The following is a 42,377-nucleotide window of genomic DNA, read 5'->3' on the forward strand; positions in this document are numbered from 1 at the left end:
TCTGCATAATCACCACGACGAGAGTCAAGGTAATCATCATTTGAAATGTAGTCATCAAGTGCTTGCCACTGCTCTTCTGGAGTAACAACTACTTCCTCACCATTTACAGTACGAGTAATTGGAGAGAATACAATCTCACTTTGGTTTGCAGGGACATAAATAAGGTCAGCCTCAGTAGAACCAGAACCTGTATCGTCGTTTGCAAGCTGTCCATCATAGATATAAGAGAAACGCTCTCCAGAACGTCCTTCGTAGAACAATGAAATAGTTGTAGCCGCATGATCTAGGTAATCTAAACGATAAGAAAGCGTACCAATAATACGAGAACCCAAATCAAAGTCAGAATAACCTAAATCTAAGTCATTTTTACCTCTTACATTTGGCACATATCTCCACTGAGATGAATTTTGAGAAGAAGTACCATCATTTACAGCCATCGAACGTCCATAAGTATAAGCAAGACTAGCTGTAAAGCCATTTTCAAATGGTTTTTGGATTTGAGCAGTAATATTATAAGAGTAACCTTCATTCGTGTTATCTCCTACCATAATACGAGTATAAGCTCCTTCAACCTCATCACGACGGTCATAATAAGGACGATTATCAGCACCAGAGAAGTTACGGGTAGCAGGTTTTGTATTTACATTGTAGTAAACAACATTATTCAATGTTTTTGTATAAATACCTTCTAAAGTACCTACCATTCCCCAAGGAAGTGATTTATCAACTGCTAATGAAGCACGAACAACTTGTGGTAGTTTGAAGTCATCTACAAACAAATCCATTTGTCCACTAGGGAGGTTATCCGAACGACCTAAGTCAGTTGCAGTATATTGATTGAATGGATCTGGACGGAAAGCTACATCACTAGCAAACACACCACCAATAGTAAGACCATTGTTGTTGTATGCACCACCAGGCCATACCAAAGGAATACGGCTTGTAAAGATACCTATACCACCACGAATTTGAAGAGAACGGTCTCCCATTACATCATAGTTGAATCCAAAACGAGGAGAGAACAAAATAGGAGTATCCCAAAGTTTACCAGATTGAACTTGGCTTCCTAAGTCTGGATAAAACTCTCTTACTTTTGCAAGAGTACTGTCATTGAATCCTTGATTTACAGATGGGTCAGAGAATACTGGAATATCAACACGAAGTCCAAAAGTAAGATTAAGTTTCTCAGAAGCAGCATACTCATCTTGTGCATAGAAACCCAATTGGAAGCCAGTAAAATCAGCAGCAGCAGCAGAACCATCACCTGTTACATTATCCACTAAAGAATAACTACGGCTATATCCACTAGCTAATGAATCATTCAAGAAATCATTAACAGACTCAAACTGATACTCTCCATAATTCTGACGGATAAATAAGTTGTAAGTAGAGTAAAATTCATTATGCGTACCAAAAGTAAGAGTGTGCTTACCTTTAAATATACTGAAATTATCAGTAATCGTAAGTGTAGATTGCTCTAATTTATTTGCTGTTGAGAAAGCTTCTGAACCTAAGAAAATATTTGCAGAACCATCATCAATGAATACACGAGGAAAATCTCCACCAATAGGGTCACGGTCATCAATTACGCTTGTATAACCAATAATCAAACTGTTAGACTTGTTGTCACCAAAACGACTTTTAAGTTCTAAAGCTGAAGAGTTTGTAACAGTTGGGAATCCAACACCATTATTACCAAAGTTTAGGCTTCCTCCCGAAGAACGAGAACGATTCAAAAAGTCTCCTTGTGTATAACTATGACGAGCAGTAAGTTTATGATCTTTGTTTATATTCCAGTCCAAACGAGCAAAAAACTTATTTGATTTTGTTTCTTCTGGATTATCCAAATAATCTCCTGGATCGTACCCATATTTGGAGATTAATGTGTTACGAAGAGTTTCAATTTCTGCTTGAGATGAGTTTCCTCTATAATCACTAAAGTTAAATGGTTGTGGAGTTTCACGACGTTCAATTTCCCCATTTATAAATAAAAACAATTTATCTTTTTTCAAAGGAGCTCCAACACGGAAGCCTGCAATACTTGAAGTAAAATCGGCTAATTTTGTACGCTCAACTCCTTCATCATCAGTAGGAGTCTTTCCTGCTAATGCTTGGTTACGGAAAAGGAAATAAGCTGAACCTTCTACTTTATTTGTTCCACTACGAGTAACAGCATTTACACCACCACCAGAGAAACCACCTTGACGAACATCATAAGGAGCTACAACAATCTGTACTTGTTCAATAGCGTCTAATGAAATAGGAGAAATGCCAGCTTGTCCACCGTTTGTCCCTGTTTCTGAAAGACCAAAAACGTCGTTATTAACAGCTCCATCAATCATAATAGAGTTGTAACGGTTGTTTTGACCAGCAATAGTGATACCTCCATTTGGAGTAACACGAGCTTGAGGAGTAGTACGAGTGAAGTCAGCCAAATCACGAGAAATAGTAGGTAATACCTCTAATTGCTCTTCTGAAACAGTAGTCTTTGCTCCTGTTTGCTCACCATCAATAATTTCTGCATTTGAAGTAATAACTACCTCACCGATAGTTTCTACATCTTCTGCAAGATCAAAATTCAAACTAAGTTTTTGTCCTAGTGAAAGATATACATTTTCTTTCTTTTGGTCTTGATAACCTACATATTGTACAGTAATAGTGTAAGGACCACCTACGTTCATATTGAGAATAGTATAATTACCACTAAGTGTAGTAACTGCACCAAACTGTGAACCTGTTGGAGTGTGTACTGCTAAAACAGTTGCTCCAGGAAGTTCTTCTCCGTTTTTGTCTTTTACGACACCACTCATAGATGCTGTTGTAGAACCTTGGGCAAATGCACCAGTAGCTACTGAACAAGCAAATACGAAAGCGATAAGGCTTAAGATGTAATGCTTCATCATAAGATTTAATAAAGGGTTGCTAAATAGAAAATTAAGTAACTCCTAACCAAGCAGTTAGGAAGTCTTGATTTAAGTTTCCACAAAGGTACGGCAGAGCATTCAATCTTTACGTTTCAGTATTATTAACAAATTAAGAATAATCGATACTTCCATTCTCTTGTTTTGAAAGAAAAATAGAGAAGCTAAACAGAAATACAAAAAACAAAAATTAAATTATTTATTTTGAAATTTGAGTGTATTTGAAATTTGTTTTTACAAAACTATTATTTATTTCACACTCTTTTTTCATTTCTTGTAAAGAAAGTTGTATTAGAAGATAATATGTTTTGTTTTTTTCTAAAAAAAGGGCATTTTGAGCCATTTGAATAGATTTTCCAAATTTTCTTTGGTTAAAAAACAAAACTCCTTGATTAAAATAAAGTAGAGGAGAGACCTGCTCCAATGTTAATAAATTGTTAAAAACTGTATTATCTAATTTTAAGACAGATTCTTGTTCTCTCTGTTTTGAAGCTATTTCTATTTGGTCTTTTACATAAAAATCAATCGCTTTTGGGGTAGCGATGAAGCCTTTTTTACTATCTGTACTCTCAAAAATAATTTCGCTTTTGTCAGAAAGTGTTATTTTTATAAAAACATGAGTAGGCATCTGAACTATCTGATAAACATAGTCAAAATCTCCTCTTTGCTTTATGTCTTCTAAAAAAATAGCATACAGCACAGAAGCTGTTAAGCAGTCGTATTTCCCACTTTCCAATGTATGATAGAAGCTAGAATACAGTGAATATTCTTTCAAAAATGTCTCTTGTACAGAAAAAAACAATCTTCTCAAGGTTTTGCTTTCGCTAGTAGGATGAATATTAAAACTTTGATTAAAGCTGATAAACTTATCAATTGCTTTTTCCTTCATCTCTAGTGTAATGGAATCATGTGTATCTAAAAATGAAGAGAGATATGAATACGTTTTTTTTTCATTGTGGGAGTTAGGAGCAGCCCAGCAGAGAGATGAGGTTTTGAATAAAAAAACTAATATGAACAAATTAAGAACAAGAAAATAACAGTTTTTTCTTGTAAAAATATTAAAATTTAATGAAAGTAGGTATGTTAAGATATATCGATATGTCTTTATATAGTATTTCAAGGCAGTATATATTTAGAAAATAGTAGCAAAATTCATAGCTTATGAAGAATCCATAAATATTGTAAATCGTTGTATTTGAATAATTCGTGAACTAATTTAATAAAAATATTAACAATTTGGTAACATTTGATTAATATTAACGATATTTTCAGAAAAAATATTATGCTAAATCAATAAAATGATGTGGTTAGGATATAATTCTAAATCCTATTTCTGTGTAAAGGATGAATGTTTTTTGCAGCCTTGAAAGACTAAAAATTTGACTTGGTAAGAGAGAGAAAGTTTATGACTAGCTGTCGGAAATATTATGAAGCGAAGTGGAAAATAGAGGAAATGAAATACTTGGTGTTCCAAGTATGAGCCGTACACTGACGATTTTGATTTTGAAATGTGATGTAGAACTTCGTTAAAGAGAGAGAAAGTAGTAGTAGTATAAAAAATGCCGATTGGAATAATGAGATAAAAATTGTATCAAAAAAAAATAGCTCACTCTAAAGAGCAAGCTACATTTCAGTTATCTATTGTTCGATGAACGAATTATTTAAACTTTATTAATCGCTACTTTCTGCAAAATACCATCAATAATATTTCTTGTCGTAATGCCTTCGGCTTCTGCTTCAAAGTTGAGAATAATACGATGTCCAAAAATATCGTAAATCACTTCTTTGATATCTTCTGGAATTACGTAATCTCTTCCTTCCATAAATGCTCTAGCTTTTGAAGCTCGGTTGAGCGCAATACCAGCACGAGGCGAAACACCAAACTGAACAAACTTAGACTCTTCTTTTAAGCCAAAATCTCTTGGAAAACGAGTCGCAAAAATAAGCTCTACTACATATTCTTCAAGTTGTTCGTTCATTTTGACTTGGTTGATAGCCTCACGAATGGCAAACACCTCATCACTAGAAAGAATAGGATTTACTTCTTCTTTATAGTTTGTATTTGCCATACGGCGCATAATTTCCAATTCAGAAGCCTTATCTGGATAAGAAATAAAAACTTTCATCATAAAGCGGTCGACCTGTGCTTCTGGAAGCGGATATGTTCCCTCTTGGTCGACTGGGTTTTGGGTTGCCAATACTAAAAATGGCTTATCTAGCTTAAATGTTGTTTCTCCAATCGTAACTTGGCGTTCTTGCATCGCCTCCAAAAGTGCTGCCTGTACTTTGGCAGGAGAACGGTTTATCTCATCTGCCAAAATAATATTTGAAAAAATAGGTCCTTTCTTTACCTCAAACTCGCCTTTGTTTTGGTTATAAATCATTGTTCCGATAAGGTCGGCAGGTAAAAGGTCAGGTGTAAACTGAATACGTTGAAAACCTAAATCCAAAACTTTTGCAAGTGTATTGACAGTAAGAGTTTTGGCAAGCCCTGGTACACCCTCTAAAAGTACGTGTCCTTGTGTAAAGAGTCCAATCAAAAGGCGATTGACCATATAACGCTGTCCGACGACAACTTTACCCATTTCAGAATATACTCTTTCTATTTTCTCTCTAAGTTCTTGATTATCAGCAGCCATATTTAATAATGAACAGTTAAAAGTGGATAATTAACGAGTAATTATCATTTGATTAGTATTTTATTTTTACTATACTTTGTGTATAGTGCATTGCCAATTTTACGTATAGGTACAAATATTTATTTAATAATTGTATTTTGCAAATCTTGTTTTGGTGTTTTAGATTCTTTTACAGGATTCTATCGGAAAGATAATGAATAATTGGCTATCTTTTGTCAATCCATTTTTTTTTAGGAAATTTGCACTGTTTAATTATCAATTACGAATTAAAAATTACGAATAAAATACATGCTGTTTTACTTGTAATTCTTTTATATATTTCTTTTGCAAAAAACTACCTCCCAAACGCTTCTTGAAAGGGTAAAAGATACCCAAAACGAACCTACAAAGGCATTTCAACGCTTGCTTTTTGTAATGGACGACCTTAGAGCAAACTGTCCGTGGGACAAAAAACAGACTTTAGAATCGCTCCGTTACCTAACGATTGAAGAAGTCTATGAGCTTTCCGACGCAATTCTGTCAAAAGATAATCCGAACGGAATGCAGGAAATCAAGAAAGAGTTGGGCGATTTGATGCTGCATTTAGTTTTTTACTCTAAGATTGCTTCTGAAACAGAGCATTTTGATATTACTGATGTTTTAAATTCAGTTTGTGAAAAACTCATTCATCGCCACCCTCATATTTATAGTGATATAATTGCTGAAACAGAAGCAGAAGTAAAACTAAATTGGGAGAGGATAAAACTTAAAGAAAAAGGCAGTTCTGATAGTTTGGGAAAGAAACAAAAAAGTCTTTTTGAAGGTGTGCCAAAGTCTATGCCTGCACTTGTAAAAGCTGTCAGAATACAAGAAAAAGCTCGTGGAGTGGGTTTTGATTGGGATAAGGCAACCGATGTATGGCAAAAAGTACAAGAAGAGGAAAAAGAACTCTTCGAACATGTTGATATTTCAGACGATACAAACCATAAAGTAATTAATCAAGAAGAAGCCGAACAAGAATTTGGGGACTTGCTTTTTTCTATGATTAATTATGCTCGTTTTTTAGGAATCAATCCAGAAAATGCACTAGAAAAAACGAATAGAAAATTTATCAGTCGTTTTGAGTTTTTGGAAACAGAAGCACAGAAAGATGGTAAAAAATTAGAAGAAATGACTCTAGCCGAAATGGAAACATATTGGCAGAGAGCGAAAAATATATAACCAATATTAAAAAGACCCTAAGAGTTTTAAAAACCCTTAGGGTCTGAAATAACATATAAAAATGGAACTAACTACACAAGCTATTGCCAATTTGGTAGGTGGGCAAGTAGAGGGAGATAAAGAAGCAAAAATTCATACGGTTGCCAAAATACAAGAAGGCACAGAAGGAGCGATTGCATTTTTAGCCAATCCAAAATACGAAAATTTTATCTATCAGACAAAGGCGACAGCCGTTTTGGTAAGTGAGAGCTTTGAGGCAAAAGAAACTGTTTCTACCACGCTTATTCGTGTTCCAGATGCTTATACTGCGTTTGGAAAACTTTTGGCTGCCTACCAGCAAATGACACAGATGAAAAAAGTAGGCATCGAAAAACCTTCTTTTCAAGCCAATACAAGCAACTTGGGCGAAGATGTTTATTTGGGAGCATTTAGTTATGTAGGAGAAAACACCAAAATTGGAAATAACGTCAAGATTTATCCCAACGCATACATTGGAGACAACTGCAAAATTGATGACGATACTATCATTTATGCAGGTGTAAAAATCTATTCCAATACACAGATTGGTAAGAACTGCGTAATTCATTCGGGAGCAGTTTTGGGAAGTGATGGTTTTGGTTTTGCCCCACAAAAAGATGGTTCGTACCAGCCAATTCCTCAAATTGGAAATGTTATTTTGGAAGATAACGTAAGCATTGGGGCAAATGCAACGATTGATTGCGCTACTTTAGGTTCAACACTTATCAAAAAAGGTGTAAAGATTGATAATTTAGTTCAGATAGCACATAATGTTCAGATAGGACAAAATACGGTTATTGCAGCGCAAAGTGGTGTTTCTGGCTCATCCGAACTGGGAGAAAACTGTATTTTGGCAGGGCAAGTTGGCGTAGTAGGACACATCAAAATAGCTGATAGAGTAACTATAGCAGCACAAAGTGGTGTTTCTAAGTCTTACACAAAAAAAGGAGGAAATCTTTTAGGTTCGCCAGCCAACGAACATGCTCAACAGCTTAAAAATTATGCTGTTATTAGAAATTTAGCTGGCTTAAAGAAAAAAGTAGATGAATTAGAAAGTAAAATTAGTGATAGATTGTAAGTGGTAAGTAGAGACTATTTCTCCACAATCGTCTCTATTTTTTCATAGTCATAAATTCCTAAATCCTTACCTTCTTTTGGAGTAGTTCGGTAGAGTGTACGGATAGTTCTTGGGTTTCTGCCTAGTTTTTCTACTACTACTTCAAATTCAAAAGTAGCAGAGGGCGTTTTTTGGTGATTAACGTGGAAAATATCGTACAGGCTTCTATCATAACTCAAGCCTATCTTGTTTTTATCAAAGAGTTGTAAAGATGGTAACAAAAGTCCGCCGTGTTCCCACAATCTATTGTACATTTTATATCTATCTTCTGTCAGAGAACGCAGCAGAGCCTTTTTATATAAAAATCTGTACAAATCAGACTGGTTATAAATACTTTCGTTCTTTATTATAACTCCTAGTTTATCCAACTCACTTTCCTCACGACCAAAATTTCCTTTAGGAGCAATCGATTCTATACTCTTGAAAGTTATACTATTTTCTAATTGCAACGAATAAATAGCTTTTTCTATAATGGCAATAGTATCTAACACTTGTCTTCCTCTCGGATTATCATAATCTAATGAAATACCATCATTATTACTTCTTTTCTCTGAAACCTCTAATTTCTGAAATGCTGTATCATATAATTGATAAATTCTATTTACTGAACTCTTCAAATCCTCCCTACTTTTCTTCTCATTTTGCTGAAAAGTATAAAATTGATAATAAAAAAAAACTACCAAAAGCCAAAGTATGGCAGATACAGTATAGTATATTCCATTAAAGTTCATTATGCCACCCTTTTCCATATTCTAAGTAAGATTTATATTCTACTACTGGAAACCACTTTAATCGTAGGTCTTTTTCATTAAAATTTTCTTCATCTATTACTAAAAATCCATCTTCGTTTATATGAAACTTGAAGTTTGTTTTGAAATTTTCCCTGTTGCTTGTGTTTTTCAGTGTGAGATAATCAAAGGACGATATTTCTACTGCTGAAACTCCATAAGCAATCTCTTTTTTTACTTTTAAAATAGGCAAAATAAAGTTATTCTCGGCTCTATCAGTTTGAGGAAAGTAAATATACTCTTCGGCTAGTAAAGTAGTTGCTTCTGAATGAATACTAGCCAGTTCTGCTTTTATTCTGCCCAAGTGAATCAAAACTTCTATTGACTTTCCTTTAAGATATTTCTTCTCAATTTCTTGATTAGTCATATCATCATGAAAAACATAGTCTTTATATTTTTGAGCAAGTAAAGTATCTGTTTTTCTGATTTCTTGTATGTAGTTTTGGAAAATACTTTGGACTGCTATATTTTCTATCGTAATATTTTGATTATACTTTTTTTGGCTATCTTCATTATCAAAACTCAACTTTTGTAGAGAATCAATTTGATTTATTTTCTGAGAATATTTTTCATAAACTTCCTCTAGCTTTTTAACTCTCTCTAAATGAACTAACAGATGTTTTGGACTGCCTGTCTCTTCTATATGGCTATGAACTAAATACTTACTTCTATCAGCTACATTTTTAAGTGTCTTTGAAAGCCTTTCTGCATCTTTTTTGGTTTGCTCCAAGAGTAGAATTTCTTTCTCATCATATTTTTCAGTCAAGAAAGCATCATAGATATATTTTCCTCCCAAAAAAAGTAAGAGAAACAAAGGAATCAGAGGATGAAGCAGTTTTTTCATAACATAATGATTGAAGCAATGAAAAGATACAAACTTTCCTACTAAGTAGTTGAGTAGTACAATTTAGTTTATAAAAACTATTGTCAAGGTCTGTTTTTTTCTTCGAAAAGATCCTTGACAAAGTTAAAATTCAACTTTTTATAAAATTGCACTAGCTTTTGAAAATAACAAAATTATACCAGCTAACTACTTAAAACAGAAAAATCTACTTTTTAGTATCTAACACTTACCCAATTACCTTATAAACCGAACCGTCTTTTGTTTGTGTACTGCTGATAAGTTCTAGTTGAGATGTTTCCCAAACACCAATTTCTCCCACCATTATTTTTTCAAGGCGTTTTTTGATAATCTTTTTGGCTTCGTCATCTGTCTTGAGATAAGCAAGTGTAACGTGTGGGTTGTAGTTTTGCGCTTCTTTATTTTCTAATTGAACATCTAGTTTTTCTAATTCTGATGCTATTTTTTCGTAAAGATTTGATAACTCTTTAGTTTTTTCTATTCCTACCCAAAGCACATGAGGAAGATTGTTTCTTTCAAATGTTCCAATGTTTTTCATTGTTAAGGTAAGCTCAAAATCTTTTGTTATCTCGTTTACAATCTCTTGTATAGATTCAATTTTCTGATGCTCAGTTTCTCCCAAAAAATGTAGCGTAATGTGCATTTTTGAAGGTTCTACCCATCGTTTTATGGGCTTCATCTCTGGATAAGATGAGAGCCACTCTTGGCACTCTTGTAATGCTTCTTGTAAAAATTGAGGTAGGGGAATGGCAATAAACAAACGAGATGTTTTTTGTAAGGGAGCTGTCAAAGTGAAAAAGGGAATTTTAACTAAAAAAATAATTAATACTGCTATCTGTGTGTTATTATTAACTGCAAAACTACAAAGAAATTGTCAAATAGCAGAAAAACAGCTTCTTAGCGTACCAAAAAAGCCATTTTTATTGTTTTTTTAGAAGAATAACACAATTTTTACTTACTCATCAACAAACAACTTTCTACCAATTTCAAAAACTCTGTTCGGTAGCCTTCCTCATCTTTTCCCTTAGCACTTTCTCCTAGCTCCATCACTTGCTGATACGACGAATTTCCTTTAAATTCTGAATGTCTCAAAAGCATTCCAAAACTTGCCACAGCAGTTGAAAAACGAAAATTATTTGACGTTTTAGATAAAGCAATATTTTCATCTTTGAGTGGACTTACAATCAATTTACTTTTCTTTCCATCTGGTTTTTTGTAGCGTAGTTTTAAGTTTAAAAGTTCATCAGAAGAAGCCACAGTCGTATAATTTGTACTTATTTTGGAGTTATTTTGATAGCGTAAATCATCTACCGAAGCTAGAAATTCGCTTTCTATTCCTACTGGAATGATTTCATAAAGAGCTGTTACAGTATGTCCTGCACCTAATTCTCCTGCATCCTTTTTATCGTCATTAAAGTCTTCTTTTTTGAGCATTCTATTTTCATAACCAATAAGGCGATAGGCAGCTACTTTTGTAGGATTAAATTCAATCTGAATCTTGACATCTTTTGCAATCGTAAATAAAGTTGCTCTCATTTCTCTAACAAATACTTTTTTGGCTTCCTGAATATTATCGATGTAAAAGTAATTTCCATTTCCTGCATTGCTAAGTTCTTCCATTTGGTAGTCTTTATAGTTTCCCATTCCAAAACCACAAATGGTTAAGAAAATATCGTTGTCTCGTTTTTTTTCTATGAGTTGTACAAGTGCATCTGCTGAACTGACACCTACATTAAAATCTCCGTCGGTACACAAAATAACACGATTATTTCCATCCTTAATAAAATTCTCTTGTGCAACCTTGTAAGCTAGTTCTATTCCTGCACCACCTGCCGTACTTCCTCCTGCCGATACGTTTTCTAAAGCATTCAAGATTTTTGTCTTTTCCTTTACAGAAGTAGAAGGCAATACCAAACCAGCAGCACCAGCATACGCCACTATAGAAATACGGTCTTTTTCATTCATTTCATTCAAAAGCATTTTCAAAGAAGAACGCAAAAGAGGCAATTTATTAGGCTCTTCCATTGAACCTGAAGCATCAATCAGAAATACTAAGTTGGAAGCTGAAAGATTTTTGTAATCCAACTCCTTTCCTTGTATTCCAATATGAACCAATTTGTGTTTTTTATTCCAAGGTGCAACTGAAATTTCTGTGTTGATGGAAAAAGGGTCATCGTTTTTAGGTTGTGGATAGTCGTAATCAAAATAGTTTATAAACTCTTCAATACGAACCGAATTAGCAGGAGGCATCTGTCCAGACTGAATAAAACGACGAGCATTTGTGTAGGAAGCGTTATCCACATCGATAGAAAAAGTTGAAAGAGGTTCTCTTTTAGGCTCAATGAATTTATTTTCATTCAGTTTTTGATAATTCTCTGTATTTGATTTTTTGATTTCTACTCGTGGAGTTTCTACAATGCAAAAGACTTGTTCTACTTCCTCTTGTGCTTCTTCTACTGGAGCTTCTATGGCTTCTACATCAGTTACAATATAATCCATTTCAATCTCTATATCTTCTATTTTTACTTCAACGTTTTCGTCTAGCTCTATATCACTTTCTACCTCTATAATTTCCTGTGGTGGTAAAATATTGGTAAGAGGAACATCTATAATTTCATTTTCATCAGAAATAGCTATACTTGTAGAATCTGCCACTACATTGTTATTTGAAACTTGCTTTTGCTTAGAACAGGCTGAAAAAACAACTACAAACAACAGAAAAAATATAGCCTTAAAGTAAATTTTTGAAAGTCTCTTTTTCATAATTGTAAAAGTTAAGTGTGAGAAAAATTATCTTCTTATCTTCTACAATCTCGTTTTTTTGAAAAAGGAACATTTTTTACTGTTCTTTTGTCTCTATTTGGCTAATAGTTATAACGAGACGATTTTTGAGTTTTTTTTATATAACTTACTAAAGATGGGAATACAAACTGAAAAGATATATTTTGAAAACGGTCTGCCAGATGAAAAGTCTATTTGTGAAATTTTCTATGATATTACAGGGTTAGAGCTTCAAATCAAGGAAAATCCTTATGAAGATGATGGTCTTAGTTATTATGTAGAAGGTTTTTATAGGCTAGACTTGGTGGATTTTTATTATGAAGGAAAGTGTTTTTACTTAGAAGCTCCAATAGGCAGTTATTATTTTTTCTATGCTCTTTTAGAGACTTTCTTCAAGGTGGGAGCAAGAAAAGTAAATCATCGATACAATTATGATAGAAATGTAGAAGAGCTTCCCAACTTAGACATTAATGACTATCTTTTACCTATTTCTGAAAATAAATATTGGGAAAACTTAAAAAAATGGAGTTCTTATAATGAATTTGAAAACCCCAAGAAATAAAGCTGTTGGTTACTGTTTTATCTACCTCTAAGGTTCGTCACATTCTTCTGTAATATCTTCAAATATAGACTTAAACTTATTATAATTTTTTTCACTTTCATCTTTATAAATTACTGGAGTTACACAATTCCACCAACCATAAGTTAGGAGTTGTGTGGTTGCATATTTTATTGCTTGTGCTGTTTTAGCTTCTTTCTCAAAGTTATCTAACAATGACTTTGGATAAGAGCCATTTTTAACTCTTTCTTCTATCATTTCTCTACAAACTTGTATAGTTCTATCATCTTGTGCTATAATAGCATCAGCATATTTTTGGCAATCTACTGGGGAATGCTCCAAAACCTTTGGATTTTGATACGCTTCAATAGCTCTTTTTTTAAAACGATATTCTATTTCTAGCTGGTTCATCTTACCTCGTAGTATACTAAAGTAGTCCATTGGAAACTTTGTTGCCACATTAGATAAATATGCACCTTTATCATTCCTTTCTTTATCTAAATCCACTATACTCAAAGTATTCACTTTTTTATAATCAGAAACAGTACAAGAAGTTTGTAAAACTATAACCATCGTACTAATAGCAAAGAGGTTTTGAATCTCCTCTCTTGTATATTTTGTAGTGTCATAAGTACCCTTGTACTCACACAAACCAAGCTGCCAACTAAAAATACCCTTTTGGTCTGTATTAGCATCTACGCTTTTTTCAAGCACTATATTTTTTGTAGTATCAATATTAACAACTTCTTTTGAAACTACTGTTTGATTTGTACAAGAAAAAAATGCTATTATAAACAATGATAAAACACTAAATTTTAAAACAAAATACTTTTTCATAATGTATTTTTTAGTGAAAAATTATTCCATAACCGACTGAAAAACCACCTCCAACATACGAGTACGAGTTCCTTTTCGAATCAACATTTTATTGGTTTCATCTGGATAGGTTCGGTTTGCCAAAAACACAAAAACGATTCCTTTGTCTGCATCTGCCCATGCTGCTGTGCCTGTAAAGCCTGTGTGTCCAAAAGTATTTTCAGAAGCATAAATCGTAGCAGGAATTTTCTTTCCTTTTACAGACTTATCAAATCCTAAGCCTCTTCTACCTCCATTGACTTGTCTCTTAGTAAACTCATCTACTACCTTTTCACCAAAATATTGTACTCCTCCATAATTTCCTTTTTGCAGAAATGTCTGCATTAAAATAGCGACATCGTTGGCATTAGCAAATGCACCTGCGTGTCCACTCACACCTCCTAAAATGGCTGTTGAATAGTCATGAACTGTTCCACGTACTTCATTTTTTCGGAATAAATTATCTACCGAACTAGGAACAATATTGTTATAATCATGCTTTCGAAGAGGATGATAACTTGCTGTAGAAAGTCCAAGAGAATTATAAAAACTATTTTCTATTAAATAGTCTAAGGAAGTACCCGAAACTCTAGCTACTAATTGGTTGAGCATATAAAAACCTCTATCACTATAACGATAACTATACGAACCGTCTGCACGTTTTGGACGCATCGGCGAATCTACTACCCAGTTCCACATACTGTCTCTTATGCCAGCCTTTGCATACAAACTAGGTACTATTTCTTCACAGTATTCTTCATCACAACGATTACTGTAATATTTTGAATAATTTTCTTCATTTGAAAAAGTCTCAAACCACCCTGGCATATTTCCGTGATACCCTCCTCGGTGCATCAGAAGCTGACGAGCCGTAATCTCGCCTTTCTCTGAACCTTCTAATTCTGTCAAGTAGGTAGAAATAGGAACATCTAAATCGATTTTTTCCTCATCGACAAGTTTCATCATGGCAGGGACGGTCGCCAAGATTTTGGTAAGGGAAGCTAAATCATAAATAGATTCGTTTTCTACTTTTTGTTTTCTGTCATACTTAAAATGTCCATACGATTTTTGAAAAATAACAGTAGAATCTTTGATTACAATTACTTGACAACCGGGAGTAGCTCTGTATTTTATAGCTTCATTTACGAGCCAATCAATTCTATGATTCATATATTCTGAGTTCATGCCACTTCCTTCTGGATAGTCTGAATATCTCAAACGCTGTAAAGAGGTTGTTGTAAATCCATCGCCCTCTTTTATTTTTTCTCCAGCCGAAACAGGAACACGAGCTTGTGTTTTGACTGCTCCAAACAAAACTTGTGGAACAGCTTTTTGCATAATGTTATTATCTACATACGCAGCTACCAAATGCTTTTGGTCTTCAAATTTTTCTAAGCTATAAGCATGTCCGAAATTTACAACCACAACGTGTTTGCCTTCATCTTGAAGCTCTTTTACAAATTTTCGTGTAGCTTCTGAAATTCCAAAAGTAGTACTAACCGAATACTGATTTACTCCAAAAACACCTACAACAATCACTTTTTTGTTTGATAATTTTGCTTTTGCAGATGAAAGCGCAGAAGCAGAGACAGCAGAAACAGACACATGTTCAAAAGGTGCATAGTTTGAAAGCATCATTTGAAAGTCATTTCCTTCTTTCTCATTAATTACCACCGAACCAAAAGAAAGCGTATCTAATTTTTGAAAAGGAATCAAATTATTTTCATTTCTGACAATCGTAACAGCTTTTTGATGTAGTTTTTCATTCAAAACATTAGCCTTAGGACTGTTTAAATCAGCATCTAAACCTTTGAGTTGAATAGGTTTGTAATCATACAACCCTACAAAGTATTTTGCTCTCAATACTTTTCGCACTCGCTCATCAATCTCAGATTCAGAAATTTTACCTTCTTCGACTGCTTTTTTAATAAGCGCAATTCCCTTTGGAATACTGGCAGGATAAAGCAAAACATCGTTTCCAGCTAAAATAGCTTGTACATTACCCTCATCTGGCGTAAAGTTGGCAGACAAGCCTTTCATATTCATTGCATCAGTAAAAATCAGTCCATCAAAGCCAAGTTCATTTTTTAATAAATCTGTAACTACGTTTTTTGAAAGCGTGGTAGGAATATTTTCTGTGCTATCGTAAGCAGGAACATTCAAATGTGCTACCATAACAGACAAAACCGAATCTGCAAAAAGACGTTTGAAGGGATAAAGTTCTAGCTCTGAAAGACGCTTTTTGTCGTGATTGAGTTGTGGAAGCGTATAATGAGAGTCTGAATCGGTGTCGCCGTGTCCGGGGAAATGTTTGGCTGTGGCGATAATTCCTCCGTCTTGCATTCCGTTCGTGTAGGCAATTCCATTTTTAGAAACTCTATATTTATTTTCTCCAAACGAACGAGTGCCAATAACTGGGTTTTTAGGGTTGCTATTTACATCTACAACTGGCGCAAAATTGACATGCACTCCCAAACGCAAACATTGGCGAGCCACTTCTTTTCCCAAATCATAGACAGCCAGCGAATCGTTCATCGCTCCCAAAACCATCTGACGAGGATAACTAATCGTATTTTTGAGGCGCATTCCTAGTCCCCATTCGGCATCCATGGCAATCAAGAGAGGAATATTTGCCTTAGCTTGATAGCGATTTGTAAGTTCAGCTTGTTTTTGTGGTGTACCTTGAAAAAATATCAGTCCACCAATTTTATATTTTGTAATGAAATTATCGATTTCCTTGTAATGTTTTTCATCTCTGTTCGAATAGGCAGCAATCATAAAAAGTTGTGCTATTTTTTTCTCCAAATCCAAAGTAGAAAGTTTTTGATTGACCCATTTTTCTCGTTTTTGCCATTTCATTTGGTCTAGGCGTTCTTTTTCTTCGGCTACAGCTTTAGCTATAACTTGTGCGCTTGTTATGTTTTGGGCAAATACAGGAAATACAATTCCTATAAAAAGTATAAATAAGATAGATTCGAAAAGAATTTTGGGGAATTTTTGGCTGGTCATTTAAGGTATCTTGATTTTTGACGTATTGGTAAAATAAGTGATGTTAGGGAAAAGGCATGCCTTTTCCGTACTCTAAATAATTCAATAATTATTCCGAAATAAAAGTAGTCAAAATCATCAAAAATTGGAATAGTAATCTTATAAGAATTCGAATTTCGTAAAACATTACTACCTTTAAAAGGTTTATATATCAGAATTATACAAGTTTATTATTGTATTGAATACATTAGTAAATCATTTTTTAATCTTAATTTTTTATTTTATGAAGACCTCAATTTTTTCATCAATGGCTGTTGCTTCCCTTCTATTTTGTGGAGTTTCATTTAATGCAGAAGCACAACGCAATGAAAACCCTTATAAAAATGTAGATGCTGTTGTAGTAGTAGATGCAGACAATGTGTATGACCCAGCGTTAGATACAAGAGCCGATATGCTCTACACGTATGGTCGTCCGTCTTATGATTTCAATTATTTTGTAAACAATAAAGTTAGTAAAATTGACGCTCCTTTACGCATTGAAAGTGCAGAAAAAATGACTCCGATGGAAGTAACCACGGAGATGTTTAATAAGTATTTTGATATTGTAAATCAGAATGGAGAGCATATTTTTGTAACGCCAGAAGAACCTAATGCAGAATTGTACTTGATTGGTAAACTAGACGGAACACCACGAGGAGTACACGCTTTGGTTTTTTATGCCAAAGATGGAAACATTTACGAATATGCTAAAATTGTTACTTTTGATGAATATGGAAATCCGATTGACCACCAAAATGTACATTATAACATCACAGCAGGCAATAACGGAAATCAGCAAGCACGTAAGCAGGTTTGTGAATTAGGTAAAAACAACCAGTTTACTTGCCTAGAATATGAAGACAAAAACGGAAAATTGGTACAATCTAAAACCGAAGGCAGAATGTATCAAATTATGGCAGATGGTAACATCGAAACTACTTATAAAGTAGATGCCAACGAATAGCCATATATTATATGGTAGTTAAAAAAGTCAGAAACGTCATTTTATCAGCAGATAGAATGGCGTTTTTGACTTTATTTTTAATTATCGATTTTTATCGCCTTTCTATTAATTTTTAAAAGAACAATCAGACCAATGATAAAGAAGATAGTTAGGGCAAAAATTCCATTTCGCATAGAAGAAGAATAGTCTTCAATGAGAGCAAAAACACCCATTCCGATAGAGGTAGAAAGACGGTCAGCCACATTGAAAAAGCTAAAATAAGAAGCTGTATCTGGTGTGTCTTTTGGTAAAAGTTTAGAATAAGTAGAACGAGAAAGCGACTGAATCCCTCCCATCACTAAACCTACCAAAATAGCTAAACCATAAAAATGCTCTGCTGTTTGAACAAAATATGCCAATCCACAAATCAGAATCCAAAGCCCTATCAAGATAGAAAGTGAAAAAATATTTCCTTTTTTATCGGAAATTTTAGCAAACAGATACGCTCCCAAAATCGCTACGACTTGAATAATAAGGATAATAGCAATTAGGCTTGCTGTTTCTAATTTGAGTTCTTTTTCTCCAAAAAGTGACGCCATAAACATAACAGTCTGTACGCCCATATTGAAGAAGAAAAATGAAATCAGAAACTTCATTAGAGAAGGAAGTTTTTGAGCTTCGTTCCATACCATTTTGAGCTCGTCAAAACCTTTCTTGAGCCAGTTTATTTTCTCCTTACTCTTATTTGGATTATCTTTTAAATAATAAAACGGAATTTGAGCAAAAACAATCCACCAAATACCTACTGAAAGAAAAGACCAACGTGCGCCTTCTGCTGTACTCTCAAACCCAAAATACATATATAGTTTATCATGTGTCATCAGAATATTTAAAATCTGCAAAAGAACACTTCCAATATATCCCATCGCAAAACCTTTTGCACTAACAGCATCAAACTTGTTTTCAGTAGCTATTTCAGGCAAAAAAGCATTATAAAAAATCATCCCTCCAGCATAACCTATACTTGCCACACCAGCACAAATAATGGCAAGTTCTACATTTGTTCCATCAAAAAAGAAGAGACACAAACACGCACTAGCACCCAAATAGGTAAAAAATTGCATAAAACGCTTCTTTGTTCCTCCATAATCTGCCATTGCTGAAAGAGGTGGGGAAATGGCTGCAATAATCAGATAAGAAAGTGCAATCGCATAAGAATACAAAACTGTATTTTCGATGGTAAGACCAAAAAACTCTACTTTTTCACTTCCAAAAGCTGCTCTAGTAGCTTGGTTGAAAAAGATAGGGAAAATGGTAGTAGTGATAACAAGGTTATAAACCGAGTTTGCCCAGTCGTAGGTAGCCCACGCATTTATAATGCGAGGATTATTTTTAGGCATTGCAGAGTTTTGTTTCATAGTATTGTGTGATATGATGTTGGTAAGACACCAACAATGGCAAAGTTTGATTTTTTATAATCTTCGACAAGATGTAAAGCAATCATTGAAGAAGTTTTCATAACTAATCACTAATAATTAATCACTAATAATTCTAACGCTGTGTTTTCCTTCTCTCTCATCTTCTGTTTATCTTCTACAGAATGGTCGTCTTGTCCTGTCAGATGTAAAAGTCCGTGAACCATCACACGATGAATTTCTTGTTCAAAGGTAGTTTTGAGTTCTGCTGAATTTTCTCTAACACGCTCTACGCTGATAAAAATATCTCCTTCCAACACCTGCTCTTGGTCATCTTCCGAATTATCAAAGGTAATAATATCAGTATAAGTATCGTGATTCAAATATTCCATATTAATTTTATGTAAATACTCATCATCACAAAAAATATAGTTGATAACCGAAACAACAAAACCTTCTCGGTTGGCAATTTTTTGAAGCCAAAGGCTTGTTTTCTCTTCATTTTCTAGCTCAAAATCAATTTCTTCACTAAAAAAATTGATGGGTAATTCTTTTTCTTCCATTGTTAAAGGTAATCATTTTGATAAAAAACATCTGAACGCAAAACGTATTTTGTTCCCTTCGGTACAGGTTTTCCTTCGTGTTTGATTTCATGAACAAAACAAAGTGCTGTTCCTGCTTTGGGTTGAATTATGATTTCTTCTACTTTACTGTCTCCATTTTTATAACTAAAAGCTGTCTCTCCTCCTTCAAAATCATTATTAAGATAGATTAAAAATGTAATTCGGCTTTCTAGTTTTTTTCCACTTTTTTCTATTTCTACTCTACCATCAATATGCTTTTTGAAACGCTGATTAGATTCATATTTATAAAAACGAAATCTAGGATTTAGTCCAGTAGCTTTTTGTTGTTGTGGTTCATTTTCCACCACATCATTGATATACATTGGACAAAAATCTTTTAGTCTTTCCCAATACTTTATGGCAAGTTTTTCATCTTCATATATCAGACGCTCGTTATTGCGAACGTTCTTCATCATCTTTGCTCCACTCTTCAAGCTAACGGTAGCTTCTTCGTAAGATTTATTTTCACTAAAAATAATAAGTTCTTGGCATTCTGACGCTGTAAGAAAATTCTCTATTGTCCAAATTTGAGGTGTATGTATTACTTTTTTCATCATAGATTTTCAATTTTCTGTATGTCATCTTTTTTAAACTCGTGTCCACACTCTTTGCATTTATAGACACTTTTTTGATATACTGGATAGGAAAAAGTAAGAAAAGCCACAAGAGCTGCCAAAAAAGCCTTCCAGCCTTGTATCGAAACGAAATTTTTGTAATATTCAGTAGATTCACACACAGGACACTTAACAAATAAACTTTGTTGTTTTTGTTCCTCTTCTATCTCTGCAAGTACCTTCTTTACCTTCTCCGTATCACTAGCATTTACTTTTACCTTTATTCCCCCTACAGCTACTCCATAAATCATATCCATAGAGTTGATATTCTCATCAAATAAATAACAATCTATACCCTCACTTTCTAAACGAGCTTTAAATAAATGAGCATCTACGTTATTCTGAAAAATCTTTACAGTAAGTAATGACATAAGAAAAAAATTAAATTATAGTTGGTAAATATTACCAAAATTAAGATATAAAAATGAGAAAGCCTTGTATCTAAAATATTTAGACACAAGGCTTTTTATGTTCAAATCAAACCGTCATTGAGGTCAAGACCGTCAACGAGGAGAGATTACTCTACCACCCATTTTTTCTGAACAGTATAGTTTTCAAAAGAAAGCATAACAATATAAACTCCTTTTGGCAATGCAGCATTATTTATAGAAATGCTACCATTTTGATTTTCTGCTTGACTTATCTCTTGAAAGACTACTTTTTGTCCTAAAGTATTGTAAATCATAAAAGAATTTGCCTTGCCTAAATCAGACTGCCATTTCAAAATTGCATTTCCTCCTACACTTGGGTTTGGATAAAGACTTACCTTTTTAGCTCTGATTTCATCTTCTATTCCAGTTACAATATCTTCGATGACTACTTCTTTCTCCAAAACTATTTGCGCTTCACAATCAGCAGCCTTTACAGTAAGCGTAACAGTATATGTTCCACCCTTAGAATATACAAAAACAGGATTTTCTTCTCTGCTTGTAGAGTTAAGACTGTCTCCAAAACTCCATAAATATTCTAATTCGTACTCACTTTGTGTTTTGTTTTCAAAGGTTGCTTGTGCATCTTCTACAATGAAATCAAAATCAACACTTGTAGAAGGCTCAAAGAAACTCACCTTGATACTATCTATCAAAACACCACAATCTGTGGTTACTTCTACTTTATATGTTCCATTTTCCGTAACTGTACGTTGTGCTTCGCTACTTCCATCTTCCCAAAGATAAACTGCTGCATTGTCATCTACACTGGCATCTAAGGTAAAAGATGTTTCCTCACAAAGCATTACATCTCTGCCTAAGTCTAAAGTCAGAGGTTCTTTTACAAAAATGGTAATGGTATCTGTTGTAGGTTCACACCCTTCATTAAAACCACCATAGCCAGTGACGGTATAGGTTGTTGTCTCTGTTGGAGAAATTAAAGGATTGGAAATAAATGGTTCATCTAAAAGCCCTTCGCCTTCCCACTCGTAATAGGCTGCACCAGTAGCACGCAGACGGATTGTATTACCTAGGCATATTGTATTTTCTTTGCTTTCTGTACTTGCGACTACTTCTACTGCTGGCGTTATATTTACTGTAACTGTATCTCTAAATGTACAGAAATTAGGGTCATTTACTTCTACCCAATATGTTCCTGTTTCTGCTGCCTCTAAGAAAGGTTGTGTACTGCCATCTGACCATAAGAAAGATGGTCTTGTAGAGTTGGAAGGAAAAGCATCTATGAAAAAGATATTGTCTTCGCAGATATAGACCTCGTCTTCAGCAGGGAAAAAAGGAAGTTCTAATGCTTCCTTAACCGTAATCAGAACAGAGTCTTTTATTGTTCCACAGTCTGAACCTGTTGTTACTTCTAGGGTATATAATGTTGTTTCTTCTGGTGATACAATAGGATTTAGAATAGTTGGGTCTGATAATCCTATTGTTGGTGTCCAAAGATAGCTTGTTGCTCCTGTGGCTCTGGCTTGCATTTGTATAGCTTCTCCTCTACAAACAGACAGATTTTGCCCTGCTTCTACGGTTGCTCCTGTATTGTATGAAATACGAATATTATCTGTTACTTCACATCCGTTTCGTCGCACAGTTACGGAATACGTTCCTGCATTATTTACCTCAATCGTTTGTGTAGCTGCGCCAGTATTCCATTCATACGTGGCATTATCAAAACTTCCAGCATCTAATATAACCGTTTCTCCTTGACAAACTTCTTTGTCTTCTCCTAAGTTTACCTCATAATCAACTCCATTTCCTACATTGATATATGCTGTCTTCACTTCTGTATCTGAGCCTACCCTACTACTCGCAACTAAAGTAACTTTGAAGCTTCCTGCACTTGTATAATTTACAGATGGATTTTTTTCTGTTGATGTGCTAGGAGTTCCCCCTTCAAATGTCCATTCATAAGAAACTGCATTTCTACTGGTATTATTAAATCTTACACGCAAAGGAGCTTCACAAACTTCTGTAATGTCTGCTTCAAAGCGAGCCAATGGAGGGTTTACAGAGTTATTACAGTCAGTAGTAGATACTTTTTGCATAGAAGGTAACCCACAGTCGTTATTAGCATTGACAGTATAGTTCATCATTAGATTTCCAGCATCCAAATTTGTAGTAGAAAGTGTATTTTTTTGTTGTCCTTCTTGTAAGAAATGATACATTAAATCATTTGGATTGTTTACGTATCCTAATTGATGCCCAAGTCCAAGAGCTTTTAAGATTTCACTTTCAAAATCTACTTCATCAGCTTGAGGATTTCCTGTATAACTCCAGTTGATAGCCGAATTGACAAATATTTGAAACTCCAATACAAAGGGTACTAGCTCTGTTCCTGTATTACAAATCTCTACTCTTGAAAATGAAAAACTACGAGTAGTCAGGTCTCCAAATTCGTTTCCATCAAACGTTGAAATGGTCGTCTTACCAGAAAAACCAAACGGAATAGGAGCTTGATTTGCTGAAACACTTACATTGAATCCTGTTGCACAACGCCATTGATTTAAGGCTGATGTAAGCGATGACATTTGTTGTGTATTGGCAAAAAAAGCAGGATCTACAAAAAGCGTATAACCACCCTGTCCATTATAATTTGATAAATAATTTTTAGTTGCTTCTTGCTCAAAAGGTGTCTCATTTCCAAAATCATAAACATACAAAGTACTTGCTTCTACTGAGTAAGGAATGGTTAGAGTTTCCGAACTCACAAAACGTTCGCCTTCAGAGTTAGTTACGGTTACTTTTCCAGTTCCTGCAAACGTTGGCACTCTTACTTGGATGCGTGTATCTGTCCACTCTACAATTTCTGTCAAACCTTGTGTTCCGACGAAACCAAATTGAAGCAATGGAAACTCACTTTGTCCTCCGTTTGGGGCATACGAGAAAAAAACATTGCTTTGTTCATTTATATTATTTCCAAAACCAGAACCATTGATAGTCAAGATACTTTGAGTTCCTGCTGTAATAGTCGTAGGGGCAATGCTTGTGATATTTTCTGTTCTATGTGTGGCTGTTGAAGGTAAAAAAAGAGATGTATTTCTTATTATTTGTGGGTTAGAGAAATGACTATATACTTCGTTTTCTACATTGGAAAAGTGATTATTTTTCGAGCTTGCTGTTTTGTTCAGTACATCGTAATAGATAAACCCATCTGTTGTAAGTTGGTAATCTAATCCTATTTTTTTTAATAAAAATAAACCTGAAATTCCGTAGGTTATAGGGAAATGGTGAGAGTTAGTATTGATAATATCTTTGCCTACTTGTCCTCCTAGTGTTGTAAAAGTAATGGTATTTTTTTCAGTGATGCCCTTAAATATTTTATAAATCTCTAAGGTGTGTTCCGTAAAAATCATAGTCCCCTCGTGATTCCAAAAACTCTCCTGCTTTACCACTTTTCCTTCTACTACTATATCAGAAGACGAAATAGTATTTTCAAACAAAATAGAGTTGGTCTGTGCTTTTATTTCTACATTATACAGAAAAAGAAAACAGCTAAAAAGTAACAGAAACATATTTTTTTTCATGATATTTTTAAATTTTAAATTAGTGATAAAGGAGATAATTAAGTAAATGAAGAACCAATAATTGAATAAAACTTTAATTATTAGTACTCATCTTTTAAAGTAGTATGCAACCTAATTTTGTACAACTACTTATAAATGAATCTCCAAAAATAAGGGAATAACTTTAAATCCCATTATAAAAAAATTCTTATTTTATATTTCGACGAGCAGTTGAAGAATAATGCTGCAAAAGGTTAGCGATTAGTGATACTAAAGTATGTTTTAGTAAACTTTATTATATTTAAGACGAAAAAAAGCGTAATTAGCTTCACTGCTTTAGCAGGTCGTAATTCAAAAAGTAAAAAATGAAAGAGATAATTAAAAAACTAACAGATTTTCAAAATACGCTTGCCCCTAGTGTATGGATTCCTACTGATGCCGAACCTATCTATAAAAATGCTCTCTTAGGAGCAATAGATGTACAATATGAAGGAGAAAATGGATTTGCAACCATTGTAATTGCTGATAGAAAGGGACAAATTTTAAATACTTTTACAAAAAAATATCAAGCAACCATTCCATATATTCCTAGCTTTTTTGCCTTCAGAGAAGGAGATATAATATTAAAACTTGTCGAAGATGCAGAAACTTCTCTTAAAATAAATATAGATATTTTAGTAATTGATGGACATGGCATTGCTCATCCAAGAAAATTTGGCTTGGCTTCTTATGTGGGTTTGGCACTAGAAAAAATGTCTATTGGTGTAGCCAAAGACACCTTAGTACAATATAGTGGGATATTAAATGAAAAAAAATACAGCAGTTTACCTATTTTTTTAGATAAAAATGAGAGTAAAATGGTTGGTTACGTCTATAGAAGTAGGGAAAATGTAAAACCAATTTTTGTCAGTGCAGGGCATAAAGTATCTAGCCTGCAAGCCCTAGAAATAGTAAAAGAACTCACAGGTGAATACAGACAATTAGATATTTTGAGGGAAGCCGACCGTTTGGCTAGAGAAGCTGCTAAAGAAGATATACAACTTTCTTAGCATTTTACAAATAAAATAGACAGAGTACTAGACATGAAAACTAATCAACCGTAAACGACAGTTGAACCTGTCCAGTACTCTAAGCTACTACTTCATAGATTTTCCTTCGTTCTCTACATTTTTTCTTACCCAATACTCACCTTCTTGTTCCCACTCATAGCGAGGTTGATTAGCTACGCTTTGAAGAAACTTGTCTGTAACTACAAAATAGCCTGCTGAATCTTGAGGACTCTTTTGTGTCCAAGTAATTTGAAAATCAACAATAGTAGAATCTTTACTAGAAAGCATCAATACTGGCATATAACCGATAGTAGCAGTGGCTGGTTTAAAATCTTGACGATATATTTTGTGTAACTGCAAATAGTAATAAGGATGATGACTCTTCATTAAAGGGTCTCTTATCTCTAAGGCTACTTTACCTTTTTTCAATACAGAATCTTTGTAGAAAACATCTATCGCTCTTGCTATCTGAGTAGTATCTGCCCAATTTACTTTTACTAAAGACACTGTTTCATTTTTTTCTTGACTGGTATTAGTATCCGTACAAGAAAAAAAAGTTCCTAAAAGCATCAACAATACTAAACTATAAATTGAATAACGCATAAAAACTTTATTTATTTATTTTAATAAACACTTAAACAAAAGAAAGGCTAAGGTTGCCCTTAGCCTTCTTTTAATATATAAGATTCAAGTTTTGATTAAAACTCTCTTAATCTGAAAGATTAAAATTATTCTAATTCAATACCAGTACCATAGTTTACATCACGGATGTATGAAAGACCTGAGAATACCTCAAAGTCGCTACCACCACCGATTACACGGAAACGCTCACCAGCTGTAGAGTAGCTAGGGTCGTTAGTTGGTACATAGAAGCTTCCGTCAATAGAACCGTTAGCAGTTGCGCTGAATCCAATGATATCTGCAGTAGCAGGCTCAAGAACAGTAGTTCCTGTACCACCAGTAGCTACACCACCGTAAAGTACGCTATATGTAGGAGCAGTGATATATTTGAAGTCTGTATTTCCAGGATTTGAACCAACAAGGTCAGCAGCAGTAAACTCAGCAGATTCCATAGCATTGAACATTGCTCTTACTGAAGTAGTATTGCTACGGTCAGCATAGAACATCCAGCTTGAAGGAGCAGCAAAGTCAGTTGCGCTTGCAGCAGTCAATACAATACCACCTTCAAATCCACCATTTGCAGCACTAGTAGCATAGTTAGCTTCAGTATTGAAGATACCTTCTAAACGGCTTGTAGAAACTGTAACTGCAAGAGGATCATTAGCTAAACCAGCAGCAGTAAATGTAGTTGTTAAATTAACATTTACAGATGGAGTAGTGATTGTACCTTGTGAATTGAAGTTAAGTTGTCCACGAATAGCTCCGTTCAATGTAGAGTTAAGACCTGCTAAATCTTCAACAGATTTTTCACCACCAGAAAGAACAAACTCAGGACGAACTGCATACCCAAGACCACCTTCAGTAAATGTAATAGTCAATACTTGATCAGTAAGATCAGCAGTTGCGTTAGCGTTAGCATCATTAGTTCCGTTTGTACCTGCATATTGAGCTAAACCAGCTTTAGCTGTTCCAGCTAAGTCATTAGGAAGTACCCAGAAGTTATAAGCAGCAGGCGCAGGATTAGTATATCCGATACCTTGGTTGATGAAGAATAAACCTACTAAGCTTCCTCCAGAGTTATCAAAGATTGGGTAACCCCAAGCATTTGTTCCACCAGCATCAGTCGGATTTTCAAATACTACGATGAAATCACTGTTATCAGCATAGTCAGCTGGAGCTACAGCAGCACCAGTTTGATCTACGATAGTACCAGAACCATCATTAAGTGTAGTAAGGTAATTAAATGTCTCACCAGCAGCCTCTACAGTTGCTTGATAAACATTGTTTGTAGTACCATAGTTAGTAAGGATATAGCTATCAATGCTTCCACCTTGAGTAAAGCCTTCAGCAGAAACTGCTACACCATCAGGGTTTGCATTTATCTGAACATTACCATTGTATGTACCAACAGCCCATCCAGAAGTAGCTCCTTGCATTTCTATAGATGTAACTTTTCCATCTGTTACAGTAGCTTCAAATGTAGGAAGCGTTGCGCCAGCAGGAGCAGTAAGACCTGTAAGAGTTACAGAAGGAACAAATGTATAGTTAGTTCCTGGAGCATACTGAACATCTCCATCAGAACCTGCAGGATCTGTAGTAAGAGTTCTTGTTGAAGCTAATGTGTTCCAACGCAATTCACCTGTAGCATCTGCAATAAATAATGCAGCAGTAGCGTCAGCGTCAGGACCTTCAATAGCAGTTACAGATGCATCAGAACCATAATTGAAAGTAATGTTAAGGTTAGCATCATCATATCCGTTACCACCGTTAGTAACCTGTACTTCAGTAACAGTACCAACAGTTTCGTCAACGATAGCATTTGCAGTAGCTAAAGCACCACCTGCAGGAGCAATACCGTTGTTAAATACAACAGCAGGAGCAACACCAGTGTAAGAACCTACACCTGTAACAGCAGTACCACCAGCCACAGCAGGAGTCATACCGAATCCACCATTCATTACACGGATGTAAGTAACAGAAGAACTAGGAGCAGCTACTGAACCTGTACCATTAGGAACTGGAACACCAGCAGCATCACGTCCTGTGTAAGACTTACGAGTGAATGTAACTGTTGGGTCAGAAGTATAACCAGAACCACCAGAAATAACTGTTACAGAGCCTACCATTTTCAAACCTCTAGCCGCAGCATCAGTTTGTCCAGCAGTTAAAGGATTATTATTGTTGTTAGCAACAGTAATATCAACTAAGTTAGCTCTTCCTGTAGCAGTAGTTCCAGAAGCCGGATCAGATATAGTAACTGTAGGTGCTTCATAGTAATACCCACGATCAGTAACATCAATAGAAGTAACTGCATCACCACCTGTAAGAGAAGCAGTAGCAGTAGCTTCAGTTTGTACTAAATCAAAATCAACAACACCTCTTGAAGCAAGGTTTGAGATTCCAGTTGTACCGATAGGAGTAGGAGTTTGGTTACCACCCATCATAGTGTTTTGCGTATAAAGGAAACGCTTAGTACCTACAGTACCGAAATCACCATCATTATCATCGAAGTAATATGTACGGTCAGCAGCGAAGTCGTCAAACTTCATTGTGATAGGAAGACCAGAACCAGTAGCACCAATCATAATGCTGTACTCACCACCTTCTGGAGCAGTACCGTTACCTAATGCAGCAGTAACAGTAGTACCTGTAGTAGAAGCTGCCTCTTCGTAAGCAAATCTTTGGATGTAACCAGACATAGTAGTATTGCCACCAATGTTTACACCTTCTTCATTTGCTTGATCGATATACTTAGCTTTAAACGCTGGGTTAGCTACATCGATGAAAGCACGAACTTTAGTACCATCAGGAACTGCTTCTTCTTGGTTGTTACCAAAAGTAATGTCAAGTTCTGCAAAAGCTAAACCTGATACAGTTGCCATGTTGCTTTCAGAATCTGCACCTGGGTTGTTAGGATCATCAAATACAGGAACAACGTTACCCACGTAAGCTACTGCACCGTTAGGTACGCCACCGTCTGGAGTAAGGTTAGCTGTATAGTTTAAATCTGTATGGTTAGGAGCATCAATGTTTACAGTAACTTCGCCACTGTAAAGTTCAAAAGAAGCGATACCGTTTACTGTTTCTACTTGCTGCGTGAAAGCAGAAGAAGTAGCACCAGAACCATTTGTAAATTGAGTTACTGTAACAGTAGCTCCGTCAAGACCTTCAGCCTCTTCGAAACGTCCAGAAGAGAATACAGAAGAACCACCAGGTACAACGTTTACAGTATAGAATACTTTACCACCAGCATTAAGGCGAGTAAGAGAGTCTAATTTACGACGCTCCCAAGCTGCCATGTTAGCACGAGCATCTTGATCTATTAGAGCTTGTTGCTCACGAGTATACTGCTCTTGAAGCTGTTGTTGTTGTAAAGCAAATGCATCTGCTTCTGTGAACTCATCACGCTCACAAGAAGAGAAAGTAACCAATGCTAATAATACAGCAAGGTACTTAAATGAATAAATAAAAAGATTTTTGTTCATGGAACAATAGAGTTTAGTGTAATTGAATTATCAATTTTTTGCGCACTTAGTAGTTTACACTTGTGGATGCAAAGGTAATTATTAGTTTGAGACTTACAAAATGTTTTTTGAAATTATTTTATCTATCCTATTGAGAATAAATATTAAACTCAATTTCATTTAATAAACATTCTATTTGGTTTCTATTCTAAAGTAGTACCTTTGCAACAAAAGCAAACCATTCGTATATCTTTAAGACCCAACAAGGGTTAAAAAAGGTTGCATACAGCTCAAAAAAAAATTAAAATTTTTACTATTTTTTTTCAAAGATTAAATTTTATGTTGCTTAATCACTCAAAAAAACAAAATAAACACCTGACTATCAACACCTTAGAAAAAGTTTTTTTTAAACTACTTCTCCTATTTTTTTTAGGAAATTTAATAAGTGTATTTTCTAGTTCTACTGTTTTCGGACAATCTGATACTACTGCTATTGAAGATTCTTCCCTAGACGTTCGTTTAGATTCAACATTGTCGCCCAAGAAAATAAAATCTAAAGTTAGTATTGGTCTGCGAGGTGGCATTACTCGTGGAATGTTTGAAATTGCTAACCCAGAGGAAGCTGATGAGAATGCTGCTGCCACAGGTTCGATGGCTATGCTTTTTATAAATTATCGCATTAAGCCTAGTTTTAGTATTCAATCAGAGATTACCAGTGGACGTTATAGAAGTAATAATACGTTGTATAGAACAGCACTTAGGCAAGGACGTGTAGATTATACCTTATCTACTATTGACTTAAATCTGATAGGAGTATATTCTTACCCTATTAAAAATTGGCTTTCTATTTCAGCAGAGGCAGGTTTTTCAGTATCTTATCTTCATAATGCTTTCGGAAAAGTGATAGCTCCTAACAGTTTGGGAGTAGGTAGTTATGATGTAAATTCAGATAATCAGTTTGAAAAACTAAATTATGGAGCAATAGTAGGTATTAGCCCTAGTGTAAAACTTAAAGGAAATGTATTGTTACAAGCCTCTATTAGATACAGACACGGACTTAATAATATTAATACATTTGATTATAAGCTCAACAGATATTTAGCAGATGAGGAGCGTACTATCCAAACAAGAGATGTAACTTTACAAATTGGTTTTCTTTTCCTAATTTATCGAAATGTTAAAAGGAAAATAATTGAAGAGTAGATTAAATTATATCTAAATTTATCACTCAATCTTGTAATTTTCATTTAAAAAGTTTAACAAATCAATTATTCATTTAATATAGCTAAATAGAACACTTTTTTCTAATTTGGCTTACCAAACTATTAGTTTCTATTTCAAATTACTGAAAACTGATTTATGAAAAAAATACAATTTGTTGTCATGTTGAAAAAAAGAGTTGTCCTTAAAACTATTTTTCTAAGTAGTTGTCTGTTTTTTTTAATGGCTACTTTAAAAGCACAATCTACAACAACTCAAAAATGGTCGCTTGATTCTTGCATTTCTTATGCTCTTCGAAAAAATGTACAGTTAAAAATAAACGAACTTGGCATTCAAAATTCGGAGTTAGCCTTAGAACAATCTAAAAATGATAGATTACCAAATGCCAATGCGTCTATTTCACATAATTACAACTGGGGACGTTCGCTTGACCCTTTTCAAAACACTTTTGTTAATCAGCGTATCCAGACGAATAACTTATCTTTAAACTCTTCAACTACTTTATACAACGGTTCTCGTTTGAAAAATACTATCAAACAAAATGAATTACAGATTCAAGCAGATAGATTTAATTATGGACAAGCACAAAACGATTTGATGCTCAACATTGCTAGCAATTATCTGCAAGTAATTTTGAATCAAGAAATCACAGAAAATGCTCGTCGCCAGAAAGTGAGTACAAAAGCACAGTATGACAGAACAGAGCAGCTCGTAGAAGCAGGAGTTCTGCCAAGAGCAAATTTATATGACTTAGAAGCACAGCTTGCAGCTGACCAACAGCAAATTATTTTGGCAGAAAACAATCTTATGCTTGCCAAATTGCAACTTCGCCAACTGATGCAACTTCCTCCTACTGAAGAATTTGAAATCGTTACGCCAGAAGTAGGTGACCCTTCAGCTATCTTAGATGGAAAAAACCCATATCAAATCTATCAGCTTGCCCAAACAACTCAACCTAACATCAAAGGAGCAGATGTAAGTATAGAAGCAGCTCAAAAAGGCGTAGATATTGCAGAAGCTGGCAGAATTCCGACACTTTCCCTAATAGCAGGTGCAGGAGCAAACTACACAAGTAACCAAAGGGACGGATTTGACTTTACTCAACCTACATTAGCAGGAGTAGATACAATTGGATATATTCAAAATGGCACTAGTATTCCTAGTGATTATGTAGTAACTCCAGATTTTGAATTTCCAAAGGAGACTTTTGGTTTTTTCGATCAACTGAATGAATCTTTTAGATATAACATAGGCTTGAACCTTCAAATTCCTATTTTTAATCGTTTTCAAGTAGATAATACTATTCAGAGGGCAGAAATTCAGACACAAAATGCCAAGCTCAATGCAGAATTGGTTCGTACACAACTTTATCAAACCATTGAGCAAGCCTATATTTCAGCTCGTGCAGCAAAGGCTTCTTTTGAAGCAAGCCAGCAACGAGTAAAAGCTCTTGAAGAAACCGTAAGGGTAATGGAAAAAAGATTGGAAGCAGGAGCAGCTAACAGTACAGAATATACTGTGGTAAAGAACAACCTTGCCGTAGCACAAGCAGATTTACTTAGAGCAAAATATGAATTCATATTTAGAATAAAAGTCTTGGAATTTTATGAAGGAAAAGAGTTGAAATTTTAAGAATGATTGATAAATAACTCAATTCAAAACCATTTTGAGTGTAAAACCGTTTGTTTTATAGTTCATATTAAATTATGTTGATATATTGATTAGAACAGGGAAAGAAATTCTATCAAAAACCTTTACATTACTAATTATAAAAATAAATCAGAATTATGTCAGAAGTACATACAACAAAGTGTCTTATTATCGGTTCAGGACCAGCAGGTTATACAGCAGCTATTTATGCTGCACGTGCAGGACTAAAACCAATCTTATATAAAGGACAACAACCAGGTGGGCAACTTACCATTACTAATGATGTAGAAAACTTCCCTGGCTATGCAGATGGAGTGATGGGTCCTCAAATGATGCAAGACCTAGACAAACAGGCTGGACGTTTCGGAACAGACTTGCGTTATGGTGTTATTGAAAAGGTAGAATTTAACAAAGAGGGAGGAACGCACATTGCTTACGACGACTCTGGGATAAAAATAGAAGCTGAAACAGTTATCATTTCTACGGGTGCTGCTGCAAAGTGGCTTGGTTTGCCTTCTGAAGCAGAGTATAATGGAAAAGGAGTTTCTGCTTGTGCTGTTTGTGATGGTTTTTTCTTTAGAGGACAAGAGGTTGCTATTGTTGGTGGTGGTGATACAGCTTGTGAAGAAGCTAGTTATTTGGCAAAACTTTGTAAGAAAGTATATATGATTGTGCGTCGTGATGAGCTTCGTGCTTCCAAAATTATGCAACAACGTGTCATGACAAAAGACAACATCGAAATTCTTTGGAATACAGAAACACAACAAATTTTGGGAGATAGTGAGAATGTAACTTCTGTTCGTCTGCTAAACAATCAGACTAACGAAACACAAGACCTTCCAGTACAGGGATTCTTTGTCGCTATCGGACATAAGCCAAATACAGATATTTTCAAAGGACAACTAGATATGGATGAGAGTAATTATTTGGTTACACAAAATGATAGTACCCTTACAAATATTCCTGGTGTATTTGCTTCTGGAGATGCACAAGATAAAATCTATCGCCAAGCTGTAACGGCAGCAGGAACAGGCTGTATGGCTGCTCTTGATGCCGAACGTTATTTGGTAGAGAAAGAAGCTATGGTAAATGCTTAAGTACAATTATAAATGATTAGTTGTTAATGATGAATGAAAATACAATTAGCTTTAATCATCAACTTATTCTCACACTCTAAAGAGTGCGTTACATTTATTTAGAATAGACTTCGAAGGTGGCTCTGATAGGGCTACCTTTTTTTGTTTTACCTACAATACTGCCTCTTGTATAACCTTTCTCTTCATCAAAAACATCAATTTGTAATGTTCCTTCTGCTAGAGAGCCTTCAATATTGGCAAGCCCATTATTGTAGTAAAGTGTAACTGTTGCCGAACGTTTTGGACTAGACATAATTGGAAAACTTCCTTTTTTTCCTCCAATAGCAGTAATAACCAAATTGGTATTTGTATTTTGATAGTTGGCTACCATAATACTAACTGTTTTTAGATTTTCATCATAATCAATTACATTTTCACTTCGCAGGGTTTCAAAAATATAATCTTGTTCTGCAAAATCTTCATCTTCAATCTGTACATTGATGATTCCTCCCTGCATTTCTTCTGAAAGGTCTTTATAATCTATATTCTTAACTTCTTCTTTAGAAAGTTTATTAGGCGTAGTCAAGAGTTCGTTTGTTGTTGTTTCTGTATCTTCTGTAACTACAAAAGTCTCTTTATTTTCTTTTTCTACATTCGTAGAAGTACAGGCAGAAAAAAAAGTAAGTATAGAAAAAATTGAAATATAAATAGTAGATTTCATAAAGTTTGTATAGTAAAGGTTATCAAAGTTTTTTAGTAAGTCTGACTCTTAGCAGTTTAGTAAAAATCATGTCTATTTCTTCAAAGGGTTTGCCAACCCTATGAAGAAATGAACTTTACAAAATTAACCGTGATAAGGTTTAGTATCAAAAATAATTAGTAAAAGTTGTTGTTGAATAGTCTATAATTTTCCTACGAAAAATTATGGTAGCAGAGAAGTGATTAGTCCACTACGAATAGTACGCCAAACAAAGCGCAACAAACTATCATTGTATTCTCTATGATAATCAATTTTGCCTTCTTTAGCTTCTACATTATCCTTAATAGCTGAATTGAGAAGTGAACTTAAAAACTTGCGCTTCTTATTTGAATCTTTTTTTAGCCAAGAAACTTGTAAATCTTCATAAGTAATATAAAACGTTCCCTTTGCCAATCCGTCATTTATTTCAGCTTCAAATCTTGCTTGTTGAATTACTCCTTTATTAGCTTCAAAACGAGTAAGTGGAGAAATCATTTTGTTCAGACTTGGAATAGCGATTTGTGAACAACTTCCCTTCAGTTTTCCCTCAAAGGTATCTGAATTAAGAGGCGTTTCCATCGCAACATCAATTCTGCTTTCTTTCATAAAATACATATCTGCTTTTATCGTAGTAGGCTTAGACTCTTTAAAATTATGAAAGCTTAAAGCCATCATATTGAGACTATCAAAGGTAAGACTTCCAATTCCGTCCAAACCTTCAGCACGTTCAGAATAAACAATATTTCCCTTTTCTATCTGTAATGTATCAATAGCTAAACCAACTCCCCATTCGTACGGCATTTTTTTAGCTGCTGGCTCTGGATGACGGTTTCTATCTTTGAGAATAGAAATATCAGGTTCGTGAACCAAAATTTTATCTACTTTGATGATATTTCGCTGTAAAGCCTGCCAGTCTAAATGATGTGCTTCTAATCTTTCAGCTTTTATCTCTCGTTTTTCGTCTAAATCTTGTGAGAGTTCTACATTTTTTACCTTAACAATTTCATTTTTATAGTTGGTTTCTTCAATTATAAAATTTGTTCCATTTTGATGTGCCAATGCATAATTATTGATGAGCAAATTGGCATCAGAAAAGCGCAAAACATCGACATGTGATGTATCAAAACTGACAAGATTTAGATTTCCTTCTAATTTATCTACTGTTTGGCTAAAACTTGAAGTTGTATGGTTCAAGTTTTCAAAAGCAACTCGTATTTTTTCAGCACTAAAACGAAACGTCGGAGGTTTGAGCCATCTTGCATCCTTTATTTCTAAATCCAACTTCTTTAATTTTATAGTTGCATTAGAGTTGTACTGATAATTTCCTGTTAGATTTATAATTTCTAAACTTCCAACTGACAAAGGTGCAACCACAAAATTTGCTACTGTATCAGCAGCACGAGAAATACCCTGTACAGAGTCAGCAATATATTTTATATCAATGAACGGATTTTGGAGCAACACTTTATCAGCATGCCACTCTCCATCTGAAAGATATTTCCAAATACTTGCTCCTTTGAGTGTAATTTTTTCTACATCAACAGTAGCTTGAGGTTTCGTTTTTTGGACAGCAAGCAAACTATCTGTTCGAATTTTTATTTTTTCTATGGATACTTTGGTAGGCAAAAGACTAATACGAACTTCACTAATATCTATTTGATAGGGAGATTCTTTATTTTCATTGATTGTAGTAAGAATTTGTTCTTTCAGATAATTATCTAAATAATTAACAGCTACAAAACCACCAATAACAAACACTAGCAGAATGCTTCCAATGATGATAAGGACTTTTTTGGATAGGAATTTTTTCATAAGATAAGAGGTTAAAAAATGTATAGCTATCAACTTCAAATCAGAAACAAAGTTTTTTAACTCACAAAAAAAACACTCTTTTTTGATGGAAAAAGAGTGTTTCAATATAAATAAAAAAAATTATATCCTTACTTATTTTTCTACTACAATTCTACGACTGATTTGTCCTTTTTCTGTTTCAAATTGTAGAACATAAACCCCAGCAGGAAGGTCTTTTACAGAAAAAGTAAGAGCAAAGTTGCCACTTATATTTTTCTCTTGGCGAATTACTTTGACTACTTTTCCTTGTAAATCAATCAATTTGATATTTACATTCATCGGACGAGCAACAGCGTAATTGACCAATGCAATTGTAGAAGACGGGTTTGGATACAAACTCAAAATAGCAATGTCTGTAAATTCCTTTTTTGGAGAAAAAATCCCTGCAATTACATATTCTGGAACTTCATTAGGTGCTGGTGTAGCTTGTGTTGCTTTTGCTTCTGTTTGAGCATCAGCTTTTGTCAAGTGGTTTCTTCCATCTGTGGTTAGCCAACCTTCTCCAAAGGCTTCTATATCAGAAGGTTCTAAGATTCTGTTTACAAAAAACCAATCTGCCTGTACAGCACTTTCTTTTACGTCCAAGATAAAATAACCGTGTCTGTCCAAATCTACATACTTCATGTGAGGGTTCGGATTTACACCTTCTAATGGTGCAGGAAGAGGCTTATTGATTTGAAACTCTAATCCAAAAGCAGTTGTAGCATCTAAATTTTCATCGAAATTGGCAGAAGAAATACTAGGAGTTGCAAATTCAACAGCTACTGAACCTTCACCTGTTGTTGGATTGTAAGTAGGAGTGGCTTGGTCAAATCCAAAAATAGATGGACGCTTTGCTACATCAAAAGCAAAAGTAGAATGAAAATCGCCTGTTAGCCAAACTACATTATCGATAGAATTATCTGAAATAAAATCAATGATATTGTCTCTTTCTATCGGATAACCATCCCAAATATCTGTAAACAAACTCTCTACTTGCTCTGGCGTTTGTGGAGGAGTAAGTGCAGATGCAGCCCAACCGACATTAAACTCTGAAAAAATAACTTGATTGCCAATTACTTTCCATTTTGCAGTCGAATTGCCAAGTTTGTCTAAAAACCATTCTTTTTGACTTTGACCTAAAAGTGTACGATTTGGTGCATACATCAAAGGATTTGTAACATCATTGATTTGCTCATCACGTCCTTCAATTCTTGTATCAATCATAATCAAATCCATAAGTTTTCCATAATTGATAACACGATAAACTCCTGTGTTTTGTGTTCTGATAGGCATCCATTCATTATAGACTTGTTGAGAAATAGCTTTACGGTTTGCCCAGTTTCCTTCTGTTGAATCTGTATGATTTTCTGCTCCGTCTTTATAAGCATCGTTTGAAAACTCGTGGTCGTCCCAAATGGTAATAAAAGGATGCTGTTGGTGCGCTCTTCGAAGATTTTGGTCTAAATGATACAAAGAATAACGAGTTCGGTAGTCTGCTAGTGTAAGAATTTCAGTTTCTGGTTGGTGCGAACGCTCAATCAAATTCGCACCATACGTTCCTGCTCCATACTCATAAATATAATCTCCTAAATGCACCACAGCATCAAGGTCGTTTCGGTCTGCAATTCTTCCAAAAGCATTAAAATATCCTGCTTCATAGTTCTGACAAGACACAACAGCAAATTTCAAGTGTTCTGCATTGCTTTCATTCGGAGCAGTTTTGGTTCTTCCAATGAGCGAATTAGCTTCTAAAGCTGAAAAATAGTAGTAATAGGTGGTGTTGGGTTCTAACCCTACTACATCAATCTTGACAGTAAAATCTCGTTCTGCATTCGTTGTAAACTCGCCTTCTGCCACTACGTTTTGAAGCTCTACATCGGAAGTAAGATACCATTTTACAGGAATGTCATTGGTTTGGTTTTCTGCATCTGGAGTTACTCTTGTCCAAATTATTACTCGGTCAGAAAGTGGGTCGCCAGAAGCTACACCGTGATAAAAAGGTTTTAGACGCTCTTCGAAAGGCAGGTCGTCATGTTGTGCTGTTGTTTTAGCAACTTTTCGTTTCAAAGAAACAGGAGCAGGCTGTGCTGTCGGACTAACAATCTTAGTAATTTTCCCTAAGTCTTGTGAAAAGACAGGAAACATCATAAACCAAGAAAGGATACATAAAGTAACTTTTTTCATTGCGTTTTTTAAATTGTCTTAGAGCTTGTTTAAACTTTTATTTTATCTAGCGAAAACGAGAAAATTTTTGACTTATCAAGGCACTTTTAAGGAGAATAGCAAGCTATTTGACAAAAAAATAATGCAGATATAGACTGAAACTTACCATTTGTAGCTCAAAGAAATAATTTTAAATAAGCTCTTATGTGATAGATTTTAAAATTTTTGCAAGTTGGTTCTATATTTTTACTTTATAGTTAGATTTATATGAACTTTTCTTGAAGCAAAGTTAAGGAGGTAAACTTGTTAGAAATCATATTTCAAATTGATTAGAAAATTACGCTGATTCATTCTATAATCAAAACGATACGCATTGTTTTTTATGAGAAAGTTTTCTTGGTTGGTTAGGTTTCTGACTAAAAGCCCTAGTTCCAAATAAGGCGTAAAACGATAAGCAAACTTTGTATCAATGGTTGCCCAAGCAGATACATTTTCCGAACGAAAGTCTTTTGTCCTGTCATTTATATCCGAACTCCTACGATTTACTTCGCTTTGAGCATGTACCATCAGCGAACCCATACATTTATTTTTTTCATATATCATTCCTAAATTCAGACTGTGTGCAGGATACCAAGTAAGATTCTCTGGACTTTCTGTAATGGTTGTATCTCTAATAGTCTCGCTAAGACGTTGCACAAAAGAATAATTTCCTGTAATCTGAAATTCAGAAGAAAGAGAAGATTCAATTTCATACTCTACACCAAAGTTAGCCAAGCTATACAAATTCGTACTCAAATTGGCATTGGCAACACTATAAGCAATAATATCTTCAAAATTTGTATAAAAAGTATTGAGGCGCATAATCGTTTTTTTAGAAGTTTGCCACTCTCCCACTAGCTCAAATGTTGTGATAGATTCGGCTGAAAGCTCGTTGATATTTGAGGCTAAAGAATAGGTATTTGCTCCAAACATTTCGGTAGGTGTAGGTGTTCGGAAAGCTCTTCCTGCAAGTGCTTTTATTGTAAAGGTAGGCATTACATTAAAAACCAATCCTATTCTTGGACTAAACTGTTCAAAAGATTTATTTTCTTCATTTCTTTCTGCTGAATACACATCTGTATAATTAAAAAATTGATTGTCGTAACGCAGCGTAATGGTGGCTTGTAAAATATTATTCAAAAGTCTAGGTGAAGTATATTGAGCAAACAAAGCTAGATTTAATAAAGGTTTAGATTCTACAAACTCTAGCCACGCATTCATTGGGCGAGGATCATTATCTGGAAAAGGAGCAAAATCAGAGTTCAAATCAATATTTGAAGTATGAGCATTATCTCCATCATAGTAAAACAAATTTCCTTCTATTCCAGCCAACAAAACCGACTCATTTCCTAATGAATATTTGTACTGCATTCGTCCAAAAACATCTTCTGCACTTGTATTGAGATATTCAGAAACTCCTAAAGGGTAAAAATTATCTAACGCACCATTAGGATAATAACGCATATTCCAATCTAATCCGTGATTTTGATAACGAATGACATACTCCTGTACCAATTTTTTATTCAGATGCCCACTAGTGTAACGCAACGAGAGCATTTTACGATTTTCTTTTATGGCTTCAGGTTGGTCTGGAATAAAAAATAACCATCCATGACCTGTTTCTGATTCCCAAGCATGTTGATGATACTGTAATTCAAAACCTGCGAGTTTTCCTCTTCCTTCTAGTTTTCCAAAAAGATAATAGCTATTACGTGTATCATTGATTTTTTGCATTAAAAAATTTCCCGAGTCGTCTGTTCTTTCTGAATCATCATAAGAAAGATATTCATTTCCACTAGTAGAAAAAGAATTAAAAGCTATAACAGCAGATACTAAATCTCCTTCACCACCTACTACGGCATCATAAATTTGTGTATTATTACTCCCCAAACGAATTTGTGCCATTCCATTTTGACGAAAATCAGAAGGCGAAATTGTATTTAGCCCAATAGCTCCATTCATTGCATTTGCTCCATAAAGTGCCGAAACAGGTCCTCGTATAAGCTCTATTGACTTTGAAAAAACCAGTGGCGTAACTTCTGAAGTATAAGCTGTGCCATACAAATTATCATTATAAGGAACTCCATCTATGAGCATCAACAAATGATTATTATTCCAACCTTCAAAAACTCCCCTTGAACTGACCGTCCGTCTGTCATAATCTTGTGAAGGTGTAAAACCTGCCTGTCTGTACAAAACATCATTCAAACTAACCCAGCCATATTTATTTATTCTTTCTTTAGTAATCACCTTTACGATACTTGGTGCATCCAAAACACGCTGTTCTATTTTTGAAGCTGATGAAACCTTTCCTGTCAAGAGATTTTCTTCTGGCTCTAAAAGCTCATCAATACTGAGTTGGTAGAGAGTAGAATCTGTTTGGGCTAAAGATGCAAAGGGAATACATAAAAGAAGGAATAAGAAGGCTTTTTTCATAGCATTTATTTTTATATGGTAGCATTTCTCATATAATTTACAAATTAATATTCATTAACTCAATATAAAATACTAGCTGATTGAAAAACGCAACAAAAAATTCATTTATCTCACTGACTATCAAAACATTGCTGTAGCTATTCGAATAAGATTATTTATGTTTTGAATGATTTTTTACGTACTTTTGCAACCTTATTTCCAAAGAAGAAAAAACCAATAGCTATTTTATGTAAAAAATATAAAATCAGCTTTATAAAAATATACAACAGCAAATGAAAACGGGTACACTTAAAAAGGATAAAGTCAATATAATTACGCTAGGTTGTTCTAAAAACCTTGTAGATTCTGAAAATATACTCACACAACTTCGTGCTAACGAAATTGATGCACATCACCAATTAGAAGTCAAGAAGAAATTAGACCAGCCTAATGTTATCATTATTAATACCTGTGGTTTCATAGAAAAAGCAAAAGAAGAATCTATCAATACTATTTTGGATTATGCAGAGGCAAAAAGTAGAGGAGAAATTGATAAACTATATGTAACAGGTTGTTTATCTCATCGGTATAAAGATGACCTCTCTAGTGAAATTGCAGAAGTAGATGATTGGTTTGGCACAATGGAATTGCCTCTGATTCTTAATAAATTTAATGCAGATTATAAGCACGAACTTTTAGGACAACGCTTAACTACCACAGCACAACACTATGCTTATCTCAAAATTTCAGAAGGTTGTGATAGAGCATGTTCTTTCTGTGCGATTCCCTTGATGCGTGGCAAACATGTTTCTCGTCCGATAGAAGAACTAGTACAAGAGGCAAAAAATTTAGCAGCAAGAGGTACAAAGGAAATTATGCTCATTGCCCAAGAACTAACTTATTACGGCATTGATATTTACAGAAAAAGAGCTTTAGCAGAGCTTTTGGAAAGACTAGCCGATGTGGAGGGAATTGAGTGGATTCGTTTACATTATGCCTATCCGACAGGCTTTCCGTTGGAAATTATTGATACAATGAAAGCACATAGTAAAATTTGTAATTATTTGGATATTCCATTACAAAGTGGCTCAAATAAAGTTTTGAAGGCAATGCGTAGAGGGATAAAAAGAGAAAAAACAGAAGAGCTAATAGATGCTATTCGTCAGAAATTACCAGAAATTGCTATCCGTACCACACTTATTGCAGGACACCCTTACGAAGAGTTAGAAGACCACGAAGAAACACTAGATTTTGTAGAAAAAATGCGTTTTGATAGATTAGGGGTTTTTTCTTATTCACATGAAGAAGATACACATTCTCACTCTATGCCAGATACACTCACAGAAGAAGAAAAGCAAGAGCGTGTGGCAGAAATAATGGAAATCCAACAAGGAATTTCTTTAGAACTCAATCAAGAAAAAATTGGTAAAATTTACAAAACGCTTATTGACAGAAAAGAAGGAAATTATTTTATTGGAAGAACAGAATATGATTCTCCAGAAGTAGATAACGAAGTTTTGATAGATGCTAGAAAAGTCTATTTACGCATTGGAGACTTTGCTAATGTAAAGATAGATAATGCAGAAGAGTTTGATTTGTTTGGAGAAGTGGTTTAGAAAAACACTTGTTTTCTATTTTTATTTCAAGAAAATGAACTTTTCTTTTGCAGAATCAATTTAGATTTGTACATTTGCATTCTCTAAAACAACATTAGAGAATGCAAACAATAAGGTTGCGTGGCCGAGTGGCTAGGCAAAGGTCTGCAAAACCTTGTACAGCGGTTCGAATCCGCTCGCAACCTC

29 protein-coding genes and 1 tRNA gene (1 of these 30 only partly in view) are annotated in these 42,377 nt (G+C 34.6%); 10 read left to right on the plus strand and 20 right to left on the minus strand.

Annotated elements, in window-relative coordinates; genetic code table 11:
* The 3 genes from QZ659_RS00555 to QZ659_RS00565 all read right to left on the minus strand — a co-directional run.
* On the minus strand, nt 1–2,900 hold the 5' portion of the coding sequence (locus QZ659_RS00555; RefSeq protein ID WP_291720248.1) for a TonB-dependent receptor. 367 nt of this gene lie to the left of the window's left edge; 2,900 of the gene's 3,267 nt are visible here — the first part of the coding sequence; the start codon lies at nt 2,898–2,900; its stop codon lies off the left edge, out of view.
* 220 nt (nt 2,901–3,120) lie between these two features.
* The gene (locus QZ659_RS00560; protein ID WP_291720250.1) at nt 3,121–3,939 is read right to left on the minus strand and encodes a hypothetical protein; all 819 of its coding nucleotides are present in this window, start codon (nt 3,937–3,939) and stop codon (nt 3,121–3,123) included.
* A gap of 643 nt (nt 3,940–4,582) precedes the next feature.
* Nucleotides 4,583–5,560 (minus strand): AAA family ATPase, encoded by a 978-nt coding sequence (locus QZ659_RS00565; protein ID WP_291720253.1) that lies wholly within the window; start codon nt 5,558–5,560, stop codon nt 4,583–4,585.
* Between the two features lie 324 nt (nt 5,561–5,884).
* Here QZ659_RS00565 and mazG point away from each other — a divergent pair, with 324 nt between their 5' ends.
* Nucleotides 5,885–6,760, plus strand: coding sequence for a nucleoside triphosphate pyrophosphohydrolase (mazG, locus tag QZ659_RS00570; protein ID WP_291720256.1), 876 nt, complete (start codon nt 5,885–5,887; stop codon nt 6,758–6,760).
* A gap of 61 nt (nt 6,761–6,821) precedes the next feature.
* Complete coding sequence (gene lpxD / locus QZ659_RS00575; RefSeq protein ID WP_291720259.1) at nt 6,822–7,856, plus strand: UDP-3-O-(3-hydroxymyristoyl)glucosamine N-acyltransferase; 1,035 nt, start codon at nt 6,822–6,824, stop codon at nt 7,854–7,856.
* A 14-nt stretch (nt 7,857–7,870) separates the two neighbouring features.
* Here lpxD and QZ659_RS00580 read toward each other — a convergent pair whose 3' ends face one another.
* The 4 genes from QZ659_RS00580 to QZ659_RS00595 form a co-directional block, all read right to left on the minus strand.
* Entirely contained in the window at nt 7,871–8,644 is a 774-nt protein-coding gene (locus QZ659_RS00580; RefSeq protein ID WP_291720261.1) for a hypothetical protein, read from the minus strand.
* Nucleotides 8,616–9,527, minus strand: coding sequence for a hypothetical protein (locus tag QZ659_RS00585; protein ID WP_291720264.1), 912 nt, complete (start codon nt 9,525–9,527; stop codon nt 8,616–8,618). Before QZ659_RS00585 ends, QZ659_RS00580 begins: the two co-directional genes overlap by 29 nt.
* A gap of 226 nt (nt 9,528–9,753) precedes the next feature.
* Nucleotides 9,754–10,335: an RNA 2',3'-cyclic phosphodiesterase gene (gene thpR / locus QZ659_RS00590; protein WP_291720266.1), complete on the minus strand. Its 582-nt coding sequence runs from the start codon at nt 10,333–10,335 to the stop codon at nt 9,754–9,756.
* Between the two features lie 161 nt (nt 10,336–10,496).
* Nucleotides 10,497–12,308: a vWA domain-containing protein gene (locus tag QZ659_RS00595; RefSeq protein WP_291720269.1), complete on the minus strand. Its 1,812-nt coding sequence runs from the start codon at nt 12,306–12,308 to the stop codon at nt 10,497–10,499.
* A 154-nt stretch (nt 12,309–12,462) separates the two neighbouring features.
* Between QZ659_RS00595 and QZ659_RS00600 the strand changes: the two genes are divergently transcribed.
* Nucleotides 12,463–12,888 carry a hypothetical protein gene (locus tag QZ659_RS00600; protein ID WP_291720271.1) on the plus strand — a complete coding sequence of 142 codons (426 nt, stop codon included), beginning with the start codon at nt 12,463–12,465 and terminating at the stop codon, nt 12,886–12,888.
* Between the two features lie 27 nt (nt 12,889–12,915).
* Here QZ659_RS00600 and QZ659_RS00605 read toward each other — a convergent pair whose 3' ends face one another.
* On the minus strand, nt 12,916–13,722 hold the full coding sequence (locus QZ659_RS00605; RefSeq protein ID WP_291720274.1) for a hypothetical protein: 807 nt from the start codon (nt 13,720–13,722) through the stop codon (nt 12,916–12,918).
* Between the two features lie 21 nt (nt 13,723–13,743).
* A complete protein-coding gene (locus QZ659_RS00610; protein WP_291720276.1) occupies nt 13,744–16,749 on the minus strand; it encodes a glycoside hydrolase family 3 N-terminal domain-containing protein in 3,006 nt (1,001 codons plus the stop codon).
* 262 nt (nt 16,750–17,011) lie between these two features.
* Between QZ659_RS00610 and QZ659_RS00615 the strand changes: the two genes are divergently transcribed.
* Nucleotides 17,012–17,731 carry a hypothetical protein gene (locus QZ659_RS00615; RefSeq protein WP_291720280.1) on the plus strand — a complete coding sequence of 240 codons (720 nt, stop codon included), beginning with the start codon at nt 17,012–17,014 and terminating at the stop codon, nt 17,729–17,731.
* A 77-nt stretch (nt 17,732–17,808) separates the two neighbouring features.
* Here the strand turns inward: QZ659_RS00615 and QZ659_RS00620 are convergent, their stop codons facing one another.
* The 5 genes from QZ659_RS00620 to QZ659_RS00640 all read right to left on the minus strand — a co-directional run bounded on the left by QZ659_RS00620 (nt 17,809) and on the right by QZ659_RS00640 (nt 24,314).
* Nucleotides 17,809–19,128 carry an MFS transporter gene (locus QZ659_RS00620; RefSeq protein ID WP_291720282.1) on the minus strand — a complete coding sequence of 440 codons (1,320 nt, stop codon included), beginning with the start codon at nt 19,126–19,128 and terminating at the stop codon, nt 17,809–17,811.
* Between the two features lie 110 nt (nt 19,129–19,238).
* Nucleotides 19,239–19,688 (minus strand): rRNA maturation RNase YbeY, encoded by a 450-nt coding sequence (gene ybeY / locus QZ659_RS00625; protein WP_291720285.1) that lies wholly within the window; start codon nt 19,686–19,688, stop codon nt 19,239–19,241.
* A 2-nt stretch (nt 19,689–19,690) separates the two neighbouring features.
* Nucleotides 19,691–20,305, minus strand: coding sequence for a 2OG-Fe(II) oxygenase (locus tag QZ659_RS00630; protein ID WP_291720287.1), 615 nt, complete (start codon nt 20,303–20,305; stop codon nt 19,691–19,693).
* Nucleotides 20,302–20,733, minus strand: a complete 432-nt coding sequence (locus tag QZ659_RS00635; protein ID WP_291720291.1) for a putative signal transducing protein — start codon at nt 20,731–20,733, stop codon at nt 20,302–20,304. Before QZ659_RS00635 ends, QZ659_RS00630 begins: the two co-directional genes overlap by 4 nt.
* A gap of 146 nt (nt 20,734–20,879) precedes the next feature.
* Complete coding sequence (locus QZ659_RS00640; protein ID WP_291720294.1) at nt 20,880–24,314, minus strand: PKD domain-containing protein; 3,435 nt, start codon at nt 24,312–24,314, stop codon at nt 20,880–20,882.
* A gap of 356 nt (nt 24,315–24,670) precedes the next feature.
* On the opposite strand from QZ659_RS00640, the gene QZ659_RS00645 reads away from it, so the two are divergent.
* Nucleotides 24,671–25,354, plus strand: a complete 684-nt coding sequence (locus QZ659_RS00645; RefSeq protein WP_291720297.1) for an endonuclease V — start codon at nt 24,671–24,673, stop codon at nt 25,352–25,354.
* 87 nt (nt 25,355–25,441) lie between these two features.
* Here QZ659_RS00645 and QZ659_RS00650 read toward each other — a convergent pair whose 3' ends face one another.
* Nucleotides 25,442–25,957 carry a hypothetical protein gene (locus QZ659_RS00650; RefSeq protein ID WP_291720300.1) on the minus strand — a complete coding sequence of 172 codons (516 nt, stop codon included), beginning with the start codon at nt 25,955–25,957 and terminating at the stop codon, nt 25,442–25,444.
* A gap of 125 nt (nt 25,958–26,082) precedes the next feature.
* Nucleotides 26,083–29,460: a beta strand repeat-containing protein gene (locus QZ659_RS00655; protein WP_291720303.1), complete on the minus strand. Its 3,378-nt coding sequence runs from the start codon at nt 29,458–29,460 to the stop codon at nt 26,083–26,085.
* A 318-nt stretch (nt 29,461–29,778) separates the two neighbouring features.
* Between QZ659_RS00655 and QZ659_RS00660 the strand changes: the two genes are divergently transcribed.
* The 3 genes from QZ659_RS00660 (at nt 29,779) to trxB (ending at nt 33,407) form a co-directional block, all read left to right on the plus strand.
* Nucleotides 29,779–30,642, plus strand: coding sequence for a porin family protein (locus QZ659_RS00660; RefSeq protein WP_291720306.1), 864 nt, complete (start codon nt 29,779–29,781; stop codon nt 30,640–30,642).
* 240 nt (nt 30,643–30,882) lie between these two features.
* Entirely contained in the window at nt 30,883–32,292 is a 1,410-nt protein-coding gene (locus QZ659_RS00665; RefSeq protein WP_291720309.1) for a TolC family protein, read from the plus strand.
* Nucleotides 32,293–32,447: 155 nt separating this feature from the next.
* On the plus strand, nt 32,448–33,407 hold the full coding sequence (gene trxB, locus QZ659_RS00670; RefSeq protein WP_291720312.1) for a thioredoxin-disulfide reductase: 960 nt from the start codon (nt 32,448–32,450) through the stop codon (nt 33,405–33,407).
* 94 nt (nt 33,408–33,501) lie between these two features.
* Here the strand turns inward: trxB and QZ659_RS00675 are convergent, their stop codons facing one another.
* From QZ659_RS00675 to QZ659_RS00690, 4 genes are all read right to left on the minus strand, one after another.
* Nucleotides 33,502–34,107 (minus strand): hypothetical protein, encoded by a 606-nt coding sequence (locus QZ659_RS00675; RefSeq protein ID WP_291720315.1) that lies wholly within the window; start codon nt 34,105–34,107, stop codon nt 33,502–33,504.
* A gap of 201 nt (nt 34,108–34,308) precedes the next feature.
* Nucleotides 34,309–35,937, minus strand: a complete 1,629-nt coding sequence (locus QZ659_RS00680) for a hypothetical protein (RefSeq protein ID WP_291720319.1) — start codon at nt 35,935–35,937, stop codon at nt 34,309–34,311.
* Nucleotides 35,938–36,069: 132 nt separating this feature from the next.
* The gene (locus QZ659_RS00685) at nt 36,070–38,142 is read right to left on the minus strand and encodes an alkaline phosphatase D family protein (protein ID WP_291720322.1); all 2,073 of its coding nucleotides are present in this window, start codon (nt 38,140–38,142) and stop codon (nt 36,070–36,072) included.
* A 285-nt stretch (nt 38,143–38,427) separates the two neighbouring features.
* The gene (locus tag QZ659_RS00690; protein ID WP_291720324.1) at nt 38,428–40,596 is read right to left on the minus strand and encodes a TonB-dependent receptor; all 2,169 of its coding nucleotides are present in this window, start codon (nt 40,594–40,596) and stop codon (nt 38,428–38,430) included.
* A gap of 272 nt (nt 40,597–40,868) precedes the next feature.
* On the opposite strand from QZ659_RS00690, the gene rimO reads away from it, so the two are divergent.
* Nucleotides 40,869–42,191, plus strand: coding sequence for a 30S ribosomal protein S12 methylthiotransferase RimO (gene rimO / locus QZ659_RS00695; RefSeq protein ID WP_291720326.1), 1,323 nt, complete (start codon nt 40,869–40,871; stop codon nt 42,189–42,191).
* Between the two features lie 114 nt (nt 42,192–42,305).
* Nucleotides 42,306–42,376: transfer RNA gene (locus tag QZ659_RS00700), tRNA-Cys, on the plus strand.
* Nucleotide 42,377: the final 1 nt, after the last annotated feature.

Source organism: Bernardetia sp. (assembly GCF_020630935.1).
Lineage (GTDB): Bacteria > Bacteroidota > Bacteroidia > Cytophagales > Bernardetiaceae > Bernardetia.

What these genes read in the sequence shown, in the direction of transcription:
- QZ659_RS00615 (WP_291720280.1), top strand. Translation starts at nt 17,012, where the DNA reads ATGAAGACCTCAATTTTTTCATCAATGGCTGTTGCTTCCCTTCTATTT.
- QZ659_RS00580 (WP_291720261.1), bottom strand. Translation starts at nt 8,644, where the DNA reads ATGGAAAAGGGTGGCATAATGAACTTTAATGGAATATACTATACTGTA.
- QZ659_RS00665 (WP_291720309.1), top strand. Translation starts at nt 30,883, where the DNA reads ATGGCTACTTTAAAAGCACAATCTACAACAACTCAAAAATGGTCGCTT.
- ybeY (WP_291720285.1), bottom strand. Translation starts at nt 19,688, where the DNA reads ATGGAAGAAAAAGAATTACCCATCAATTTTTTTAGTGAAGAAATTGAT.
- QZ659_RS00595 (WP_291720269.1), bottom strand. Translation starts at nt 12,308, where the DNA reads ATGAAAAAGAGACTTTCAAAAATTTACTTTAAGGCTATATTTTTTCTG.
- QZ659_RS00640 (WP_291720294.1), bottom strand. Translation starts at nt 24,314, where the DNA reads ATGTTTCTGTTACTTTTTAGCTGTTTTCTTTTTCTGTATAATGTAGAA.
- QZ659_RS00690 (WP_291720324.1), bottom strand. Translation starts at nt 40,596, where the DNA reads ATGAAAAAAGCCTTCTTATTCCTTCTTTTATGTATTCCCTTTGCATCT.
- lpxD (WP_291720259.1), top strand. Translation starts at nt 6,822, where the DNA reads ATGGAACTAACTACACAAGCTATTGCCAATTTGGTAGGTGGGCAAGTA.
- QZ659_RS00675 (WP_291720315.1), bottom strand. Translation starts at nt 34,107, where the DNA reads ATGAAATCTACTATTTATATTTCAATTTTTTCTATACTTACTTTTTTT.
- trxB (WP_291720312.1), top strand. Translation starts at nt 32,448, where the DNA reads ATGTCAGAAGTACATACAACAAAGTGTCTTATTATCGGTTCAGGACCA.
- QZ659_RS00660 (WP_291720306.1), top strand. Translation starts at nt 29,779, where the DNA reads ATGTTGCTTAATCACTCAAAAAAACAAAATAAACACCTGACTATCAAC.
- QZ659_RS00630 (WP_291720287.1), bottom strand. Translation starts at nt 20,305, where the DNA reads ATGATGAAAAAAGTAATACATACACCTCAAATTTGGACAATAGAGAAT.
- QZ659_RS00645 (WP_291720297.1), top strand. Translation starts at nt 24,671, where the DNA reads ATGAAAGAGATAATTAAAAAACTAACAGATTTTCAAAATACGCTTGCC.
- rimO (WP_291720326.1), top strand. Translation starts at nt 40,869, where the DNA reads ATGAAAACGGGTACACTTAAAAAGGATAAAGTCAATATAATTACGCTA.
- QZ659_RS00605 (WP_291720274.1), bottom strand. Translation starts at nt 13,722, where the DNA reads ATGAAAAAGTATTTTGTTTTAAAATTTAGTGTTTTATCATTGTTTATA.
- QZ659_RS00635 (WP_291720291.1), bottom strand. Translation starts at nt 20,733, where the DNA reads ATGTCATTACTTACTGTAAAGATTTTTCAGAATAACGTAGATGCTCAT.
- QZ659_RS00610 (WP_291720276.1), bottom strand. Translation starts at nt 16,749, where the DNA reads ATGACCAGCCAAAAATTCCCCAAAATTCTTTTCGAATCTATCTTATTT.
- QZ659_RS00650 (WP_291720300.1), bottom strand. Translation starts at nt 25,957, where the DNA reads ATGCGTTATTCAATTTATAGTTTAGTATTGTTGATGCTTTTAGGAACT.
- QZ659_RS00565 (WP_291720253.1), bottom strand. Translation starts at nt 5,560, where the DNA reads ATGGCTGCTGATAATCAAGAACTTAGAGAGAAAATAGAAAGAGTATAT.
- QZ659_RS00585 (WP_291720264.1), bottom strand. Translation starts at nt 9,527, where the DNA reads ATGAAAAAACTGCTTCATCCTCTGATTCCTTTGTTTCTCTTACTTTTT.
- QZ659_RS00685 (WP_291720322.1), bottom strand. Translation starts at nt 38,142, where the DNA reads ATGAAAAAAGTTACTTTATGTATCCTTTCTTGGTTTATGATGTTTCCT.
- QZ659_RS00620 (WP_291720282.1), bottom strand. Translation starts at nt 19,128, where the DNA reads ATGAAACAAAACTCTGCAATGCCTAAAAATAATCCTCGCATTATAAAT.
- QZ659_RS00655 (WP_291720303.1), bottom strand. Translation starts at nt 29,460, where the DNA reads ATGAACAAAAATCTTTTTATTTATTCATTTAAGTACCTTGCTGTATTA.
- QZ659_RS00600 (WP_291720271.1), top strand. Translation starts at nt 12,463, where the DNA reads ATGGGAATACAAACTGAAAAGATATATTTTGAAAACGGTCTGCCAGAT.
- QZ659_RS00680 (WP_291720319.1), bottom strand. Translation starts at nt 35,937, where the DNA reads ATGAAAAAATTCCTATCCAAAAAAGTCCTTATCATCATTGGAAGCATT.